Source organism: Streptomyces sp. NPDC056347, from assembly GCF_042262625.1.
Taxonomy (GTDB): Bacteria; Actinomycetota; Actinomycetes; order Streptomycetales; family Streptomycetaceae; genus Streptomyces.
This window is the reverse complement of the sequence record NZ_JBHJQP010000034.1, coordinates 1-50,907: the sequence shown is the minus strand read 5'-3', so window position 1 is coordinate 50,907 and position 50,907 is coordinate 1. Positions and strand designations below refer to the sequence as shown.

The 50,907-nt window shown below is 71.7% G+C and carries 40 protein-coding genes, 2 pseudogenes and 1 riboswitch; of the genes and pseudogenes, 21 read left to right on the top strand and 21 right to left on the bottom strand.

The window, feature by feature from the left end:
- Positions 1 to 146 precede the first annotated feature (146 nt).
- Complete coding sequence (locus ACFCV8_RS11160) at positions 147 to 1,514, top strand: alkaline phosphatase (RefSeq protein ID WP_376685029.1); 1,368 nt, start codon at positions 147 to 149, stop codon at positions 1,512 to 1,514.
- Positions 1,515 to 1,752: 238 nt separating this feature from the next.
- Here ACFCV8_RS11160 and ACFCV8_RS11155 read toward each other — a convergent pair whose 3' ends face one another.
- Together ACFCV8_RS11155 and ACFCV8_RS11150 are read right to left on the bottom strand one after the other, a co-directional pair.
- On the bottom strand, positions 1,753 to 4,938 hold the full coding sequence (locus ACFCV8_RS11155; protein WP_376685028.1) for a DEAD/DEAH box helicase: 3,186 nt from the start codon (positions 4,936 to 4,938) through the stop codon (positions 1,753 to 1,755).
- Between the two features lie 358 nt (positions 4,939 to 5,296).
- Positions 5,297 to 5,452, bottom strand: a pseudogene (locus ACFCV8_RS11150) (peptidase C39 family protein); the annotation flags it as partial.
- A gap of 153 nt (positions 5,453 to 5,605) precedes the next feature.
- Here ACFCV8_RS11150 and ACFCV8_RS11145 point away from each other — a divergent pair.
- The 10 genes and pseudogenes from ACFCV8_RS11145 to ACFCV8_RS11100 form a co-directional block, all read left to right on the top strand.
- Positions 5,606 to 6,762: pseudogene (locus ACFCV8_RS11145) on the top strand (MFS transporter); the annotation flags it as partial.
- A gap of 91 nt (positions 6,763 to 6,853) precedes the next feature.
- Positions 6,854 to 7,513: a Crp/Fnr family transcriptional regulator gene (locus ACFCV8_RS11140; protein ID WP_376685027.1), complete on the top strand. Its 660-nt coding sequence runs from the start codon at positions 6,854 to 6,856 to the stop codon at positions 7,511 to 7,513.
- Between the two features lie 157 nt (positions 7,514 to 7,670).
- Positions 7,671 to 8,636 carry a hypothetical protein gene (locus ACFCV8_RS11135; RefSeq protein WP_376685026.1) on the top strand — a complete coding sequence of 322 codons (966 nt, stop codon included), beginning with the start codon at positions 7,671 to 7,673 and terminating at the stop codon, positions 8,634 to 8,636.
- Entirely contained in the window at positions 8,633 to 10,765 is a 2,133-nt protein-coding gene (locus tag ACFCV8_RS11130; protein ID WP_376685025.1) for a hypothetical protein, read from the top strand. The genes ACFCV8_RS11135 and ACFCV8_RS11130 overlap by 4 nt, the downstream gene beginning before the upstream one ends.
- Complete coding sequence (locus ACFCV8_RS11125) at positions 10,762 to 11,649, top strand: hypothetical protein (protein WP_376685024.1); 888 nt, start codon at positions 10,762 to 10,764, stop codon at positions 11,647 to 11,649. The genes ACFCV8_RS11130 and ACFCV8_RS11125 overlap by 4 nt, the downstream gene beginning before the upstream one ends.
- 230 nt (positions 11,650 to 11,879) lie before the next feature.
- A complete protein-coding gene (locus tag ACFCV8_RS11120) occupies positions 11,880 to 12,125 on the top strand; it encodes an S-type pyocin domain-containing protein (RefSeq protein WP_376685023.1) in 246 nt (81 codons plus the stop codon).
- Complete coding sequence (locus ACFCV8_RS11115; protein WP_376685022.1) at positions 12,112 to 14,142, top strand: hypothetical protein; 2,031 nt, start codon at positions 12,112 to 12,114, stop codon at positions 14,140 to 14,142. Before ACFCV8_RS11120 ends, ACFCV8_RS11115 begins: the two co-directional genes overlap by 14 nt.
- Before the next feature lie 14 nt (positions 14,143 to 14,156).
- A complete protein-coding gene (locus ACFCV8_RS11110; RefSeq protein WP_376685021.1) occupies positions 14,157 to 14,879 on the top strand; it encodes a hypothetical protein in 723 nt (240 codons plus the stop codon).
- Positions 14,876 to 15,148 (top strand): DNA-binding protein, encoded by a 273-nt coding sequence (locus tag ACFCV8_RS11105; protein WP_376685020.1) that lies wholly within the window; start codon positions 14,876 to 14,878, stop codon positions 15,146 to 15,148. The genes ACFCV8_RS11110 and ACFCV8_RS11105 overlap by 4 nt, the downstream gene beginning before the upstream one ends.
- A gap of 43 nt (positions 15,149 to 15,191) precedes the next feature.
- On the top strand, positions 15,192 to 16,232 hold the full coding sequence (locus tag ACFCV8_RS11100; RefSeq protein WP_376685019.1) for a hypothetical protein: 1,041 nt from the start codon (positions 15,192 to 15,194) through the stop codon (positions 16,230 to 16,232).
- A gap of 138 nt (positions 16,233 to 16,370) precedes the next feature.
- Here the strand turns inward: ACFCV8_RS11100 and ACFCV8_RS11095 are convergent, their stop codons facing one another.
- Complete coding sequence (locus ACFCV8_RS11095) at positions 16,371 to 16,493, bottom strand: hypothetical protein (RefSeq protein WP_376685018.1); 123 nt, start codon at positions 16,491 to 16,493, stop codon at positions 16,371 to 16,373.
- Positions 16,494 to 16,578: 85 nt separating this feature from the next.
- Here ACFCV8_RS11095 and ACFCV8_RS11090 point away from each other — a divergent pair, with 85 nt between their 5' ends.
- Entirely contained in the window at positions 16,579 to 16,968 is a 390-nt protein-coding gene (locus ACFCV8_RS11090) for a tyrosine-type recombinase/integrase (RefSeq protein ID WP_376685017.1), read from the top strand.
- Here ACFCV8_RS11090 and ACFCV8_RS11085 read toward each other — a convergent pair.
- Positions 16,916 to 18,283, bottom strand: a complete 1,368-nt coding sequence (locus ACFCV8_RS11085; RefSeq protein WP_376685016.1) for a peptidase C39 family protein — start codon at positions 18,281 to 18,283, stop codon at positions 16,916 to 16,918. The genes ACFCV8_RS11090 and ACFCV8_RS11085 overlap by 53 nt on opposite strands.
- 209 nt (positions 18,284 to 18,492) lie before the next feature.
- Between ACFCV8_RS11085 and ACFCV8_RS11080 the strand changes: the two genes are divergently transcribed.
- Complete coding sequence (locus ACFCV8_RS11080; protein ID WP_376685015.1) at positions 18,493 to 19,119, top strand: uridine kinase; 627 nt, start codon at positions 18,493 to 18,495, stop codon at positions 19,117 to 19,119.
- A gap of 363 nt (positions 19,120 to 19,482) precedes the next feature.
- Positions 19,483 to 21,399, top strand: coding sequence for an AAA family ATPase (locus tag ACFCV8_RS11075; RefSeq protein WP_376685014.1), 1,917 nt, complete (start codon positions 19,483 to 19,485; stop codon positions 21,397 to 21,399).
- Positions 21,400 to 21,520: 121 nt separating this feature from the next.
- Here ACFCV8_RS11075 and ACFCV8_RS11070 read toward each other — a convergent pair whose 3' ends face one another.
- The 10 genes from ACFCV8_RS11070 to ribD all read right to left on the bottom strand — a co-directional run bounded on the left by ACFCV8_RS11070 (position 21,521) and on the right by ribD (position 30,100).
- Positions 21,521 to 22,627 carry a hemolysin family protein gene (locus tag ACFCV8_RS11070; protein WP_376685013.1) on the bottom strand — a complete coding sequence of 369 codons (1,107 nt, stop codon included), beginning with the start codon at positions 22,625 to 22,627 and terminating at the stop codon, positions 21,521 to 21,523.
- Positions 22,624 to 23,985, bottom strand: coding sequence for a hemolysin family protein (locus ACFCV8_RS11065; protein ID WP_376685012.1), 1,362 nt, complete (start codon positions 23,983 to 23,985; stop codon positions 22,624 to 22,626). Before ACFCV8_RS11065 ends, ACFCV8_RS11070 begins: the two co-directional genes overlap by 4 nt.
- A gap of 194 nt (positions 23,986 to 24,179) precedes the next feature.
- Positions 24,180 to 24,644, bottom strand: coding sequence for a PH domain-containing protein (locus tag ACFCV8_RS11060; protein ID WP_376685011.1), 465 nt, complete (start codon positions 24,642 to 24,644; stop codon positions 24,180 to 24,182).
- Between the two features lie 33 nt (positions 24,645 to 24,677).
- Entirely contained in the window at positions 24,678 to 25,526 is an 849-nt protein-coding gene (hisG, locus tag ACFCV8_RS11055) for an ATP phosphoribosyltransferase (protein WP_376685010.1), read from the bottom strand.
- Between the two features lie 79 nt (positions 25,527 to 25,605).
- A complete protein-coding gene (locus ACFCV8_RS11050) occupies positions 25,606 to 25,878 on the bottom strand; it encodes a phosphoribosyl-ATP diphosphatase (protein ID WP_352280087.1) in 273 nt (90 codons plus the stop codon).
- Positions 25,879 to 25,913: 35 nt separating this feature from the next.
- Positions 25,914 to 26,399 (bottom strand): 6,7-dimethyl-8-ribityllumazine synthase, encoded by a 486-nt coding sequence (gene ribH, locus ACFCV8_RS11045; protein WP_376685009.1) that lies wholly within the window; start codon positions 26,397 to 26,399, stop codon positions 25,914 to 25,916.
- A 46-nt stretch (positions 26,400 to 26,445) separates the two neighbouring features.
- Positions 26,446 to 27,744, bottom strand: coding sequence for a bifunctional 3,4-dihydroxy-2-butanone-4-phosphate synthase/GTP cyclohydrolase II (locus tag ACFCV8_RS11040; RefSeq protein WP_376685008.1), 1,299 nt, complete (start codon positions 27,742 to 27,744; stop codon positions 26,446 to 26,448).
- A complete protein-coding gene (locus ACFCV8_RS11035) occupies positions 27,741 to 28,385 on the bottom strand; it encodes a nicotinamide riboside transporter PnuC (protein ID WP_376685007.1) in 645 nt (214 codons plus the stop codon). The genes ACFCV8_RS11040 and ACFCV8_RS11035 overlap by 4 nt, the downstream gene beginning before the upstream one ends.
- Complete coding sequence (locus ACFCV8_RS11030; RefSeq protein WP_376685006.1) at positions 28,382 to 28,999, bottom strand: riboflavin synthase; 618 nt, start codon at positions 28,997 to 28,999, stop codon at positions 28,382 to 28,384. Before ACFCV8_RS11030 ends, ACFCV8_RS11035 begins: the two co-directional genes overlap by 4 nt.
- A complete protein-coding gene (ribD, locus tag ACFCV8_RS11025) occupies positions 29,000 to 30,100 on the bottom strand; it encodes a bifunctional diaminohydroxyphosphoribosylaminopyrimidine deaminase/5-amino-6-(5-phosphoribosylamino)uracil reductase RibD (RefSeq protein ID WP_376685005.1) in 1,101 nt (366 codons plus the stop codon).
- A gap of 161 nt (positions 30,101 to 30,261) precedes the next feature.
- A riboswitch (FMN riboswitch) is annotated at positions 30,262 to 30,392 on the bottom strand.
- A gap of 256 nt (positions 30,393 to 30,648) precedes the next feature.
- Here ribD and ACFCV8_RS11020 point away from each other — a divergent pair.
- A complete protein-coding gene (locus ACFCV8_RS11020; RefSeq protein WP_376685004.1) occupies positions 30,649 to 32,988 on the top strand; it encodes a chitinase C-terminal domain-containing protein in 2,340 nt (779 codons plus the stop codon).
- Between the two features lie 66 nt (positions 32,989 to 33,054).
- Here the strand turns inward: ACFCV8_RS11020 and ACFCV8_RS11015 are convergent, their stop codons facing one another.
- Positions 33,055 to 34,251: an ROK family protein gene (locus tag ACFCV8_RS11015; RefSeq protein WP_376685003.1), complete on the bottom strand. Its 1,197-nt coding sequence runs from the start codon at positions 34,249 to 34,251 to the stop codon at positions 33,055 to 33,057.
- Positions 34,252 to 34,397: 146 nt separating this feature from the next.
- On the opposite strand from ACFCV8_RS11015, the gene ACFCV8_RS11010 reads away from it, so the two are divergent.
- Both ACFCV8_RS11010 and ACFCV8_RS11005 read left to right on the top strand, forming a co-directional pair.
- A complete protein-coding gene (locus tag ACFCV8_RS11010; protein ID WP_376685002.1) occupies positions 34,398 to 35,627 on the top strand; it encodes an MFS transporter in 1,230 nt (409 codons plus the stop codon).
- 176 nt (positions 35,628 to 35,803) lie between these two features.
- On the top strand, positions 35,804 to 37,195 hold the full coding sequence (locus ACFCV8_RS11005; RefSeq protein ID WP_376685001.1) for a uracil-xanthine permease family protein: 1,392 nt from the start codon (positions 35,804 to 35,806) through the stop codon (positions 37,193 to 37,195).
- A 51-nt stretch (positions 37,196 to 37,246) separates the two neighbouring features.
- Here ACFCV8_RS11005 and ACFCV8_RS11000 read toward each other — a convergent pair whose 3' ends face one another.
- The 6 genes from ACFCV8_RS11000 to ACFCV8_RS10975 form a co-directional block, all read right to left on the bottom strand.
- Entirely contained in the window at positions 37,247 to 38,179 is a 933-nt protein-coding gene (locus ACFCV8_RS11000) for a GNAT family N-acetyltransferase (protein WP_376685000.1), read from the bottom strand.
- The gene (locus ACFCV8_RS10995; protein WP_376684999.1) at positions 38,176 to 40,332 is read right to left on the bottom strand and encodes a peptidase C14; all 2,157 of its coding nucleotides are present in this window, start codon (positions 40,330 to 40,332) and stop codon (positions 38,176 to 38,178) included. Before ACFCV8_RS10995 ends, ACFCV8_RS11000 begins: the two co-directional genes overlap by 4 nt.
- 62 nt (positions 40,333 to 40,394) lie before the next feature.
- Complete coding sequence (locus ACFCV8_RS10990; protein ID WP_376684998.1) at positions 40,395 to 41,234, bottom strand: SDR family NAD(P)-dependent oxidoreductase; 840 nt, start codon at positions 41,232 to 41,234, stop codon at positions 40,395 to 40,397.
- Positions 41,235 to 41,391: 157 nt separating this feature from the next.
- The gene (locus ACFCV8_RS10985; protein ID WP_376684997.1) at positions 41,392 to 42,237 is read right to left on the bottom strand and encodes an amidohydrolase family protein; all 846 of its coding nucleotides are present in this window, start codon (positions 42,235 to 42,237) and stop codon (positions 41,392 to 41,394) included.
- Positions 42,234 to 43,421: a mandelate racemase/muconate lactonizing enzyme family protein gene (locus ACFCV8_RS10980; RefSeq protein ID WP_376684996.1), complete on the bottom strand. Its 1,188-nt coding sequence runs from the start codon at positions 43,419 to 43,421 to the stop codon at positions 42,234 to 42,236. The genes ACFCV8_RS10985 and ACFCV8_RS10980 overlap by 4 nt, the downstream gene beginning before the upstream one ends.
- On the bottom strand, positions 43,421 to 44,791 hold the full coding sequence (locus ACFCV8_RS10975) for an aspartate aminotransferase family protein (protein ID WP_376684995.1): 1,371 nt from the start codon (positions 44,789 to 44,791) through the stop codon (positions 43,421 to 43,423). Before ACFCV8_RS10975 ends, ACFCV8_RS10980 begins: the two co-directional genes overlap by 1 nt.
- 295 nt (positions 44,792 to 45,086) lie before the next feature.
- On the opposite strand from ACFCV8_RS10975, the gene ACFCV8_RS10970 reads away from it, so the two are divergent.
- The 4 genes from ACFCV8_RS10970 (at position 45,087) to ACFCV8_RS10955 (ending at position 50,896) form a co-directional block, all read left to right on the top strand.
- Complete coding sequence (locus ACFCV8_RS10970) at positions 45,087 to 45,944, top strand: IclR family transcriptional regulator (RefSeq protein ID WP_376684994.1); 858 nt, start codon at positions 45,087 to 45,089, stop codon at positions 45,942 to 45,944.
- A 208-nt stretch (positions 45,945 to 46,152) separates the two neighbouring features.
- The gene (locus ACFCV8_RS10965; RefSeq protein WP_376684993.1) at positions 46,153 to 48,309 is read left to right on the top strand and encodes a peptidase C14; all 2,157 of its coding nucleotides are present in this window, start codon (positions 46,153 to 46,155) and stop codon (positions 48,307 to 48,309) included.
- A 29-nt stretch (positions 48,310 to 48,338) separates the two neighbouring features.
- On the top strand, positions 48,339 to 49,595 hold the full coding sequence (locus ACFCV8_RS10960) for a Gfo/Idh/MocA family protein (protein WP_376684992.1): 1,257 nt from the start codon (positions 48,339 to 48,341) through the stop codon (positions 49,593 to 49,595).
- A gap of 47 nt (positions 49,596 to 49,642) precedes the next feature.
- On the top strand, positions 49,643 to 50,896 hold the full coding sequence (locus tag ACFCV8_RS10955) for an extracellular solute-binding protein (protein ID WP_376684991.1): 1,254 nt from the start codon (positions 49,643 to 49,645) through the stop codon (positions 50,894 to 50,896).
- Positions 50,897 to 50,907: the final 11 nt, after the last annotated feature.

Here is a 50,907-nt window from a genome sequence, read left to right as displayed (position 1 = left end):
GCCGTACCGGACGGCGCTCGGGCCGCGTCCGCCATGTTCCGGAAGGACACGAGCGGCCCGGACGTCACCGGCGGTTCACCCGCCGCTGATGAGCTGTGCGCCGTCGGTGCTGCCCGCCGACCGGATCAAGGAGATTCTGCATGCCCATGAAGCGCCTGTCCCGCAAGCACCTGATGGCCACCGGCGCCGTCCTCGCCGCCACCGCCACCGCCGCCGTCGCGCTCACGGCCACGGCCGGTGCCCACGACACGAAGGATTACGCGAAGGGCGCCATCAAGAGCGGCAAGGCGAAGAACGTCATCCTGCTCATAGGTGACGGGATGGGCGACTCCGAGATCACCCTGGCCCGCGACTACACCGTGGGTGCGGCAGGCCGCCTGAACATGGACAAGTTCCCGCTGACCGGCGCGTACACCACCTACGCCGTGCACGAGGACGGTACGCCGGACTACGTCACCGACTCCGCGGCCAGCGGTTCCGGCTGGGCGACCGGTGTGAAGACCGTCAACGGCCGGATCTCCAAGACGCCGGGCACCAACAAGGCCGTGCCGACCATCCTGGAGCTGGCGCAGAAGGGCGGCTACGCCACCGGCTCGGTGACCACCGCCGAGCTGACCGACGCCACGCCGGCCGTCCTCGCCTCGCACGTCACCGACCGCTCCTGCCAGGGCCCCGCCGACATGGCCAAGTGCTCCGTCGACACCGTCGCCAAGGGCGGCCCCGGTTCCATCGCCGAGCAGAGCGTGAACCACAAGGTCGACGTCCTTCTCGGCGGCGGCAAGCAGCGCTTCGACCAGAAGATCGCCGAGGGCCGGTACAAGGGCCTGACCGTCACCGAGCAGGCGCGCAAGCTCGGCTACCAGGTCGTCACCGACGACGCCTCCCTGAAGGCGGTCAAGGGCGGCAAGCCGGTGCTCGGCCTCTTCGCCCCGGGCAACGTCCCCACCGAGTGGACCGGCAAGGCCGCCGCGCTCGGCGGGACCGACCCGCAGCGCTGCGTCACCTCCAACCCGAACCGGCCCGCCGGTACGCCGAACCTCGCCGACCAGACCGCCAAGGCCATCCAGCTCCTGGAGGCGAAGCAGAAGCGGAACCACGGCAAGCAGGGTTTCTTCCTCCAGGTCGAGGGCGCGTCGATCGACAAGCAGGACCACGCGGCCGACCCCTGCGGCCAGATCGGTGAGACCGCGGCCTTCGACCGCGCGGTGAAGACGGCTCGCGCGTACGCGGCCAAGCACCCCGACACCCTGGTCGTCACCACGGCCGACCACGGCCACAGCAGCCAGATCGTGCCGCTGGAGGCCCAGCCGCCCGGCCTGAGCTCCACGCTGATCACCGACGAGGGCCAGCCGATCAAGGTCAACTACTCGACCAACACGCCCGGCCAGTCCCAGGAGCACACCGGCACCGAGGTCCGCATCGCGGCGCAGGGCCCGCAGGCCTACCGCGTCCTGGGCGTCACCGACCAGACCGACCTGTTCGGCACGATCCGCGAGGCGCTCCGGGTCCGCTGACCCGTCGAGAGCACCGGTCCCGGGCCCCGTCGTCGCGTGGAGACATGCCGACGGGGCCCGGGGCCCTGTCGCGTCGGGCCGCCGTCCGGGATCTGTCCATGGCTTCGGCGGCGGGCCCCCGCCCGCTCCCGGCGCGGTTACGAACGCCCCTGACCGGGTCAGGTCGGGCATCGAGCACTGCGGCGCCTGCCGCGCCGACGCGCCGGGCCACGCTCCCGGAACGGCGACGGTGCCCGGATCAGGCACGGATCGCCGTGTACGCCCCGAGCCACCCCGCCGCCAGCCGGTCGGCACGGGTGAAGGCGGCCGCGCCGCGCGATCCCGCCGAGGGATCGGCCGGGTCGGCGGGCGGCAGAAGCAGCGTGGTCTCCTCGCCGTCGGCGAGGTGCAGCGCGGTGGCCGCACCGTTCCACAGGCGGATCACCGCCCCGGGCGGGGCCCACACCCGGACCTTGTCGTCCTCGACGGTGAGGCGCGTGCCGGTGACGCGCTCCGCGAGGAGGGCGCGGTAGCGGTCCGGGGGCAGGGCACAGCCACCCGGCGGTGTCGCGCCCTTCCAGTCGGGCGCGTCGACGCCCCGGGCCCGGGCCGCGTTCCACATGCGCGGGACGAGCCCCGGCGCGAGCGGAGCCGTGGCCATGCGCTCGCACATCCAGAGCAGTCGTCCGGATCCTCGGCCGGCCCCCAGGGCGCGCCAGCGGATGCGCAGCGCGAGGTCGGCGGCGACGACGGCCACCCAGGGGTGGACGGTGCCGAGCGGGCCCTGCGCGCCGAGCCAGGCCAGATACCGCTGGGCCTGCTCCAGGATGCTGATCATGGAGTCCATGGGGATGCCGAGGACGTAGGCGGGACGGCCCCGGAAGAGGTGCGGACGGGTCGCCGCGAGCAGCAGGACCGCACGGGCCAGGTCTCCGGCCTGCGGCCGCTGCTCCTCCTCGTCCTGCCCGGGTTCCCCTGCCGGGCCGAGGCTCCAGGAGTCGTCCTGCGCGTCGTCCGCGTGCTCGGCCTCACGCAGGACCCGGCGCAGGGCCGTCTTCGCCCGGTCGGTGAACGGCGCCTGTTCGAGCACGGGCAGGCAGGTACTGAGCAGGGCCGCGAGCAACTGCTCGGCGACGAGCGGTTCTTCGGGCACCGGGGCCTGCCGCAACGCCTTCGCCAGTTCGTCGGCGAGCGTGGCGTCGACCATGAAACGACTGGTCAACCGGCCCAGAGCGGTGGGCTCCAGGCGTTCCTCGTCGGCAGCGGACCGCAGGCAGCCCACGTCGGCGAGGAACTGCGCCGCCTCGTGCAGGGGTTCCACGCTGTCGTGGCCCTGGTGAGCCGCGAACGTCCCGGCCCACCAGCGCTCCGCCTCGTCGAGCGTCGACAGCCGCTCCTGCACGGCCTCGGCGAGGAGGTGGTCGGCCAAGTGCTCGTCCAGCCGTGACCGTACGGTGTACCCGGCGGCCAGCCGGGCCTGCCAGTGGGCCCGTTCGGCCGGGTCGGCGAGCAGGAAGGCCCAGCCCTCGCGCTCTCCGGCACCGATGCGCCCGGCACGGCCGAACATCTGCTGGACCATGGACACCTCGACGCGCTCCAGGCCGAGCGTGGTGTCGCTGACGATCACCGCGCGGGCGGGGAGGTTGACGCCGGCGGCCACGGTGGAGGTGGCGACCAGGATCTCCGCCTCGCGGGAGCGGAACGCCTGCTCGGCCTCCCGCTTGTACGGCCAGTCCCGGTAGTGCAGCCGTACCCCGGCCCTGGTGCACAGACGCTCCACGGCTTCGGCGTCGTCGGCGTCCACTCCGGCGGTGGGCACGCCCCGGTCGGCGGCCAGCGCGAGCGCCGTGGACCGTACCCGGCGCTTGCTGCCGCAGAAGACGAGGACGCTGCCGCCGTCCCCGGTGACCTGACGGGTGATGCGTACGGTGGCCTCGGTGCGGACGGCGGCCCGCTTCACCCAGTCCGTCTCGTCGACCGCGGGCAGGAGGGGCAGCTGCCAGGTGAGCCGGGTGGGCCGCCAGGTGGTACGGACCAGGCGGGCGCCCAGCCAGTCCGCGACCTCGTCCGCGTTGGCGACCGTCGCGGACAGGCCGACGATCCGGGTTGCCGCGCTGTCCTCCCGTACCCGGGCGAGGAGCGCTTCCAGTACGGCTCCGCGCGCCGGGTCGCCGAGCAGATGGATCTCGTCGACCACCAGGCAGCCGACCTCGTCGAGCGCGTCCCGCAGCGAGCCCGCGCGGCAGATCGCCTCGAACTTCTCGGTGGTGGCCACCCACACGTCGGCCGACCGGATCAGCTCCGTGTCCACCGCGGCCTCACCCGTCAGGCGCACCACCCGCAGCCCACGGCTGCGCCACAGCTGGAGCTCGCGGTCGAGTTCGTCGGTGAGCGAGCGCTGCGGCACCAGCCAGGCCGCCTTCCGGCCCCGGGCGTGCGCCTCCAGCGCCGCGACCATCCCGATCGGGGTCTTTCCCGCGCCCGTCGGCGCCACCACGACCAGGTGCCCCGCGCCCTCGAGCACCACCGGGACGGCGGCGGCCTGCACCGGGTTGAACGACGGGTGGGGCAGCAACTCGGCCCAGTCGGCCGGCACCAGCTCACCGGTCGGCACATAGGCGTCCCCGACGCCGTCCGGCAGTTCCTCCAGCGCGTCCCACTGGGCGGCGAAGGCGTCCCGGGCCGCCACCGCCCAGGGGCCGGCGGCGGGGGCCGATCCGTCCGGACCGACCGCGACCAGCCCGGTACGGCCGCCGGTGTCGCTGACCGTGCCGACCTCTCCGGCCTCCTCCCAGTAGCGGCTGACCCGATACGGGACATCCCGCTCCTCCAGCCGGGCCCGCAGCGCCTCGTACCGCGGGCCGTCGGGCAGGATCACCCGTACGTCCTCGGCCGCGGCGAGCGCCGCGTCGGCCGGGCGCCACTCGGGATCGGCGACCTTGCACCACGACAGGGCACGCTGCTCGGCCGCGTCGGGCACGACCAGGTCCTCCGGCCACGCCGGGCCACGGCCCGCCCGCGCCCCCGGACCCGACTGGGCCGGAACCCCGACGATCGCCGTCACGGTGGGCCCGGGCCCGTCCGGGCAGGCCCCGGGCGGAACAGGCGCGGGACGGGTCCGGGCCGGCTGCCCGGACCGGCGTGGCACGGCGTCCGTCAGCTGGTCGTACCGCTTCACGCCGAGATCCGCCAGGGTGAAGGCGGCGGGGCAGGCGGGACAGACGAGCGCCGTGTACTGGTAGGTGCGGCCCTGGGACTCGTACGGTCTGCGCAGGGCGTGCAGTTCACCGCCGCACTCCGGACAGCGGCGGTGGACGGTCTCCTCCGCATGGCCCCACCCCGGCTCCGCGAACCGCGCCGGGAATCGTCCGCCCGGCGTGACTCCCCACCGCTCCCGTGCCAGGTCGGTGACGGATCCCTGCACGTCGGCCTCGTCACTACGCATGACCAGACTGTGGCATCCCATGATCACGGCGCGCAGGCGGTTCACGAGGTTTCCCCCGGTCAAACGGCTCCTGCGGCTCGGCGTCGGTCGCCTTCGCCCGGAACGTCCGCCACGGGCCGGCCGGTCCGCACATCGCGGGAGTGCGCCGTCCGGCGGCTCGGTCCGCCCGCACACGGCCCGTCGGAGCCGCGCCGCGGAAGGGCCGCCGTGGCCTCGACGAGCGCCGTGTCCGTGCGCGGGGTTCCCGGCGGTTCGGACATCGCCCGGCCGAGGTCACGGTGGCCCGCGCTACGGCCGCCTCGCCCGGGACGGCCGGGAACACCGCCGCCGGCCGGGGCGGCCGTGCCGCCGTACGCGCTCAGAGCAGGCCGAACGAGCGGAGCACCCGGCGCTGGGCCGCCGTGGGCCGGGCCGGCCAGTAGACGTAGCAGACCCCGCCCGTACCGCCCACGACCTTGCCGCTCGCGTTGTATCGCTTGGTCCGCAGCCAGATGTTCTCCAAATGGGGGCGTCGCTTACCGCACGGCGCCCCCACGCAAATATGCTGGTCAAAGGTGCGGGACGCGTGAGGCAGATCGAGCGCAGACGCGTTGGTGCTGGCCTTCACGGGCGTCCGTTCCGGTCCGTTCGCGTGCGCCATGCTGGATCGGTGCTGACTCCGGGGCCCTCGCCGACCACACTCTCCCTGAACCCCACCACCTTCGAGGAGGGGCCCGAAACACACCCGCGCCTTCCGCGTGTTCGCGGGAGTGTCGGCGGACGGCGGAGCGATCGGCCTGCTGGCGGGCGGAGTGCTCGTCGAATGGCTCGACTGGCGCTGGGTCTTCTTCGTGGACGTGCCGATCGCCCTGATGATCGCGCCGCTGACTCCCCGTCGCGTCAAGGATTCGGAACGTCACCCCGGCCACTTCGACCTGGCGGGCGCGCTCACGTCGACCCTCGGCATGGTGGCGCTGGTGCACGGCTTCATCCGCGCGGCGCAGGAGGGATGGAGCGATCCGTAAACGATCGCCTCGTTCTGCGCCGCGTCGTCCTGCTGGCCACGTACATCCTGGTGGAACGCCGCTCCCGGCAGCCGATCCCCCGCCACATGTTCGCCGACTGGAACAGGGCGGGCACGTACGGCATCAGGCTCTGCCTGGCGGCGGCGATCTTCGGCATGTCCTTCTTACTGCGCTCTTCGTGCAGCAGGTGCTGGGCTTCAGCCCACTGGAGGCGGACCTCGCCTTCCTGCCGGTCAGTACGGTGCTCGAGGTGGTGGTCGGCCTCGCCTCCCAACTCCTGCCGAAGTACGGCTCGAAGCCCTTCATGGTCCTGGGGTCGCTCTGCCTGGCCCTGGGCCTCCTGGCTGACCCTGACGGACGTCCGCTCCACCCACAAGGGCTCGATCCTCGGCCCGATGCTGGTGTTCAGCGCGGGTATGGGCATGATGTCCGCCTCGCTGACCCTGATGGCCCTCTCCGACGTCCGGCCCGCCGAGTCCGGCGCGGCCTCCGGCCTCCTCAACGCAACCCAGCAGGTCGGCAACTCGCTGGGCCCCTCCATCCTGGTGACCGTCTCCGGCACCGCCGGCCGCAACGAGGTAGACCAGCAGATCCCGACCTTCCTCGCCCGGGCGGACCCGGCCGAGAAGGCCCTCTTCGCCCGCACCAGCCGGCTCCCGCCCGCCTGAGGCAACCCGATCCTCACCTCCGGCCTCTCGGCCGGCTTCATCGTCGCCGCCGCCTTCGCCTGGTCGCCTTCCTGGTCGCCCTCTTCGCCATCCAGGTCCGCCCCTCCGAAATAGAACGGCTCAAGGGCAGCGGGATGATGCCAGGCGGCTAAAAAGAAATAACTCGGCCGTTCTATTTGTGATGCGCGCACCGACTTGTGAATTCCATGCCCACCCGAAGCTTTTCTCCTCTAGCTTGACCGCATGAGCGAAGATGATTCCCTTCCGCCGGCTCCTCTGTGTGCTCTGGTGCCGGACGAGGAATGGGCGCGACTGACGCGGTATCCGGAGCAGACCTACCTGGCGGGCCGCGCCTTGCTGCGGCAAGGCGACCGGGGGACGCATGTGCTTGCCCTGGTGGAGGGGCTGGTGAAGGTCGTCAGGACCGAGCCCGACGGGCGGCAGCGAGTGCTCGGTTTCCGGGGGCGGGGCGAGATCCTGGGGGAGATGGCTCTTCAGCCCAAAAGCGTCCGAATGGCCGATGTGTGGGCACTGAGGAAAAGCAGGGCATGCATTGTGCCCGCACAGGATTTCCATCGCTTCGTCCAGGAAAACAAGCTCGCACCCCCCATTTTTGAATTGGCCTGGAATCGTATGCGCGAACAGGTCGAGCTGTGTGAGGGGGCTGTTCACGAACGTCTCGCCCTGGCCCTGCTCCGCCTGGTCGCGGCCGCCGGTGGAGAGAAGCCCTGCTTCTCCCTCACCAGGGAGGAGCTGGCCCAGCACATCGATGTCGGCCGCAAAGCCGTCAGCAAGGCGCTCGAACGGCTCGGCCCTAACTGCGTGAGAGCGGGAAACCGCCGGATCGAGGTGGTCAGCGTGGAGGGCCTGCGCAAGGCGGCCGGCGGCCACGCGGGCGGCTGACACCTCCGTCGGGGATGTGGTCCGCCTCACTCCCTATCGGGTCCTGCGGAACGGAACGGCTCCCCGCCCGCTGTGAAGCTCGACGTGCTCGACATCGCACGCGACAGCGTTCCCGCCCGGCCCGAGAGCGGCCGGGCGGGCTTCACGGAGGAGTGACATGCCCGAGTTCAGCAGCGCCCTACCCCAGCGGATCGCCGCCCCGTACACCCACAGCCGGCCGTTGCCTCCCTACCGGGGCATTCTGGCTGTCGATGCGAAGGACTTCACGGGCCGCCCGGCGATCGAGCACGAGGCCGTCAGCCGGGTCGTCCCCGAACTCCTCAAGACCGCGCTGCTCAGGGCCGAGCTCGGAGACCTGTGGGAGGACCGTACGTTCCCGGCCACCACCGGGGACGGCTATGTCTTCGGGTTCGACCCGGCACGCATGCCCTTCGTCATCCACCCCCTGCTGCTCGCCCTCCAGGAAGTTCTGACCGACTTCAACGTCCTCTCCCACGGGGCGGTGCCGATCAGGCTCCGCGTCAGTCTGCACGTCGGCCCGCTTCCGGAGACCGGGGACGAGTTCAGCGGCAACGGCACAGCGCGCAACGACACCCACCGGCTGCTCGACTCGCGCCCCGTCAAGGCCGTGCTCACCTCCCACAACGAGAACATCACCCACGTCGCGGCCATCCTCTCCGAGCGGTGCTACGAGGACGCGGTCGCCGGCGGGTACACGGGGCGCCACCCCGACCACTTCGTGGAGGTGGCCGCGACGGTCGAGGGTAAGTCGTTCTCCCGACGGGCGTGGCTCTACGTCCCCAAGCCCTCCGGCCCCCTCTATGAGGGCACCCCCATCGACGGCGCCGCTCCGGAACCTGTACGGGAACCCTCCCCTCGGTCCGCCGAATCGTCCGGCGACGACACGACGGCCCGTCGCACGGATGCCATCGCCGCCCCCCACGGCAACATCAACACCGGTACCCTCCACGGCGGTCAGAGCGTGCGCAATCACCACGTGGCCGGTGACCACGTGGCGGGCGACCGGATCGCCGGTGATTACGTGGAGGGCCACAAGATCGGCAAGATCCGCCGCTTGCAGGGCGATCAGGTCCGCGGCGACAAGCGCCAGGGGCGCAAGTGACGGGGAACGGGAGAACGGGGGCGGCCGGGCTGCCCGGCCCCGGACCCCTGTCCGAGGACGGGGCTCCGCGATCCGAAGCGGATTACGACATCACCGAGTTGATCGGCGGGGCGAAGGAGTGGGCGTCCGTCATCTACGCCCCCGGAGGGAACATCAACAACGGTTCCGTGTACGGCGGGCAGGGCGTACGCAACGACTCCGGGCCGGAAGGGCGGCTACGGGAAAGCAGAGTGCGCGAGGGGCCGATCCCGGACGTGGAAAGGGAGGCCGCCGCGCACGGTTTCGCACGCCCCGACTGGTTCGAAGCAGCCCTCGCGAAGCTGAAGCAGGGGCCCCTGTTCCTGGCCGGCCGACCAGGAACAGGCCGTCGTACCGCGGCGCTCAACCTGCTACGGGAGAGCTGCGGGGCTGATGCGCCGCTGCGGGCACTGGACGGCGTCACCGAACTGGACCGCTGGAAGCCCACCGACGCCTCGGCGCGGGGCTACCTGATAGACGGGCTGTTCCCCTCCCGGCCTCTTTCCCCGGTCATGCTGAGAAACGTGCGGGAGCTGCTCAAGAAGGCCCACGCGTGCATGGTGATCGTCCTGCCCGACGACACGGCCCTGCTGCACCGCCTCGAACGGGACCTCCACATCAGCGCCACCGTGTGCTCCCCGCCGTCACCCTCCCTGGTGTTCGGCAGCCGCTTCGAGGCGGTGGTGCCGGACCAGTGGGAGCGGGACCGGCTGCTGTCCGCGCTCGCCGACCGTCATGACCTGGGCGAACTTCTGGTGCCGGAGCTGGTACCCGCAGAAGTGGTGGAGCTGGTGACGGCCCTCGTCGAGGCCGACGGCGATCCGGAAGCTCTCGGCGACCTGGGGCTCCGGCTGAGCTACCGGGCCGAGCGGGAGGTCCCGGAGCTCATCAAGAGCTTGTGCGACCAGCCGGAATCACTGGCCTTCCTGCTGGCCACTTCGGTCTACGAGGGGCTGGACCAGCAGATCGTCAGGAATGAGGCCGACCGGTTGACGAAGCTGGCGGGCGACCGGCTGACGGCGGTGCTGCCCGGCACAGACGCCGACGGGGCCGCGAAGCCGGACCGGCCCAATCCGAAGTTCGTCTTCCGGCACTCCCTGACAGAACTGCTGCACGCCGTGCGCGCGGTCCGCCAGGACCGCGAGATCCGGGCGGAGGGAGCCTACTCGCACAGTGTGGAGGCTGTGGCGTTCATCAGGCATCGACAGGCCGAGGCCGTTCTCAGACATGTGTGGCGCGAGTACGGGCAGTTGTCAGAACTGCTCGTCGAGTGGTTGCGGGACGTACCCCGCTCCAGCGGGCTCGCCGGACCGGCGGGCCGGGCCATGGGACGGGTGGCGAGCTGGGGCGGCGGGCACAACGCCCTGGTGCACCTCCGGGAACTCGCCCGGTCGGACCGTGCGACCAGTCGGCTCGTCGTGGCGAACGCGCTGGGCGTCGCGGCCGAGGACCCCGTGCTCGTCGCCGAGATTCGCTACCGACTGCATCGCTGGAGCACGGCGACCGACTTCCGTCTCAGGACGACGGTGGCGCACGCATGCGGCGAGGAATTCGGCCTGGCCCGCCCCGACCTGGCCCTGCGGCTCCTTCAAAATCTCTTCCGCGCGGCACAGGTCCCGAAGGAAGAGGAGTACCAGGTGAAGGTGGCGGTGGAAGCGGCAGTCCTGCGGCTGTTCCAGGCCGGCAACGAGACGAAGGTATTCGACTTGCTCCGGAAGTGGCTAGACAACGGGGGGTACGACCAGGAGCAGGTGCTCTCCCTCTTCAGCCGAATGCTCTGGTCTCCCCAGTGGTTCATGAGGAACCTCGCCCTGTGGACGCCGGAGGCGCAGGTGCTGGCCGACCTCACGGGCCGCGCCCTGAACACGGAGAGTTCCTTCGAAACGACGTGCGGGACGTTGCTGCGCTGGGCGGAGTCGGGCCAGTGGAACGACGAACAGTTCCGGGCCGTCGAGAACCTGTTCGCGGCCATGGCCCAGTCCATGCACTCCGGTGAATTCCGATTGTTCGTGGAAATGGACCAGGCGGGTGCGAACGGCTGGCCCGGTCTCGCCACCGCCCGCGACGCGCTCCATCGGTGGCGGACCGGCGCCCACAGGGAGGCAGCATGAACGACGACGACACCACCGACCGCCTCTTTCACCGGCTGGACAGGCGGCCCTGGCGGGAGATCCTCGGCCACCGCTGGTCCGCGTCGAAGGACTGGGCGCTGGTGCTCAGGGACGAGGCGGGGGCGTACTCCTTCCTCGGCCGGCAAGGGGACCCGGAGGGTTCCGGCGCCTATGCGCCCCTGGTGGACGAGGCCCCCGCTCCCCACCTGAACGGAAAGTACAGCGACGTCTTCCGGGTGGACACGACGGAGCACGTGGACACGCGGGCGGTCGGCCTCCCCACGGTCTACGGTACGGAGTCGGTCGACCTGTGGGTCTCCTGGTGGGTCCACGACCCCGTACGCGTCGTCCGTGCGAGGAGTCTGCACGGCTGGCACCTGGTACGGACCCATCTCGCCTCTGTCCTGCGTTACTTGGCGGATGCCCAGGCCGCCTCCGGCAACGGGCTGGGGGCGCCGGAGATCATGCAGCATCTCGGTCTGCCGCAGCGCCTGGAGGAACACGGCCTGAGCTACCGGGTGTTCGACGTGCGGCTCCGGGAGAACGGTGAGGAGCTGCTTCTCGGCCAGCGGGAAAGCGACGGGGTCCGTTACTCCTGGACGACCAGCCGTCGGGGCGAGTACGAGTTCTGTCTCCAGGCCCTCCACGCCGGCCCGGTATCGCTGGCGGCACTGTGGTTGCTTCGTCACCCCGAAGAGGTGCGGCAGGTGCTGGACTGGGCGGTCGACCACCAGGATCTGCTGAGTCCGCCGCGTTCCGACTGGCAGGAGGAGCTGGCCTCCCTGCTGGGCACGTTGACCGAACAGGAGCGCAAGGAGCTCTCCAGCCTGCTGCGTGACCGGATCGGGGCGCTCGGGAGGCCGGTTCCCGGCGAGTACATCTGACCCTGGGGAATATATTCGAATATCGAACTTCTAAGCGAGTGTGTCGCCTTTCGGAGACACACTCGCTCTTCTTCTCCACGCCGTTCCGTAAACCCTTTCCGTGTGTGACTGGGGTTACTTGATTCCTGGTCCTCCGGAGCGGCTTCGGGGATGAATCCGCGGGAATCTCGACGTGTCCGAAAGGAAGGCGCCCGCACGATTCCCGGGCGCCCACGGAAGGAAAGGGCGACATGCGAGCAGAAGAACCCCAGGCCCCGGACAATGTCCTCGCGTTCCGCCGGCGACGAGAGACCACAGGCCCGGCACACGAGGCCGAGGAAGCCCCGGACGCCGCTCCCCGGGCGGCGGCCTCCCCCGCGACGGTGCTGAACGCCGAGCGCGGCATCATCAACACTGGCACCGTCCACGGCGGTCAGCACGTCACCACCGTCGGATTCTCCGGCCACACCGGCGGAGGAACCGATGGCGACAGCTGATCTCCCCAGCGAGACCGAGCCCGAGACCGAATTCGCCGAGTTCGCGATGGCTCTGGCGGGTCGGGGACCGGCGATCTGGGCCCCCAACGGCGTCATCAACACCGGATGGCTGACAGGCGGCCAGCACCAGCGGCTCGCACCTTCGGCGGAGGGCGGCGCGGTCCCGAGGCCGATACGGCAAGGCCCCGTGCGGGCGAAGCATGTGCAGGCGGCGCGGCGGCGCTTCGTGCCGCCGCCCGGCTTCGAGGAAGCCCTCGCGGTGCGCGAATCCGGCATCGTGGTGCTCGTCGGCGACGCCGGGACGGGGCGGGAAACACACGCGCTCAACCTGCTCGCGCACGGCCACGAGGCCCCCGTCCTCGTCCAGGTCGACGGAACGGCCAACCTCTCCCGGTGGTCGCCGCGCGCCCAGGGCGTGGACGGATACCTGGTGACGGAGCCCGCGGATCCCTTCGCGCTCCGGGCGTGGGACCTGGCCCGCCTCGAAGGGCTCCTGACGGAGGCGGGCGCCCGCCTCGTCATCGTCCTGGTGGAGGCCCCCGGCCTGGTGGGCGCACTGGAGGACCACCTCGGCGTGCCGGTCGTGCGCCACCGGCGGCCGGACCCCCGGAAGGTCTTCACCACCCACCTCGCGGACGGCTGCCCCGACGAGGCGGTACGCGCCCGGTTGCTGCGGGCCCTGGAACCCGGCGATCTCGACGAACTATTGCCCGACGGCCTGCCGCCACGCCACGCCGCACAGGCCGCGGACACCCTGCGGCGCCTGGGGGCGGCGGGCGGCCCGGCCTCGGGGGAGCTCATGCGCACCCTGGCCGGGGCCGAGGGCCCCGAGATCCTGGCCCGGGCCCAGCGCGATCCCGCCCTCCTGGCCTGTCTGCTCTCCCTCGGCGTCTACGGAGGGCTGCACCGTACCGTCGTGATGGAACGGGCGCGGGAACTGCTGCGGCTGGCAGGCACGGACAGGATGCGGGGCCCCGGCTCCTACCGTCATCCGGACGAGGCCCCCCCGACGAGACCACCGGCCGAGGCCCTGCGGGTCCTCGGAGCCCATCGCGTGAGCCGCGCCGATGACGAGGCCACCGACACGGTGTCCTTCTTCTGGCCCGCCGTGAGCGGGGCCGTGTGGGAGAGCCTGTGCCGGGACCGTGCGGACCTCGTGCCGGTGGTGCACGCCTGGCTCGCCGACCCCGGCCCGGAGGAGGACCAGATCGAGCGGGCCGGCCGGGCCGTCGCCGCTCTGGCGGAAGCCACGAGCGGCCAGTCCCTGGAGTTGCTGCCCGCGCTGGCCTCCGCTCCGGTCCTTCCCGCCCCGCGGGTGGCTGCGCGATGTCTGGCGACACGCTTCCGGGACCGGGCGGTGGCACAGACGGCGGCCGACCTGCTCGACCTGTGGAGCGTCACGCCCGAAGCCTCCTTGAAGCACGCTGTGGCGTACGCCTGTGAGCAGCCCGAGGGGCTCGGGGACGAGCAGGCGTTGCAACTGCTGGAAAAGCTCACGGAGACCCTGGGCGCCGGGCCGGACGATCTCTCCGTCTTCGAGGCTGCCAAGGAGGCACTCGTACGACGCTTCAACAGAGGCGACCACACCACCAGGGTGACCGTCCTGCACCGGATGCGGGACTGGGCGCGGACCGACGCCACGGCCGGCCTGCTGACCGCCTGCGCCTTTCCCGTCTTGGCCCGCACCGACCTCCTGTGGTGGAGCGGACGGGCTCTGGCCCGCGCCGGGTCGGCGGCGGTCGCCGTCCACCTCGTCGGACACTCCCTGAACGAGTCGGTCGCCTTCTCCAGCATGGGAGACGCCCTGCTCACCTGGTGCGCCGGGGCGGCCGGCACCAAGGGCCGGTCCCGGGCGGTCGCCCGGCTCCTCGACGGGCTGGTGACCGCCCGGGAGCCGGGCTTCCTCCGCTGGCTCCTGGCCGTGGAAAGAGGTCCGGACACGATGCCCGGCAAGGTACCCGCCGCCCGCGCGCTGAAGACCTGGCGGGACAACACCCCGGCCGCACAGGCCGGTTGAACAGGAGGCAACCCATGACTTTCTTCTCTCGCCCCGGCATCTTCACCACCGTAGAACGCCGGTGGGCCGACAACGGCCCCACGCCCCCGCTGCGTTTGTTCGACGGCACGGAACCGGCGGGCGTACCCCTTTCCCTGAACCGGGCCCGTGCGTTGCTCTATGACCGCACGGCATGCCCCCTGGCACGGGCTTCCCTGTGGCACCAGGTCGCGGAGCGCTTCCGGACCGGAGGGACCGACTGGCGGGAGGCCGTGGTGTGGCTGGGGCTCCAGGGGTTGCGCCGCAACGCGTCCCGAATCACCTGGTGCCGCCGTGCCGACCGCGAGGACGTCGAGGCGGAGCTCGTCACCTGCTACCTCGAAGAGCTGGCGAAGCTGGAGCCGCGGGACCCTGAACCCGGGAGGACGGTGCTGCGGGCGGCCTGTTCCCGCGCCTGGGAGGTCTGGCGCGACACGCACCGCGAGAACACGGTGGAGAACGTGGAACGCGCGGGCGGCACTTCTCCCGGCGCGGGCAGCGACGACGTCTGGCGGGCGGACTACGACCCGGCCCCGCACTGGTCGGGGCTCTCCGCGAGCCTGCGGATCTCCGTACCCGCGCACCGTGTCGAAGGCGTACGGATCGGCGCCCTCGCCAGTGCCTGGGGCGTGGCCGGTACAGCCACGAGCGTCGGGCACTCCGGCCGGGGCCGCCGGGTCGCCACCCTCTCCCTGCGCCGGGTCGGGAGGAGGGGATGAGCGGCCGCCACAACACCCCCCTCACCTTCCGCGAGATCTTCGACCTGCCGGTGAGCGTCGACCTGCGCACGGCGGCCCGGGCGTTCGGGATGTGCATGGACACCGCCTACCGGTTGGTCGCCCGTGACGAGTTCCCCTGTCCCACTGTGCCCGTCGGCCGCCGCCACCGGGTGCGGACCGTGGAACTGCTGGCCGCGCTGGGCATCGAGGAGCGTCCCGTCTTCGCCGACGAGATCGCCGACGGCGTGGCACTCACGCTCTTCGACTGACCCCTTTCCCGCCCTGCCGGACCACCACCGAAAGGAATCCACCATGCCCACCTGCCTCGTCATCGACGGGACCGCGACCATCACCTACTCCGCCGCCCCCTGCCTCCCGGAGGCGCGCCACCGGTCCGTCGTCCTCCACGAGGAGATCGTGCGCCCGGTATGCGAACAACTCGGCCTCACCCTGCTGAGGGCGGGCAGCCTCGCCGAGGCCGGCCTGCCCCTGGACCAACTGCTGCACCTGCTCACTGAGGCGGACGTCGTCGTCGCGGACCTCGGCGGTTCCGACCCGGAGCTGGCCTTCGCCTTCGGCGCGCGCCACGCGCTCGGCCGGCGCACCGTCCACGTCACCCAGGACGCCGAGTGCCGTCCCGCCCCCGGGACGGTGCTCCACCTGGCCTTCCCTTCCCACCCGGGCGGCACCGCCACTGCCCGGAAGCAGCTGCTGGACACGCTGGCGGCGGACCCGCTGCGGACGGACGGCCCGATCGAGACGGGCTCCGCGACCGGAATGGAAAGCGGCCCCGACGAGAACCTCCCGGGCATGTTCGATCTGATCGTGGAGGCCGAGACCCAGCTGGAGGTACTCGCCGACGACATGGCCGACGTGGACGCGGCCATGTCGGACCTCACGGAGCTCATGATGCTCCTTGGGGAGGAAATGACCCAGGCCAACCACTCCGGGGCCCCAGCGAGCAAGAGGATGGCCGTGGTGAACCGTCTGGCCAAGGCCATCGAGGGACCGACCGGAGAACTGGAGGCTGCGGCGGACCGCCTCGTCGAACGTATGCGCACCTCCTGCACCGCCTTCCAGGCATTCCTGGACTGGCTGGCCGCCACTCCTCCCGCCGAATGGCCGGAGGACGCGGAGGAAGCGCTGGAACAGATCGCCTCGATGGACTGGGGCGCCGAGATCGAATCGGCTTCCGTCCAGGAAGGCATGGCCATGATCAATATGCTCGGTGCCGCCAGCCGCCTTATGCGCCGCCCCGCACGCAGGATCACGTCGGCCTTCCGAAAAATGGTCCACAGCATCACCATGATGCAGGAACTGCACTCCATGGCAGTGGAGTTGCGTCGCTCCTGAACAGTGCCCCCGGCGCGGCGCGGCCCCTGGGATTGTCGAACTCGCCGACCATCACGGCGCTGTCCGACGCCGAACTGAAGGGGTCGGGTGCGCTTTCCCCTGCTCAACACCATGCGGCAGGTGGTGGGGTCGTTCGCCCTATCGACCCTGGGTGACGGTCTTCGGCACCATGAGCCGCAACGGGGAGGCGGAGACCTTGGTCTCCGCCTCCCCCGCCCGGGCGGCCCCGCGCAGCAGGCCGGATTCGCCCAGGTCGGCCAAGTTCCCTCCCCACTGGGGCGGCCAGACCCTCATCGCCGCCGTCGCGGCCGAACTGTCCACGCTCCCTTGAAGCACTGGAAGGAGGGTGAACGGCGCGACATCCCGGTGCCGACCTCTCCTTGAACAGTTCATCGGTCGGCTTCCTGGCCGAGACGCGAACGGTGGATTGCCGCGCCTCGATCTCCTGCGCAGGTCGTGGTGCCGCGCTGTCAAGCGGCTCGATCTTCCCGAATACAACCCGCACAACTTGCGGCACAAGTGGACCACCGTGACCCTGACGAATGGCGTGTCCATCTACGAGGTGCCTCGCCGGCTCGGGCATCGCTCGATCAAGGTCACGGTGGACAAGTACGGCCACCTCACTCAGGACGGCCGGGAACGCTGCCGTCAGGTGGTCGAGGCGGCCGTGGCGCCGCACATGCTCACAGCAGGCCGAGCGCCTTCAGAACCCGGCGCTGACTCGGTGCTGGCTTAGCGGGCCAGTAGACGTAGCAGACCCCACCCGTACCGCTTCTGACCTTGCCGTTCGCGTCGTAGCGCTTGGTGCGCAGCCAGATGTTCTCCCACTCCCGGCGCCGGTAGATCCGGCGCACCGCTTCGTCGCTCGGTGAGGCCGGGTCGTTGGCGATGACGTCGCCGTCCCCGGTGAAGCCGATCACGGTCATCAGGTGGCCGGAGGTTCCGTAACCCGCGCCGGTCAGCTCCTCCTTGAGGAAGGACTGCGACGTTATGACGGGGATACCGGCCCGGATCAGGGCCTCCAGGTCCGTGAGGGAGCCGAGCCGGGTCACCGCGGCGCTCATGTCGTCGTACGTCGCGGCGTACGCGGCGTTGAACGGCCAGTTGCCGCAACCCTCGTACTGGTAGTCGTAGGTGAACCGGGCGGCGTGGCAGACCTGGGGGTCGGGCAGGCCGGGCTTGACCCAGGCGAGGTCCTCGGCGGTCGGGCGGCGGCCCCAGTACTCGATGATCATCTGCGAGGAGGTGGGGCTGCACCAGGCCTCGCCGCCGTTGTCGTACTCGGGGTACTGGCCGGCGTGGATGTTCTGCGAGTAGCGCGGCACCAGCAGCTCGCGGGCGAGGCCGGGGGTGCTGGCCGGGACGGTGAAGCGGTCGGGGATGTCGGAGGCCATCGCGCCGACCCGCCGGACGGTGGGCGTCAGGCGGCTGCCGGGGGTGCGGTACAGGGTGAGCCGCAGCCGGTACGAGGCCAGTCGCAGCCCGCTCGCCGCGTCGTCCACCGAGAGCGTGTCGGTCCACACCGAGCTGCGGCCGTCGGTCTGGTCGTCCACGGAGGTGCGGCGGATGTCGCCGTCACCGGCGGCCCAGCGGCCCATCACGTACCAGGGGGTCCAGGAGCCGTCCGAGTAGCGGCCCTGGAGTTCGGTCTGGATCCAGGTGCCGGCCGGGGTCTCCGCGTTCCACGAGGCGATGGCCTCGGTCGCCGGGACGGTGGAGTGGTGGAGCGGCGAGGTCCAGCTCGCGTACTCCCAGGCGGCGGTCGTTCCCGTGTGCGGGTCGGTGTAGTCGGTGCTGCCTTCGGCGCGTCCGATCACCAGTCCGGGGCGGCGGCCCGCGACGGGCCGGGTCCCGGCACAGGCGCCGGAGCGCCAGTCGGCGAGGCTGTGCCAGGAGTGGTTGTCCACGGTGGTGTCCGTCGTCGAGGGTGCCCCGGACGGGGCCGTGGGAACGGCGGCGGAGGCGGACGCGGCGGAGGACACCGCGCCGGCGGAGGCGGCCACCGCGAGCGCGGCGGTCAGCACGGTTCTGCGTGAGGTCGGTCGGTTCATGGGCGAGACCCCCGGTCGTCAGCGGAGTGCGGGATACGGGACAACGGATACCGGATGCGCGATGGGCTGCCGGTGCGCGACAGTGCGCCAACTATCGCGGGTCTCGACCGGATCCGGCCAGTGATTCGACTCGCGCCGACCAACCAATATTGGTCTGGTCCACTGACGTGACCTGCGACTGCTCCGGGGCGGCTCGTAGGCTGGTGGGCATGACCGACCTCTCGCCGCTCGCCACGCGGCTGCGCGCCCTGGCCCCGTCCTGCGGACCGGTGCGGCTGATCGCCGTGGACGGCCACGCGGGCTCCGGGAAGAGCACCTTCACCGCCCGTCTGGCCACGGCCCTCGGCGACGCCCCGGTCCTGCACCTGGACGACGTGGCCAGCCACGACTCCTGCTTCACCTGGACGGACCGGCTGCGCGAGCAGGTGCTGGAGCCGCTGGAGCGCGGCGGGTGCGCGCGGTACACGCCGTACGACTGGACCGCCCGCCGGTTCGGCGCGCCGCGCCTCCTTCCGCCCGCCCCGGTGGTGCTGGTCGAGGGGGTCGGGGCCGGCCGCCGGGCGGTGCGGCCCCGGCTGGCCCGGCTGCTGTGGATGGACCTGGGCGCGGCGGAGTCCTGGGAGCGCGGACGGCGCCGGGACGGGCCCGCGCTCACGGAGTTCTGGGACGGGTGGACGGCGGCCGAGGCGGAGCACTTCTCGGCCGATCCTTCGCGCCCGTACGCGGACACCCTGGTGCGGCAGTTGCCCGCGGGGTACGCGTTGCTGGACGGGCCCGCCTCCGCGGCGGGAACGAACCATTCCGTCACCGAGCGTGAGCACGACACGGCGTCGTAGCGAATGGTGAGAAATCGCCCCGGGAGTACCTCAACTCCGCTTGACCCGGGGGCGGTACAGGTCTTACGTTCTCAATGTGCGGCTTTTCGGAGCCCCGACAGACGCGAAGCCCCCGATTGTTCCCCCGTGATCGGGGGCTTCGTTCTGCCCTCGTGCCCCCTTCCCGGCCGCTTCGCGCGCGGTCCGCTCACCGTGGGTCACGGTCCTCCTTCCGCCCGCGGAGCCCTTAGTCGCATACTCCCTGCGCAGGTACGATGCCTCTCGGTGCGGTCAATTCCCGTCCGCGGCAAAGTGATTCGACGCTCCCCGGTGGGCAGAATCGTGCGGCGGGACATCCTGGGGGCACGGTTTGTGGGGGACCAGATGGACATCGGCACGCAGGGCGCACAGGCCCCGGCCGACCTGGCCTGGCTGCGCGGCGTGGACGCCTACACCGTGGGCGCCTATCCGCAGGCCGAGGAGGAGTTCAGGGCCGCGGTACGTCTCGATCCCGGCATGGCGGACGGCTGGCTCGGCCTCCATGCGCTGAGGGTCGACACGACGACCGCGCTGCTGCGCATGTACCGCCACCGCGAGCGCTTCGGCGAGCAGCGCACCCGCCACCGGCGCACGCTCAACTCCTGGTACTGGCTGGGATGGTGGGTGCAGCCGGTGCTGGAGAGCGGGCGCGATCTGCTGCTCGCGCACGCCTCGCACTGGCTGGACGGCCGCCACGTCCCCGAACTGGACCGGGCGCTCGCGGGTCTGCCGCCGGTGGACACCGACCCGCAGGTGCGCTTCCTGCACGCCTGCCGCTCGTACCTGGTCAAGGACTGGGAGCAGCTGGTACGCAACACCGAGCAGCTGACGGACGATCCGCTGCTCGGCATCGAGGCGGGGCTGTTCGGCGGCATGGCGCGGGTGCGTCTGGAGATGTACGGACAGGCCGAGCCGATGCTCGCCACGGCCCTGATGCGCTGCCGCAGCGAGCAGCCGCAGCGCAAGGAGCTGCGTTACTGGCTGGCCCGCGCCCATGAGGGCACCGGCCGCAGTGCCGCCGCCCTGCCGCTGTACCGGGCGGTGCACCGCATCGATCCGACGTTCATGGACACCGCCGCGCGGCTCGCCGCGATCGCGGACTACGACGGGCTGGAGGGCACCGACGACGCCGCGAGTCTGGCCGCCGTGTCGCTGGCCGGATTCGGTACGGACGGCGTCGGGTCGGAGACGCAGCCGGATCCGGATGCGCCGCTGCCCGGCGCCGAGCCCCCGGACGGCCGGGAGCTGCGGCCCGGCACCGATCCTCCGGTTCTGCCGGGCGTGGGGATGGCTCCGCCGTCCGGCGGGGCACGGCACCGGTCGGCGGTGCCCGGTCAGCCGCCCTCGCCGTTCCCGGCGGGGCCCAGCGATCCGGTGCTGCTGGCCGAGGCCCTGGCGGAGCTGGAGCGGATGGTGGGCCTGGAGCCGGTCAAGCGCCAGGTGAAGGCGTTGTCGGCGCAGCTGAACATGGCGCGGCTGCGGTCCGGCCAAGGGCTGCCGGTGCAGCCGCCGAAGCGCCACTTCGTCTTCTCCGGCCCGTCCGGCACGGGCAAGACGACGGTGGCCCGCATCCTGGGCCGGGTCTTCTACGCGCTGGGGCTGCTCGGCGGTGACCATCTGGTGGAGGCCCAGCGGGCGGACCTGGTGGGCGAGTTCCTCGGTCAGACGGCGGTCAAGGCCAATGAGCTGATCGACTCGGCGCTCGGCGGGGTGCTCTTCGTCGACGAGGCGTACAGCCTCGCCAACAGCGGCTACAGCAAGGGCGACGCGTACGGCGACGAGGCCCTTCAGGTCCTGCTGAAGCGGGCGGAGGACAACCGCGACCATCTGGTCGTGATCCTCGCCGGCTATCCGGAGGGCATGGACCGGCTGCTGGCCACCAACCCCGGGCTCTCCTCGCGCTTCACCACCCGGGTCGACTTCCCGAGCTACCGTCCGGCGGAGCTCACCTCGATCGGTGAGGTGCTGGCGGCGGAGAACGGCGACATGTGGGACCCGGAGTCCCTGGAGGAGCTGCGGTCCATCAGCGGTCATGTCGTCGAGCAGGGCTGGATCGACGAGCTGGGCAACGGCAGGTTCCTGCGCACCCTGTACGAGAAGAGCTGCGCCTACCGCGATCTGCGGCTCTCCGGCTACGCGTCGGTGCCGGGCCGGGACGATCTGGCGACCCTGCGGCTGCCGGATCTCATGCAGGCGTACGGCGAGGTGCTGTCGGGGCGCGGTCCGGTGGGCCGGGGGCCGCAGGAGCCGCCCGCGCTGTGAGGCTCCGGGCCGCCGGAGGGACCGTGGGAAGGACCGGTCCGCTCCGGCGGCGGGGCGTGGGCCGGGCCGGGTCCGGCGGGCCGGGGCCGGCCGGCCCCGGTCATGATCCGCCGGCCCCGGCCTAACGGACCGCCGCGGTGAGTCCGCCGTGGCCGGTCGGCGTGGACGCGGGCTCCGCGGAGCGGCGCGGGACCGCGATCCGGTGGGCCGGGTCGCGCACCTCGCCGACGAGCGTCTCCAGGACGTCCTCCATGGCGACCAGGCCGAGGATCCGGCCCGAGGCGTCGGCGACCTGCGCCAGGTGGGTGGCCGCCCGGCGCATCACGGTCAGCGCGTCGTCCAGCGGCAGCTCGGCCCGGACGGTGACCATCGGCCGCCAGAGGTGCTGGGGGACGGCCCGTTCACCGTCCTCCAGGTCCAGGACGTCCTTGACGTGCAGAAAGCCCATGAACGGACCGCCGCCCTCCGCGCACACCGGGAAGCGTGAGTAGCCGGTGCGTACGGTCAGCTCCTCGATCCGGCGCGGGGTGACGGACGGGTCGACGGTGACGAGGGAGGCCCGGCGCAGCAGTACGTCGGTGACCGGCCGGCTGCCCAGCTCCAGCGCGTCCTCCAGCCGCTCCTGCGCCTCCGGCTCCAGGAGCCCGGCCTGGCCGGAGTCCTCGACGAGCCGGTTGAGCTGCTCGCTGGTGATGACCGCCTCCACCTCGTCCTTCGGCTCGACACCGAAGAGCCGGAGCACCAGCCGGGCGCAGGCGCCCAGCGCGGCGGTCACCGGTCGGCAGAGCCGGGCGAAGCCGACCAGGCCAGGGCTGAGCCAGAGCGCGGTCCGCTCGGGCGCCGCCATCGCGAGGTTCTTCGGGACCATCTCGCCGATGACGAGGTGGAGGAAGACCACGAAGGCGAGGGCCAGGACGTAGCCGAGCGGGTGGACGAGTCCCTCGGGCAGGTGAACCGCTTCGAAGACCGGCTCCAGGAGGTGGGCGACGGTCGGTTCGGCCACGGCGCCGAGGGTCAGGGAGCAGACGGTGATGCCGAACTGGGCGGCGGCCATCATCTGCGGGAGGTTCTCCAGGCCGTACAGCACCTGGCGGGCCCGTGCCGACCCGGCCGCGGCGAGGGGCTCGACCTGGCTGCGGCGTACCGAGACCAGGGCGAACTCGGCGCCGACGAAGAAGCCGTTCGCCAGCACGAGGAGCGCGGCGAAGAGCAGTTGGGCCAGGCTCATCGGACGCCCTCCAGGACGTGGTGCTGCTGGGGGGCGTCGGTGACGGATTCCGCCGTGCGTACGAAGCGGACCCGCTCGGCGCGGTAGTGGCCGACCTGGCGGACGGAGATCCGCCAGCCGGGCAGTTCGGCCCGGTCACCGGGGGCGGGGATGCGCCCCAGCAGGTCGGCGACGAGCCCGGCCACGGTCTCGTACGGCCCGTCGGGGACGTCGAGTCCTATCCGGCGCAGGGTGAGCACACGGCAGCTGCCGTCGGCCTCCCAGGCCGGGCGGCCGTCCTCGGGGGCGGCGGGGGCCAGTTCCGGACGGTCGGCGCCTTCGGCGTCGTGCTCGTCCCTGACCTCTCCGACCAGCTCCTCGATGATGTCCTCCAGGGTGACGACCCCGGCGGTGCCGCCGTACTCGTCGACGACGACGGCGATCGGCTGCTCGTTGCGCAGCCGCTGGAGCAGCTGTTCGACGGGCAGGGTCTCCGGCACCAGCAGCGGCGGTACGGCGATCCGTCCCGCGGAGGTGCGGAGCCGGTCCTGGGCGGGCACGGCGAGCGCGTCCTTGAGGTGGATCATGCCGATGACCTCGTCGATCCGCTCCCGGTAGACGGGAAAGCGGGAGAGGCCGGTGGCGCGGGTGAGATTGAGGACGTCCTGTGCGGTCGCCGAGGACTGCAGGGCGCTGACCTTCACGCGCGGGGTCATGACGTGCTGGGCGGTGAGCCCGGCGAGCGAGAGGGTCCGCACGAAGAGGTCCGCGGTGTCCTGCTCGAGGGTGCCCGCCTCGGCCGAGTGCTTGGCCAGGGAGACCAGCTCGCCGGGGGTGCGGGCGGAGGCCAGTTCGTCGGTGGGCTCGACGCCCAGCATCCGCACCAGCCGGTTGGCCACGGTGTTCAGCAGGCTGATCACCGGTCGGAAGGCCGCGGAGAAGCGGCGCTGGGGACCGGCGACGAACCGGGCGACCTGGAGCGGCCGGGAGACCGCCCAGTTCTTGGGCACGAGTTCGCCGATCACCATCTGGACGGCGGACGCCGCCATCATCCCGATCAGCACGCTGACGCCGGAGACCGCGCCGTCGGGCAGTCCGATCGCGGTGAGCGGGCCCTCCAGCAGCTGGGCGAGCGCCGGTTCGGCGAGCATGCCGACGACCAGTGAGGTGATGGTGATGCCGAGCTGGGTGCCGGAGAGCTGGAAGGAGAGTTCGCGCAGGGCTCCGACGACGGTACGGGCCCGCCGGTCGCCCTCGGCCGCGGCGCGCTCGGCGTCCGGCCGTTCCACCGTGACGAGTCCGAATTCGGCCGCCACGAAGAATCCGTTGGCGAGGATGAGAAGGAATGCCGCTCCGAGGAGCAGCAGGGGGGTGGTCATGCCGCCGCCTCCGGGGAAGGGGCGGCGCAGGTACTACCGGACGATCCGTCCATTGCTGGAAGGAGTCACTCCTTGGGTCGCAGGAAAGCCCCGCCGGTCCCGTTGCTCATGGACCTTCCGGTGCGGGGCGGGGGTACGCAGGGGTACCGCCGTCCTCCAGAATAGTCAAGAACAGGCCGTGCGGGGCAGGGGGCTCAGCCGATATCCGTTCCGGTGCCGTGGTTCTCGGCGAGCTCACGGAGTGTCCGGGCATCCCGGATGGCCTGCTGCTTGGCGATGCCCGGCTGGATGCCGAGGGCGGGCATGCTGGTGCCGTCGCTCAGGTCGAGGAAGACCCAGGGGTCGCCGACGCGCAGGTTGACCCGGAGGATCTCCGCCCAGGACAGCCGGCGCGTCCGGGTGAGATTGACCACGGTCACCCCGTCCGCGTCCGCGACGACCTTCGGGCGGCTGAGCAGCGCGAGCACTCCGAAGAACAGCAGTGCCGTGAAGACGAAGCTGGCCCGCTCCCCCGGCCCCAGCTTGTCCAGGGTCAGGGCGACGGCGGTGATGACGAGGAACATCACCGCACCCACCGTCAGCAGGACGACCCGGGTGCGGGTCGGCCGGAACGTGACGGGAAGGGTGGGGAGTTCGGGCCGGGGTGCGGGGGCGGACATGTCGCTCTTCTGTCTTCCGGGGCCGCCGTGCCGTCAGAGGCGGCAGGCGTGGATGGCGGTGGTGAGGATGGCGCGGGCGCCGAGGGCGTAGAGATCGTCCATGATCCGCTGGGCCTCGCGAGCGGCGACCATGGAGCGGACGGCGACCCAGCCCTCGTGGTGCAGCGGCGAGATGGTCGGCGACTCCAGGCCCGGGGTGAGGGCGACGGCGCGCTCCAGGTGCTCGACGCGGCAGTCGTAGTCCATCATCACGTAGGAGCGGGCGACCAGGACGCCCTGGAGGCGGCGGAGGAACTGCTGCACCTTGGGGTCGTCGCCGGGGGCGCCGGTGCGGCGGATGACGACCGCCTCCGACGTCATGATCGGCTCGCCGATGACTTCGAGTCCGGCGTTGCGCAGGCTGGTGCCGGTCTCCACGACGTCGGCGATGACCTGGGCGACGCCCAGCTCGATGGCGGTCTCGACCGCGCCGTCGAGGTGGACGACGGAGGCGTTGACCCCGGCGTCGGCGAGGTGCTTGGCCACGATGCCCTCGTAGGAGGTGGCGATCGTCTTGCCGTCGAAGTCCTCCGGTCCCTTCGCGGTGCCGGGCTTGGTGGCGTAGCGGAAGGTGGAGCGGGCGAAGCCGAGCTGGAGGATCTCCTCGGAATCGGCGCCGGAGTCCAGCAGCAGGTCGCGGCCGGTGATGCCGATGTCGAGGCGGCCGGAGCTGACGTAGATCGCGATGTCGCGCGGGCGGAGGTAGAAGAACTCGACCTCGTTCTCCGGGTCGACCAGGACGAGTTCCTTGGACTCCTTGCGCTGCTGGTAGCCGGCCTCATGGAGCATCGCCATCGCAGGCCCGGAGAGTGAACCCTTGTTGGGGACGGCGATGCGCAGCATGAGGTCGGGTTCCTTTGCGGGGAGGAGTTGCGTGCGGATGTGCGGGTGTGCGCGGTGCTGGGGTGATGCGGGGTGGTGCTCAGAGATGGGCGTAGACGTCGTCGAGCGAGATGCCGCGGGCGACCATCATCACCTGGACGTGGTACAGCAGCTGGGAGATCTCCTCGGCGGCTGCGTCCTTGCCCTCGTGCTCGGCGGCCATCCAGACCTCGGCGGCCTCTTCGACGACCTTCTTGCCGATGGCATGGACGCCCTTGTGCACGAGCTCGGCGGTACGGGAAGTGGAGGGGTCGCCGTTGGCGGCCTTGTGCTGGAGCTCGGTGAAGAGCTCTTCGAAGGTTTTGTTCGCCATGATGGGTCTTAGAGTACGGGGTGCTCCACCCCGGTTCAGCGCCAGGGCTCGCTGACGGTGCGCAGCGTGGCGGCGGTGGCGACGGCCGCGGTGACCGCTTCGTGGCCCTTGTCCTCGTTGGACCCCTCCAGCCCCGCGCGGTCGAGTGCCTGTTCCTCGGTGTCGCAGGTCAGGACGCCGAAGCCGACCGGGACGCCGGTGTCCACGGCGACCTGGGTCAACCCGTTCGTGACACCGGTGGACACGTATTCGAAGTGCGGGGTGCCACCGCGGATGATCACGCCGAGGGCGACGATCGCGTCGTAGCCGCGGCCGGCGAGGACCTTGGCCACGACGGGGAGTTCGAAGCTGCCGGGTACCCGGAGCAGGGTCGGTTCGTCGATCCCGAGCTCGTGCAGGGCGCGCAGCGCGCCGTCGACGAGTCCGTCCATCACCTTCTCGTGCCACTGCGCGGCGACGACCGCCACGCGCAGGTCGCCGCAGTTGCGTACGGACAGTTCGGGTGCACCCTTGCCGCTCATGTCTCTCCTGTGGTTCGTTTCCGTGAGATCGCCGGATCGGCCGGGATCACTGGTTGCCGCAGGTCGACGCCGTGGCGGTGTCGAGCCAGGGCAGGTCGTGCCCCATGCGGTCGCGCTTGGTGCGCAGGTAGCGCAGATTGTGCTCGCCCGCCTGGACGGGCATCGGTTCCCGGCCGGTGACGGCGAGTCCGTGCCGCAGGATCGCGGCCGTCTTGTCGGGGTTGTTGGTCATCAGCCTCAGGCTCTGGACGCCGAGGTCCTTGAGGATCTGGGCGCCTGCCGCGTAGTCCCGGGCGTCGGCGGGCAGTCCCAGCTCCAGGTTGGCGTCGAGGGTGTCGATGCCGCGTTCCTGGAGTTCGTAGGCGCGGAGCTTGGACAGCAGGCCGATGCCCCGGCCCTCGTGGCCGCGCAGGTAGACCACGACGCCGCGGCCCTCCTCGGTGATCCGGCGCATGGAGGCGTGCAGCTGGGGGCCGCAGTCGCAGCGCTGCGACTGGAAGATGTCGCCGGTCAGGCACTCGGAGTGGACCCGGACCAGCACGTCGTCCCCGTCGCCGAGGTCGCCGTGGACCAGCGCGACGTGCTCGACGCCGTCGGTGGTGGAGCGGTAGCCGTACGCGGTGAACGCGCCGAAGGCGGTCGGCAGCCGTACCTCGGCCTCCCGGCGCACGGTCGGCTCCGAGCTGCGGCGGTAGGCGATCAGGTCCTCGATGGAGATGATCGTGAGGCCGTGCTTGCGGGCGAAGGGGACCAGCTGGGGCAGCCGCAGCATCACCCCGTCCTCGCCCGCGATCTCCACGATGGCCCCGGCGGGCCGCAGTCCGGCGAGCCGGGCGAGGTCGACGGCCGCCTCGGTGTGGCCGTTGCGGACCAGGACGCCGCCGGAGCGGGCGCGGAGCGGGAAGACGTGGCCGGGCCGGACGAAGTCGCCGGGGCCCGCCTCGCCGCCCGCCAGCAGCCGGAGCGTGGCGGCCCGGTCGGCGGCGGAGATACCGGTGGTGACGCCGTGGGCAGGAGCGGCGTCGACGGAGACGGTGAACGCGGTGCGCATCGACTCGGTGTTGCGTTCGACCATCTGCGGGAGGTCGAGCCGGTCCAGCTCGTCGCCCTCCATCGGCGCGCAGATCAGGCCGCGGCACTCGCTCATCATGAACGCGACGATCTCGGGGGTGGCCTTCTCGGCGGCGACGACGAGGTCTCCCTCGTTCTCCCGGTCCTCGTCGTCGACGACGACCACGGGCCGTCCGGCGGCGATGTCACGGATCGCCTGCTCGACGGGGTCCAGGCGCAGGTCCTCGCCGGCCTCGCCGGATTCCCGGTGCAGCCAGGTGGGCTGGGCAGTCATGCCGTGGCTCCCTTCAGAGCGGGTGTCCGCGAACGCAGCCACCAGTCGCGCATGCCCCACAGGACCAGGGCGCCGTACACGACGTAGATGAGACCGGAGAAGGCGAGCCCGCTGTGGAAGTTCAGCGGTACGCCGACGAGGTCGACCAGCAGCCAGGCGAACCAGAACTCGACCATGCCGCGGGCCTGGGCGAGCATCGCGACGAGCGTCCCGGCGAAGATGTACGCGTCCGCCCACGGGCTCCAGGACAGCGAGGGGAACGCGGTGAGCAGGCCGCCGACCGCGAGGGTGCCGGCCGCGGCGCCGCCCAGCAGCCAGCCGCGCTCGCGCCAGGTGGCGAACCGTACGGCTATGGAGCCGTCCTGGGCCCGCTGCCTGCCCCGGGTCCACTGCTGCCAGCCCCAGACGGCCACCGCGATGACGATGACCTGCTTGCCGACGCTGCCCGCCTGGTGCACGGAGACATTGGCCGCGACCAGGACGACGCCGGACAGCAGCTGGGCGGGCCAGGTCCAGACGGAGCGGAGCCAGCCGAGCGTCAGCGCGATCAGACCGACCGTGTTGCCGATCATGTCGGACCAGATGATGTGCTGGCCGAAGAGGGTGAACGCCTCCGAGTTCAGCCAGTGCAGGGAGGTCATTCCACCGGCTCCTCGCGGTCCTGGGCGCCGTGGCCGAGCAGCCGCTCGACGTACTTCGCGATGACGTCCACCTCCAGGTTGACCGGGTCGCCGGGCTTCTTGATGCCGAGCGTGGTCAGGGCGAGGGTGGTGGGGATGAGGCTGATGGTGAAGTAGTCGGGTCCGGCGTCCACCACGGTGAGGCTGACGCCGTCGACGGTGATGGAGCCCTTCTCCACCACGTAGCGGCTCAGCCCCGCGGGGAGGGAGATCTTCACGATCTCCCAGTTCTCGGAGGGCTCGCGCGCGACGATGCGGCCCGTGCCGTCGACGTGTCCCTGGACGATGTGGCCGCCGAGCCTGCCGCCGACCGCCATCGGGCGCTCCAGGTTGACCCGGGAGCCGGTGGCCAGGGCGCCGAGGCTGGACCGGTCGAGGGTCTCGGCCATCACGTCCGCGGTGAACTCTCCGTCGCCCAGTTCGACGACGGTGAGGCAGACACCGTTGACGGCGATGGAGTCGCCGTGCTTGGCGCCCTCGGTGACCACGGGGCCGCGCAGGCGGAAGCGGGAGGCGTCGGCGAGCTGCTCGACGGCGGTGACCTCGCCCAGTTCTTCGACAATTCCGGTGAACACTCAGTTTCCCTTCCGGTCGGTGCCGGGGACGGCGGTGATGCGCAGATCGGGGCCGATACGAACGGTCTCGGTCACATCGAGGCGCAACGCCTCGGCGATGGTGGTGATTCCGGCGTCGGCGAGGGCCGCGGGGCCGGCGCCGAGGAGTACGGGGGCGAGGTAGCCGACGACCTTGTCGACCACGCCCGCGGCGACGAAGGACCCGGCCAGGGTCGGCCCGCCTTCGAGGAGTACGGAGCGGACGCCGCGCCCGTACAGGGCGCGGAGCAGGGCGGGCAGGTCCAGGCCGGGGCCCTCCGCGGCGCGGGGCAGCCGCAGGACGGCCTGCCGGGGCAGGTGCCGGGCGTCGGCGTCCTCGGCGACGGCGATCAGGGTGGGGGCGGTGTCGTCGAGGACGCGGGCGCCGGGGCGCACGGCCGCGGCACCGGTGTCGACGACCACCCGCAGCGGCTGGGTGGCACCCTCGATGCCACGCACCCCGAGCTGCGGGTCGTCGGTGCGGGCGGTGCCGGAACCGACCACCACCGCGTCGGCCTCCGCGCGCAGCCGGTGGACGTCGGCGCGGGACTCCGGGGAGCTGATCCAGCGGCTGGTCGCGTCGGCGGCCGCGATCCGGCCGTCGAGGCTCGCCGCGTACTTCCACAGGACGTGGGGGCGGCCGAGCCGCACCGAGGTCAGCCAGGCCGTATTGCCCGCCTCGGCCTCGGCGGCGAGGAGCCCCTGTCCGACCGTGACCCCGGCGCCGCGCAAGGTGTCGCCGCCGCCGGTGGCCTGCGGGTTCGGGTCGCCGACCGCGTAGACGACCCGGGCGATCCCGGCCTCGATGAGGGCCTGGGCGCAGGGGCCGGTGCGGCCGGTGTGGTTGCAGGGTTCGAGAGTGACGTAGGCCGTGCCGCCGCGGGCACGGTCGCCCGCCTCGCGCAGGGCGTGGATCTCGGCATGCGGTCCGCCCGCCCGCCGGTGGAAGCCCTCTCCCGCGGGGCGGCCCCCGGCATCGAGCACGACGCAGCCGACGACGGGGTTGGGGCTGGTGGAGCCGAGACCGCGGGCGGCGAGCGCGATCGCGCGGCGCATGGCGGTGATGTCGGCTGCGGTGTCCACCGGTGTCCTCCTGCCTCTTCGGGCACGGACTCCGGGGCCTGTCGATGACGACAGAGAAAGCGGGAACGCCACGGGGGAACGCCGGAAATGCCGGAAGAACCGGAAGGCATCGGTCGCCCGAAAACCCTCCGCCGACGGCGGCGTACCCGCGAAACGGCCCGCCGCGCACTGCCTCCCATCCGGACTTTAACCGTCGGTCCAGGAATCCCACCTGGTCAACCGGCCGCTGGATGCGGACGGGTCGCGGACTATAACCGCCGGTTCGGAATTACACCGACCCCGGAGTGCGCTGCTGCTGGTACAGGGCCAGTGTGCCACGGACGACGGTGGACCATACGGGTGAGTGCCTGTGGACTGCCTCACAAGTCGCCCGTTCCGGGACGGGCCACCCCCTGATGGTCCAGACCTATTGACGCACTGGTCTAGTCCTTTTAATGTCTGCGTCACCTCCGAGGAGCCGTTCCGCGGCGTGCGCACGCCCGGGACATCAACACGACCCTTCCCCCTGCAAGTTGTGTGCCGCCGAACCTCCCCGGGAGGAACCGAACGTGCTGTCCCCCATCCGCGCGAGAGCCACCCTGCTCGCCGCCGGCGCCGCCGTCGCCGGACTACTGCTGAGCTCGCTCGCCGCCACCCCGTCGGCCGCCGCCGACCAGGAGTCCTGTCGCCCCGACGGCCTCTACGAGACGCCCGGCGTCGCCGTCCCCTACTGCTCCGTGTACGACGCCGAGGGCCGCGAGAAGATGGGCGCCGACCACCAGCGGCGGGTCATCGGCTACTTCACCGGCTGGCGGACCGGCAAGGACGGCAAGCCCGCCTACCTCGCCTCCGACATCCCCTGGGACAAAGTCACCCATCTGAATTACGCGTTCGCCCATGTCGACGGTGCCAACAAGCTCTCCGTGGGCTCCGACGGGCCGGCCAACCCCGCGACCGGCATGACCTGGCCGGGCGTCGCGGGCGCCGAGATGGACCCGGCCCTCCCCTACAAGGGCCACTTCAACCAGCTCACCAAGTTCAAGAAGAAGTACCCGGGCGTGAAGACGATGGTGTCGGTGGGCGGCTGGGCCGAGACCGGCGGCTACTTCGACGACAGCGGCAGGCGGGTGGACTCCGGCGGGTTCTACTCGATGGCGACCAACGCCGACGGCTCGGTCAACCGGGCGGGCATCGACACCTTCGCCGACTCGGCCGTCGCGTTCGTCAGGAAGTACGGCTTCAACGGCGTCGACATCGACTACGAGTACCCGACGACCATGAAGGACTCGGGCAACCCGCTGGACCGGACGCTCTCCAACGCGCGCCGGGCCGGGCTGGTCAAGGGCTACGCCGCGCTGATGAAGACCCTGCGCGAGAGGCTCGACCGGGCCTCAGCCGCCGACGGCACCCACTACCTGCTGAGCGTGGCGGCACCCTCCTCCGGCTATCTGCTGCGCGGGATGGAGACCTTCCAGGTCCAGAAGTACCTGGACTACGTCAACATCATGTCGTACGACCTGCACGGCGCCTGGAACGAGTACGTCGGCCCCAACGCGGCGCTGTTCGACGACGGCAAGGACGCCGAACTCGCCCAGGCGGGCGTCTACTCCACCTCGCAGTACGGCGGCGTCGGCTATCTGAACACCGACTGGGCGTACCACTACTTCCGCGGCTCCATGCCCGCCGGCCGGATCAACATCGGGCTGCCGTACTACACCCGCGGCTTCAAGAACGTGCAGGGCGGTACGGACGGGCTGTGGGGCCGGGCCGCCACCACCGACTGCCCGGCCGGTTCGGGGCTGACCAAGTGCGGTGACGGCGCGGTCGGCATCGACAACCTCTGGCACGACCAGGACGCCGACGGCAAGGAGTCCCCGGCGGGCTCCAACCCGATGTGGCACGCCAAGAACCTGGAGAAGGGTGTCGTCGCGGACTACGTCACCGACTACGGCTTCCCCGCCGACACCAAGCTGACCGGCACCTACGCCCGTGAGTACGACTCGACGCTGGTCGCGCCCTGGCTGTGGAACGCCGAGAAGAAGGTCTTCCTGTCCACCGAGGACGAGCAGTCGGTCGCCGCGAAGGCGAAGTACGTCGTCGACAAGGGCATCGGCGGCACCATGATCTGGGAGCTGGCGGGCGACTACGGCTGGAACGCCGCCAAGGGCCAGTACGAGCCGGGCTCGACGCTGACCTCGACGATGTACGACGCGTTCAGGTCGGCCGCCCCGTACGGCGCGAAGCGCTCCACCGTCGGCCTGCCCGCCGAGGCGCTGGACATCGACGTGTCGTTCGGCCAGTTCCCGCTCGGCGACTCCAACTACCCGATCAGCCCCAAGCTGACGATCACCAACAACACCGGGGCGACGCTGCCCGGCGGCACGGAGTTCCAGTTCGACTACGCGACCTCGGCGCCCGCCAACGCCAAGGACCAGTCCGGCTTCGGCACCACGATCGTGCGCAGCGACCACACGGGCACGGGCAACGCCGGCGGGCTCAAGGGCGACTACAACCGGGTCTCGCTGAAGCTGCCGGGCTGGCAGAGCCTGGCCCCGGGCGCCTCCGTGCAGCTGGACTTCGTCTACTACCTGCCCACCTCCACCCCGTCGAACTGGACGGTGACCTTCGGCGGGAAGTCCTACGCGCTCGCCGCCGACCTGGCGCGCGGCACCACGGTGGTCGAGCCGGGCACCGGCACCTCGCCCACGCCAAACCCGTCGACCAGCCCGTCCCCGGGCCCCGGCGGCGGCAGCTGCACCGCCACCGTCTGGTCCGCGACCGCCGAGTACGGGGCGGGCGCGACGGTCGCCCACGACGGACACCAGTGGAAGGCCAAGTGGTGGACGAAGGGCGAGACGCCCGGCTCCACCGGCGACTGGGGCGTCTGGCAGGACCTCGGCGCCTGCTGACCCGCTCCCCGAAACCGCCCGGCGGTGACCGGTTCACCCCTGGTCACCGCCGGGTCCATGCGTGTCTCAGGCGGTGCCGAAGAGGTCGTCCTGGGCCGCGTCGCGGGCTGCCAGCAGCGCGCCCCGGAGCACCGCCGCGCCGCCCAGCCGCCCGGCCCTGACCTCGGTGCGCAGCGGTGACATGACGGCCAGCCGCTCCTCGACCCGGGCCGCGAGCGCGTCGCCGCCCGCGTGACCGATCTCGCCCGCCAGCACCACACAGCCCGGGTCGAGCACCGAGACGACGGCGGCGGCACCGACCGCCAGACGCCCGGCGAGCGCGTCCAGGAACACCTCGCCCCCGCCCTCCCCGTCCCCGGCCAGCGCGGCCCGGACGGCAGAGGCCGCGCCCGGCTCCTTCTCCCCGTCCCCCTCGGTGTCGGGGGGCACCGCGATGCCGTGGGCGGCGGCCAGTTCGCAGACCGGGGCGGAGCCCACCAGCGAGTGGAAACCGCCGTCGCAATTGAGGGCCGACGGAGTGGCGGTGACGCCGGGCACCGGCATGAAGCCGATCTCGCCCGCGCCGCCGGAGGCCCCCCGGCGCAGCCTGCCGTCCAGCATGACGGCGGCGCCGACCCCGCGGCCGAGCCACAGGAGCACGAAGGTGTCCTGGCCGGCGGCCGCGCCGTCGCGGTACTCGGCGACGGCGGCGAGGTTGGTCTCGTTCTCGACGAGCACGGTCGCGGGCAGCCGTTGCTGGAGCACCCGGACCAGCCGCCGGTGCCAGGCGGGCAGCCCGGTGGTGTCGCGCAGTTCGCCGGTGGCCGGGTCGATCAGGCCGGGAGCGCCGATGCCGACGCTGTGCAGCGGGCCCGCCCCGGCCTCCCGCGCGGTGCGCTCCAGGAGCGCGGCGGCCTGCTCGGCGGCGGCCTCGGTGGCGGTGTCGCCGCCGATCGGCAGGGTCGCCTCGGCGAGCGTGGTGCCGAGCAGATCGGCCACGGCCACGGCGACGCTGTCGGTGCGTACGTCGAGGGCGGCGAGGTGGGCGCGGTCGGCGACGATCCCGTACAGCCGGGCGTTGGGGCCCCGGCGCCGGGCACCGGCCTCGCCGACGACCCGGATCAGTCCGGCTCCCTGCAGGCGTTCGACCAGGTCGGCGACGGTGGGCCGGGACAGGCCGGTCAGCGTTTTCAACTGCGCGGCCGTCAGCGGGCCGTCCTGCTGGAGCAGTCTCAGGGCGAGCCGGTCGTTGATGGCCCGTGCGGTGCTCGGGGATGCGGGCATGCCGGGATCCTTCCAGATCACTGCCGCACCGGTACGTCCGGCGCACTATTTATCAGGCAGGGTTCCTGATAGTTTACGGCCCGCACCGTGGACACGGGCACCGTGACCACCGACGACAGGGCATTCCCAAGGGAGGGCATGGCGGCATGACATCGGATTCCACCGACGCGGAGTTCGGGACGGAGCAGGTGAGACGGGCCAGGTACGCCGTCGCCGCGGTGTTCACCGTGCACGGAGCGGTGACCGGCAGCTTCGCCACCCGGGTGCCCTGGATCCAGGACCACACCGGGATCAGTGCGGGTCAGCTCGGCCTCGCGCTCGCCTTCCCGGCGATCGGCGCCTCGGTCGCCATGCCGCTGGCGGGTGCGATCAGCCACCGCCTGGGCGCCCGGACCGCGCTGCGCGCGCTGCTCGCCCTGTGGACGCTGGCCCTGGTGCTGCCGGCGCTGGCGCCGAACCTGCTGACCCTGTGCGCCGCGCTCTTCGTGTACGGGGCGACGGCCGGCATGTCGGACGTGGCGATGAACGCCCTGGGCGTCGAGGTGGAGAACCGGCTCGACAAGTCGATCATGTCGGGGCTGCACGGGATGTGGAGTGCGGGCGCGCTGCTCGGTTCGGCGGCGGGCACGGTGGCCGCGCATCTGGGCGCCGACGCCCGGCTGCACCACGCGCTGGCCGCCCTGGTGCTCACCCTGCTGGGCCTGATCGCCTGCCGCGGCGTACTGGACCTGCGCAGCGAACCGGACGAGGAGCCGCCGCCGCGCTTCACGCTGCCGCCGAGGTCCGCGCTGGTCATCGGCGCGGTGGGCTTCTGCGCGGTGTTCGCCGAGGGCGCCAGCCTGGACTGGTCCGCGGTCTATCTCCGAGACGTCATGGACACCTCCGCCGGACTCGCCGCGGCCTCCACGACGGCGTTCGCGCTGACCATGGCGGTCGCCCGGATCGCGGGCGACCGGGTGGTGGACCGCTTCGGCGCGGTGCGGACGGTACGGGCCGGTGGCGCCCTCGCGACGGCCGGCGGGCTGCTCGTCGTCGCCGCGCCGAACGCGGTGCTCGCGATGTGCGGCTTCGGGCTGCTGGGGCTCGGGGTGGCCGTGGTCGTCCCGCTGGCCTTCGCCGCCGCCGGGCGCAGCGGGCCGAACCCGAGCCAGGCGATCGCGGGGGTCGCCACGATCACGTACACCTCGGGGCTGATCGCACCGTCCGCGATCGGTTCGCTGGCCCAGGCGACCTCGCTGGTGGTGTCGTTCGGTCTGGTGACGGTGCTGGCCTTCGGGCTGGTGCTGGGGGCCGGGGTACTGCGGACGGGCGGGCGCCGGGCGGCGCCCCCGCGGGCCGGTGCCCCGGGAGCGGCGGCCGCCGAGCCGCGCGGCTGAGACGCACACCCGTCCGGCCGGTCCGCTCCCCGGCCGGACGCGTCGGCCGTGCTCAGGGCGGTGCCCGGCCGCGAGTACACCGCGGACCGGCATTACCATGGCGCTGATCATTTCTGCGGCAGCGACGTGCCCGTCGAGGCAACCGGCTCCGCACCTACACCATTCAGGGAGCGACCATGGGCCTCGGCGTGCGCTGGACCTTGCACGGCGACGGGAAGACCCCCGCGCCGGGGGCCGTGGTACGGCCCGACGAACGGCTCTCGTGGCCGCGTACGTTCGGGCTCGGTGCCCAGCACGTGGTCGCGATGTTCGGCGCGTCGTTCGTCGCCCCGGTCCTGATGGGTCTGGACCCGAACCTGGCGATCATGATGTCGGGTGTCGCGACGGCCATCTTCCTGCTGGCCACGCGCGGCCAGGTGCCCAGCTACCTGGGCTGTTCGCTCTCCTTCGTCGGGGTCGCGGCGACCATCCGGGCGAGCGGCGGCAGCAGCGCCACGGTCACCGGCGCGGTCTTCGCCGTCGGTGTGGTGCTCTTCCTGGCGGGTCTGGCCGTGCAGCGCTTCGGCGCCCGGATCATCCACGCGGCCATGCCGCCGGTCGTGACCGGCGCGGTCGTGATGCTGATCGGCTTCAACCTGGCGCCGGTGACCGCGTCGACCTACTGGCCGCAGGACCAGTGGACGGCCCTGCTGGTGATGCTGTTCACCGGATTGGCCGTAGTGTGCCTGCGCGGTTTCTTCTCACGCATCGCGATCTTCCTCGGCCTGGTCTTCGGGTACGCGCTGTCCTGGGTCCTCGACCGGGTCTTCGGCAAGATCCACTCCCCGGCCGGCGGTGCCGAGGCGGTGGACCACTGGCGGCTGGACCTGTCCGGGGTCGCCAAGGCGGACTGGATCGGACTGCCCTCCTTCCACGCGCCGAGCTTCGAGTGGTCGGCGATCCTGGTCGCGCTGCCGGTGGTCATCGCGCTGATCGCGGAGAACGCCGGGCACGTGAAGGCGGTCGGTGAGATGACCGGCGCCTCGCTGGACGACAAGCTCGGCACCGCGATCGCCGCCGACGGCGCCGCGTCGATGCTGTCGACCGCGGTGGGCGGCCCGCCGAACACCACGTACTCGGAGAACATCGGCGTCATGGCCGCGACCCGGGTCTACTCCACCGCCGCGTACTGGGCCGCCGCCTGCTTCGCCCTGCTCTTCGGCCTCTGCCCGAAGTTCGGCGCGGTCGTCGCCGCCATCCCGGGCGGGGTGCTCGGCGGCATCACCGTCATCCTCTACGGCATGATCGGCCTGCTCGGTGCCCAGATCTGGCTGAACGCCAAGGTCGACCTGCGCAACCCGCTCAACCTGGTGCCGGCCGCCGCGGGCATCATCATCGGCGTCGGCGGCGTCAGCCTGAAGATCACCGACAATTTCGAGCTGAGCGGGATCGCGCTGGGCACCATCGTCGTGATCACCGGCTACCACGTGCTGCGCGCCTTCGCCCCGGCGCACCTCAAGACCCAGGAGCCCCTGCTGGACTCCGGCACCTCGGCGTACGACTCGGAGTCGGCCAAGGACGCGGACTGACGCGGGGGCCGTGTCCGTCGGACACGGCCCCCGGGTCGCGGGCGGGGCGTCTCAGAAGCAGTCGCCGTACCAGTGCACCGCGCCGGGCGCGGTGACCGTGGCGCGGACGGCCGCGGGCGCGGCGAGGAGCGGGCGGGCCATGCCCACGTGCTCCGTGGTGCGCCGGGCGTCCGCCAGCAGGCGGGGCAGCGCCCCGGTGACGGCGGGTTCGTCGGGCAGCCGCACCCGGGCCCGGCCGGTCCCCGCCGCGCGGCCCCGCTCCCCGGCGGCGGCCAGCAGCTCGCCCAGGCACTCCGGGGCGCCCGCGAACTCCCGCACCTCCAGCCACTCCCCCTCGGGCCGGGCCACCAGCCACCCGGCGAGCTCCCCGGTCCGGGGGTCCTCGGCCACCAGCGTCCCGTCGAGCGGGCCGTACCAGGCGGGCACCCGCACCGCCCAGTCCCCGGGCGCCCGCACCGTGCTGAGCGGCCGGTCCGCGTTGTACGCCCGGTGCAGCTCGGCCACCCGCGGGGCGTCGGGCCCGGCGGCCGCGCGGACCCGGAACTCCCCGGCGGCGGGGACCGGTGCGAGCCGGCCCTCGAAGCACACGCTGGGGAACTCCTCCCATCCCGAACCCCGGTAGACCCCGGGGGTCCCGGTGAACAGCAGGGACCAGGCGCAGCCCTCGGCCCGCATGGCGCGCTCCGCCGCCGCGAGCAGCAGCCGCACCAACCCCCGCCCCCGCGCCTCGGGGCGGGTGGCCACGCTGCCGATGCCGCCGACCCGGCGCGGGACGCCGTCGGCGTCGCGGATCGTCCTCGGTACGTGGACGACGACGGCGTCGATCACGCCCTCCTCACGGCCCGGCACGACGAAGGTGTGCCGGTGGCGGTCCGGGTCCAGGGCGTGCAGGGCGGTGATCTGCGGGGCGTCGAAGCACCGCCGCCACAGGTCGGCCAGCGCCGGTTCGTCGGCCGGGACGGCGGTGCGGACGGCGGCGGTCACAGGATCAGGTTCCCTTCCGTCCGGGCCGCCCCGCCGTTCTCCGGCATCGCCACGCGCTTCGTGCCGTCCTCCACGCAGGCGGTGTGCAGGGCCGAGGCGAGGGCGCCGGGGGCGAGGTGGAGGGTGCCGCCGGTGAAGCGGTTGCCGGTCGCCAGGTAGTGGTTCATGCCGTCGGCGATGCGGATGTGGGCGGTGCCGGACCCGGCGGTGCTGCTGATCCCGGTGAGGTCCCAGGTCACCTCTCCCGGACCGGCCGCGCGGCCGAGGAGCGCCCCCGCCTTGTTGCGGCCGGTCAGCCGGGCTCCGCCGGTGACGGTGATCCGCTGATCGCGTACGGCGCTGAGCTCGATGCCGGTGTTCTCGTAACGCCCGCCGTCGATTCTGAGGTCCGCCGAGCCGACCGAGAGCGGGGCGGCGTCCTCGGTCCCGGTGACGGTGCAGTCGGTGAGGCGGACCGGCCCCGCCCCGCGCAGCACCACGCCGTCGACGCCGGTGAAGGTGCAGCGCACGAAGTGGACGGGGGCGGTGACCGGGGTCTGCACGAGCACGGCGCCCGCGGGGAGTCCGAAGGAGCAGTCGCTGACGGTGGTCGGCCGGGTGGAGCGGGCGGAGCGCTGGGCGACGGCGAAGGTCTTCGCGGTGCAGCCGCGCAGCTGGGCCCCGTCGGCGTTGACGGTGAGGGTTCCGGCCTGGTCGAAGGTGGGGCGGGCGATCACCGTGACGTCCTCCAGGGTCAGGTCGGTGATCTTGGTGTTGGCGGTGAACCAGGAGCAGACGTGTCGGCGTACGGTGATCCGTTTGGCCGAGATACCCCACTGGGCGCCGGAGTTGGCGATGTCCATCAGTCCGGAGTTGCCGTCGAAGAGCAGGTCGTGCTCGTACTGCCCGTGCGTGGTGAAGGGGTTGCCGCCCGCGTCGTCGCCGTCGCCGTGACAGTTCACGACGGTGCAGTAGGCGGAGGCGGTGAGGTCGTTGAGGTGGCGCACATTGCTGGTGGTGCAGTCGGCGACGCGCCCGTACAGGCAGTAGATCTGCTGGGTGAGGTACCCGGCGCCGCCGTACTCGACGGTGGGCGGGTTCTTCAGGGAGCAGTCCTCGGTACGGAAGCGGGTGCACCAGCGGCGCATGACGACCGGCCAGAAGGTGCCGGTGGCGTGGATGCCGGAGACGTCGCAGCCCACCGCGTACTCGAAGCTGACCGGGTGCGAGCCGGTGTACTCGTCGGGGCCCGCGCCCTCGAAGGCCATGTTGCGGACGTGGGTGTCGCGGACGGGTTCGACGCGGGTCCAGGTCAGGGTGCGGCCCGCGGCGAGTTCCCAGCCGTTGAGGTAGCCGATCCGGATGTGCGTCGCGTCGATGATCTCGGTGATCTCGACGAGCTTCTGCAGTTCGCGTTCGTCGCGCCCGCCGCCCTCGACCGGGGCGACCTGGACGGTCCACCACTGGCCGACCCGGAAGGCGGTGGCGTCGGGCACCGGGAAGGTGTCGGTCAGCTCGATGACCTTGGCGGCGAGCGGGTGGCTGACGGTGGTGTCGGTGACGGTGCCGCGGAAGGAGAGGACGGCGCCGAAGGGGTTGTCGTGGGTGTTCTTCTCGATGTTCTCGGTGCGTATGCGGTGGCCGCCGAAGTCGAGTTCGATGTTCGAGCGGTCGAAGAGGTGGCGTCTGGTGAAGAGGAGGTCGGTGTGGGCTTCGATGCGGTGGACGCTCTTGTCGTTGATCATGGCGTCGAGGGCGTCGTCGGCGGGGGTCTTGTCGTCGAGGTGGCCGAAGGTGCGGAAGTCGAGGGTGCCGTGGTGGAGCTGGTGCCAGCGGCCGGTTGCGGGCTTCGTGGCGGGGGTGATGACGGTGCCGCCGTTGTGGGCGGCCTTGGAGGCGGGGTGCCAGCGCAGGGCCATGGCGCCGCCGTCGTGCGGGGTACGGTACCCGGCGACCAGGACCTGGGTGCCGTCGGCGAAGGGTTTGGTGTTCAGGGCGCGCAGTTCGGCGACGGTGTCGACGTTCAGGACGTCACCGGTGCGTCCGGGTGCGGCCTGCGCGCCGGTGGTGGCCACGGCCGAACCGGCCAGGACCAGCCCGGCCAGCCCCGAGGCCCGCAGCAGATTCCGACGCGACGAAGGGGCGGGAGAGGGGGACGCGGCGTTGACGGACATGACGGAGGAGCTCCTCGCGTTGTCGGTGCGTGCTCGGTGGGACCGCGGCCGGCCGGTCGCGGTCAGAGGGTGTTGCGGTACGGCGGCATGAACCGCATGCGCGGCATCTGGTCGGCCAGCACTCCGCCGTCGACGACGATCCGCGCCCCGGTGAGGTAGGCCCCGGCGTCCGAGGCGAGCAGCAGCAGCGCGCCGACGCACTCCTCGGGCCGGGCGTACCGGCCGAGCGGGATGCGCTCGCGGTACGCGGCCTCGAACGCCTCCCGGTCGAAGGGGAACTCGCCGTCGATGGGCGTCTCGACCATGCCGGGGGCCAGGGTGTTGGCGGTGATGCCGTGCGGGGCGAGTTCGACCGCAAGGGTCTCGGTGAGGAGCTGGGCGGCGGCCTTGGAGGCGTTGTAGTGGGCCAGCCCGGCCTCCGCCACCAGGGCGTTCTTCGAGGTGATGGTGATGATGCGGCCCGCGACCGCGTCGGCCGTCATGTGCTCGGCGACGCGCTGGCTGAGGAAGAAGACCGCGTCGACGTTGACCCGCATGATGTGCGACCAGCTCGCGGGGGTGATCTCGTTGAAGCGTTCCAGCGCCGCCGTGCCCGCGTTGTTGACCAGGATGTGCAGCGGGCCCGCCTCGGCTCGCACGGTGTCGACGAGGCCGGGCAGCGCCTCGACGTCGGCGAGGTCCTGCCCGTACGTACGGCAGGTGCGGCCGAGCGCCTCGATCTCCGCCGCGGTCGCGTCGATGCCCTCGGCGCCGGGCAGGTCGACGAGGACCAGATCGGCGCCCGCCTCGGCGAGGCCGACGGCGAAGGAGCGGCCGAGCCCGCGGGCGGCGCCGGTGACGACCGCGGTACGGCCGGTCAGATCGAAGCGGTCGGTTCCGCGGGGCGGGACGGCTGCGGCCATGGCGGGGCTTCCTTAGAGGTGCGGAGGGGTGGTGCGGGTCCGGACCGCCGCGCGGGGGGACACAGGGGTGATGGCGCGGCGGCCCGGTGGCCGGCACGGTACGGGCACCAGGGGGATTGGGCCCGGCACCGTGCCGGCGGTTGGTGGAACGGCCGGTTCAGCCGTTCAGGCCCAGCAGGTCCAGCGAGGGCCGGTGGATGATCTCCTCCACCGCGTCCGCGTCGAGCGGCGGCAGCCCGGGGATGCCGGGGATGCGGGCGATCTCCCGCAGCCCCTTCACCGAGTCGTCGACCGTCGTGAACGGGTAGTCGCTGCCGAACATCAGCTTGTGGAAGACCCCGTAGTCCTGGACCAGCCGGAGGCTGTGCCAGAGCTGGAAGGGCCGGTAGTGCAGGGCGCTGATGTCGGCGTACACGTGCGGGTGCTTGCGGATGACCGCGATGCACTCGCCCTCGAAGGGGTGGCCGAGGTGGGCGAGGACCATCCGCAGCTCCGGGTGGCGGATGGCGACCGCGTCCAGGTGGCGGGGCATCGCCCATTCCAGGGGCGCGGTCGACACGAAGGTGGTGCCGGTGTGCACCAGGAGCGGCAGCCCGTTGCGTTCGGCGTACGTGTACAGCTCGTCGTACTCCTCGGCGGCCGGGTCGAAGCCCGCGTACATCGGCATCAGTTTGATGCCGCGCAGGCCCAGTTCCTGGTGGCCGTAGCGGAGTTCGTCCTGCCAGCCGGGCTGGGTGGGGTCGAGCGAGAGATAGCCGATGAGCCGGTCCGGGTGGGCTCCGACGTACGAGGCCACGGCGGCGTCGTCGACCCAGAGGCCGCTGCGCCGCGCCTTGCCGCCGACCACGACGGTGCGGGTGCCCTCGGGGGCGGTGGCCGCGTACTCCTCCCACTTCACCGTCAGGTCGACCTCGCCCGCGTGGGCGCGGGCGGAGTCGGACCGGAAGGGGTCGGTGAAGTCGTGGCTGTGCCGGAAGAGGTGGGAGTGGACGTCGACGATCATGTGCGGTTCCGCTTCTCCCAGCCGTCCGCGAACATGTTCCAGAAACGGTGGCTGGGCGGGTGCTCCTCGAAGACCTCGTCGACCAGCTCGACGCCGAGACCGGGTGCGGTCGGCAGGCCGATGTGGCCGTCGGTGATCGGCAGGGTGCCCTTGAGGGCGTCGAAGACGTAGTCCTCCAGGAGCCCGTCGAAGGTCTCCAGGATCTTGAAGTTGGGGATGCCGAGCGTCGCGTGCACCGAGACGGTGGTGCACAGCGGCGAGTTGGAGTTGTGCGGGGCCACGAGCATGCCGTGGGTGTCGGCGATCGCGGCGAGCTTGCGCACCTCGGTGAAGCCGCCCGCCATGGAGAGGTCGGGCTGGATGATGTCGACGGCGTTGGTCGCGAAGAGCTGCTTGTACTCGTAGCGGTTGTGGAAGTGCTCGCCGCCGGAGATCGGGAACGCGGCACGCTGCCGCAGCTCCGCGTAGCGCTCGATGTGGGTCCAGGGCATCGGCTCCTCGAACCAGCCGATGTCGAAGGGCTCCAGCTCGCGCACCAGGCGGGCGGCGGTCGGCATCGCGAAGCGGGCGTGGCCCTCGATGAAGAGGTCGACGTCCGGTCCGATGGCCTCGCGGACGGCGGCGACGAGGTCGACGGAGCGGCGCAGTTCGGCGCGCTCCAGCTCGTGCAGGCCGGGTCCGAAGGGGTCGAACTTGAGGGCGGTGAAGCCCTTGGCGACGGTCTCCTTCGCCTTGGCGGCGAAGATCTCCGGCTCGCGTTCGCCGGTGTACCAGCCATTCGCGTAGACCCGGACCTCGTCGCGGCAGGCGCCGCCGGTCAGCCGGTAGGCGGGGACGCCGAGCGCCTTGCCCATCAGGTCGTACATGGCCTGGTCGAGGCCGGACAGGGCGATGCCGCCCATGTCGCCGCCGCGCAGGAAGTCGCCCTGGTAGACCCGGAGCCACAGCTCCTCGATGTCGAAGGGGTCGGCGCCGATCAGGTGGCGGCGGGCGATCGCCTCGGTGAGGTCGCAGACCTCGCGGACCCGGTAGGGGTGGGTGATCTCGCCGATGCCGGACAGGCCCTCGTCGGTGTGGACCCGGACGTAGCCGAAGTCGCGCCAGGAGGTGCCGAGCATCAGGGTCTCGACCCGGGTGATGCGGCCGGCGGGGCCGGCGGGGCGGGTGCGGTTGACGGTGAGCATCAGCGGGTCGCCCCGCCCATGGTGGAGGCGTTCTCCAGGTCGCAGGCGCCGCCGTCGGCGAGCACGGCCCTCACCGCGGCCTCGGTGCCCTCGATCAGGCGGTCCACGTCGGCGTCGGTGTGGGCATAGCTGATGTGGCTGCGCTTGAGGTTGAGCGGCAGTTCGAACAGGCCGTGCTCCAGGAGCTTGCGGCGGTAGCCGACGAAGAGCGAGGCGTCGTTGGCCAGCAGGTCCGCGTAGGTGCGGGGGGCCTCGCCGGACATGAAGTAGCTGACGAAGACGGAGCCGTAGCCGGTGACGACGGCGGGGACGCCGAGGCGCTCGTACAGGCCGGTCAGCTCGGTGCGGACCCGCTCGCCGAGCCGGAAGACGTGCTCGTGGACCGGCTCCTCGCGCAGTTTGCGCAGGGTGGCGAGGGCGGCGGCGACCACGGAGGGGTGGCCGTTGTACGTACCGGCGAAGAAGGCGGGGGCGCCGGGGCGGGTGGAGAAGAGCTCCATCAGGTCGGCGCGGCCGCCGATCGCGCCGACGGGGGCGCCGTTGGCGATGGCCTTGCCGAGGGTGGTGAGGTCGGGGGTGACGCCGGAGATCTTCTGCCAGCCGCCGATGTCGTGGCGGAAGCCGGTGATGACCTCGTCGAAGATCAGGATGCTGCCGGCCCTGGTGGTCTCCTCGCGGAGCGTGGTGAGGAACTCCTGGTACGGCAGGAGCGCGCCGACGTTGTGCGGGACGGGTTCGACGATGACGGCGGCGATGTCGGAGCCGTGCTCGGCGAAGGCCCGGCGGACGGCCTCGCTGTCGTTGAACGGGAGGACGAGCGTGGCGTCGAGGACCTCGGGCAGGATGCCGGTGGAGATCGGGTCGTGGGCGCCGACCTTGTCGGGTGCGGAGATGACGTTGAGGCTGACCGCGTCGTGCCAGCCGTGGTAGCAGCCCTGGAACTTGACGACCAGGCGGCGTCCGGTGGCGGCGCGGGAGACGCGCAGCGCGTGGAAGGTGGCCTCGCTGCCGGTGCTGGTGAGCAGCACCTTCTCGATCGAGGGGATCAGTTCGGCGAGCTGTTCGGCCAGGACGATCTCGCCCTCGGTGACGCCGACGCCCATGTGGCCGAGGGTGGCTCCGGCCTCGGCGGTGGCGCGGGCCACGTCGGGGTCGTTGTGACCGAGCAGCGGCGGTCCGAACGCCGAGTGGAAGTCGGTGTACTCGCGTCCGTCGGCGGTACGGAACCGTGCGCCGTCGGTGCCGGTGACGACCAGGTCGGTCAGTCCGGGAACACTGCGCTGACCGCTGTTCACGCCGCCGGGTACGACCTGGCGGGCGCGTTCGGCGAGTCGGGCTCCGGATTCGTTGCCTGCCGGGCCTGAACTCATAATCGCTTGCTCCTTGCGTCGAGAGTCGTCGGTCTTCATGGGCCCTGCCCGGCCCGTGAGTCCCTGGCGCCATCCGCCCGGCAGTCGCCGCAGGAAGAGGGGGTGATCCGTGGTGCTTCAGGTGGTGCGTTTCGCTTTTTCCGAACACTGTTCTGTAGAGCAGAACAGTGCCTGGATATTACGTGCGGCTCCTGGGGCGGTCAATACCCCTTCGCCCGCGGAAGTCGCCGTTCTCGCGGTTCCTTCACAGGGAAAGGGCGCCCAGGCCCCCCGTAAGGCACTAGGCTGTTCGGCTATGACGAACAGTGCTGCCCCAGAAGAACCGAAGTACTGGGTCAAGAGCGTGGCCAGGGCAGCGGACATCCTCGAAGCGCTCGCCGCCCCCGCACAGGGGAACGGCCTGAGCGTCACGGAGGTGGGGCAGGCCTGCTCCATCTCCAAGAGCGCCGCCTTCGGCATGCTCCAGACCCTGCGCGCCTACGGACTCGTCTCGGACGACGGCGAGGGCATGAACCGCCGTTACCGGCTCGGGATGAGCCTGGCCCGGCTCGGCGACCGGGCCCGCTCCCAGGTGTCGCTGCGCGGGGTCGCCCACCCGGTCCTGCGCGAGCTGACCCGGAGCACGGGAATGGCCTCCCGGCTCGCCGTGCCCGAGGACGGCCACGCGGTCGTGGTGGACCAGGTCGAGCTCGACCAGCGCGTCCGGCTCGACCTGCGGATGGGCCAGCGCGAGCTGCCGCACTGCACGGGCCTGGGCAAGGCGCTGCTGTCCGCGGTGCCGCAGAGCGAGGCGGCGGCGGTGATCGAGCGGTTCGGGCTGCCCCGGCGCACCTCCCGCACGATCACGGACCCGGCGACCTTCCTGTCCCATCTGCGCGACATCGCCCGGGTCGGCTACGCCCTGGACGACGAGGAGGACGCCGAGGGCATCATCTGCATCGGCGCGCCCGTCTTCGACGACCGCTCGGTCTGCGCCGGGGCGGTCTCCATCACCGGCCTCAAGCTCGGTCTGCCGGCCTGGCGCTACCAGGAGCTGGGCGGCCAGGTGCGGGACGCGGCCCGCCGGATCAGCCTCGCGCTCGGCTGGGTCGACGACACGGAGGGCACCGAGCCCCTCGACGACGTACCGCATTCCGACGAAATCAGGCCTTGACCAAACCGCTTGGCCCACCGTAGGTTCCCTGCCAACCGAGGTGACATCCCACGGTCACCCGCTCTTTACCCCTTTCCGGCTGGTTCCGGCGCCTGCCCATCGCGCCGTGAACCATTGATGTCCGGACCCTTTTCAGCCATCCGCCTCATGGCAGTCCCCCGCAGGAACGCTCCCTCCCTTGCCGCACTTCTCGGAAGGCGAAGTCCGCATGAGCGTTCCGCACGACCCCTCCCCTGCTTCTGCTTCGTCCCGTCGGAATCTGCTGCGGGCCTCGGGGCTGGCCGGGCTGGTCCTGGCCGGTTCGGCCGTGGCCACCACCGCCGCGCAGGCCGCCCCCGCCCGTACCGGTGACGTCCTGAACGTCGACACCGTCGCCGAACTGCGCGCCCTGAACACCAAACCCTTCGCCGACGGCACCCAGGTCCTGGTCGCCGGATACCGCACCCCGCACGACGGCGGCGCCATGGCCCTGCGCTGGCACCCCGCCTCCAAGGCCGCCCACAACGGCGGCACCGTCATCACCCCCGCCACGAAGCCCGCAACCGGCCGCTGGCACCAGCTCCACCACGGCACCCTCGACTTCCGCACCTTCGGCCACCTCGACGACAAGACCCCCGCCGACGACGCCCTCGACGCCCTGATCAACGACAAGAGCGTCCACCGCATCGAGGCCCACACCGACCTCCTGTTCACCAGACGCCACCTCTTCGACCGCTCGAACATCGAACTCGACTTCGGCGGCCACCGCATACGCACCGAGAACATCGAGAAGAACACCCACGACAACCCCTTCGGCGCCGTCCTCTCCTTCCGCGGCACCGTCACCGACACCACCGTCGAGCACACCCTGGGTACGGCGATGCCGGACCTGTCGGACCTCTTCGAGGTCGGTGACTCCTCGAAGTTCGCGGTCGGCCAGTGGTGGGCGGTGGAGATCAACGCCCTGGCGGGGAAGTACGAGAAGGAGATCCAGCGGCTCGTCCAGGTCACCGATGTCGTCGACGGACAGCACATCCGGGTCAACTACCAGATCGGCTGGGACCTGGCCGCGGGCCGCACCCTGACCTGGACCCGCGTCGAGCCCGTCGACCGCGCCCACGTCCGCAACATGGTCTTCGAGGGCTGGGGCGACGACGAGATGACCGGCTCGCACCCGGTCGCCTACGAGTACGCCGTGCGCTGCGACGTCTCCGGAATCGAGGCGATCGGCACCTTCTGGCCGGTCGTGATGCGCCGCTGGTGCACGTACTACCGCACCGAGCAGTGCTCGCTGACCAACCCGAAGTCGGTCACCTACGGCGGCGCGGGCTACCTCACCCAGCAGATCTACTGCCTGTACGGGCACGTCGAGGACTGTCACACCTCCAACGCCCGCCACCTCAACGACTTCACGGCGTCCGCCTACTGCTACGTCACCAACTGCCACGGCGACGGCGACGACGAGGGCCCGTTCGTGACGCACGGCCAGTTCGAGCACGACCTGGTCTACACCGGGAACTCCGGGCTGATGACCTTCGCCAACTCCGGTGCCGCCTGGGGCGGCCGGGCGAAGCGGATCACCGTACGACGGCACGCCTGCTCCTGGTTCGTGGCCCGGGTCAAGATCACCGATCTGACCCTGGAGGACGTGCTGGTCATCGGCAAGAAGTCGCTGTCCGGCTCCGGGATGCTCTGGGTCAACGCCGACGGCGTCCAGATGCGCGGCTGCACGGCCACCGGCCCGCTGATCGTCTCGCGGGCCTCGGATCTGTCCGCCCGGCCCAATGTGATCGCGGACTCCTCGTTCGCCTTCGCGTCCGGCGCGGAGGTCACCCAGGCGAATGCGACCGCCCCGCTGACCATCCAGCGCTCCACACTGAAGGGCGTCGACGGCGCGGTGTTCAACGGCACCGGGCCGCTCGTCCTGGACCAGTGCGTGCTCACCGGCTCCAAGGACACCGCCCCCGTCTCCCTCAAGCACACCGACGTCACCGTGCTGGGCGGCGAACTCAACGACACCGGGCTCAAGCTGACGTCCGACAAGGACCAGCGGCTGCGCGTCGACGGCACCCGGCTGAAGGGCACCAACAAGGACGGCGCCCTGCTGTCCCGCACCGGCGCCGGACGCACCGTCGACTGGCAGCTGTCCGGCCTCGACTCGGCCGCCCCCAAGGGCACCGCCCATGTGCTGGTCACCGAGGGCACCAACCGCTACCGGGCCACCGGATCCACCTTCACCGGCGGACGGCTCGAACTGCGGCCCGCGGCCTTCACCGGAGGCGGCCACCTGCTGCACACCGGCTGTGTCGAGGACGGCACCGAGCGGACCGCGATGCCGGACGAGGGCGAGCGCGTCGCCCACAGCGCGGCCACGCTGCGCATCTGACTCACCCCTTCGAGCACCAGGGATTCCCCGTGTCCACGCATACCCCGATCACCGGCCGGCCCGTACGGGTCGCGCTCGTCGGCGCCGGCAACCGCGGTCTGACGTACGCCGAGTGGATCAAGGCGCACCCCGAGCGCGCCGAGCTCGTCGCCGTCGCGGACCCGCGCCCCGCCGCGCGGGCCGCCGCCGGTGCCCCCGTCGAGTTCGACGACTGGCGCCCGCTCGTCGAGAACCGGATCGCCGACGCCGTCGTCGTCGCCACCCAGGACCGCTTCCACGTGGAGCCGGTGCTGGCCCTGGCCGGGGCCGGGTACGCGATCCTCGCCGAGAAGCCCCTCGCCCCGACCGAGAAGGAGACCCGGCGGATCGTCGAGGGGGTGGAGCGGTCCGGGGTCCTGTTCGCGGTGTGCCACGTCATGCGGTACACCCCGTACACCGATCTGGTGAAGGAGGTCGTGGACTCCGGTGTGCTCGGGCAGCTGGTCTCCCTCGACCATCTGGAGCCGGTCGGCTGGTGGCACTACGCGCACAGCTACGTGCGCGGACCGTGGCGCAGCGAGAAGGACTCCTCCCCGATGCTGCTCGCCAAGTCCTGCCACGACCTGGACTGGATCACGTACGTGATGGGCGGCCGGATCGAGCAGGTGTCCAGTTTCGGCGGGCTGAAGCACTTCCGGCCGGAGAACGCCCCGGCCGGGTCCGCCGAACGCTGCCTCGACTGTGCGGTCGAGGACGGCTGCCCGTACAGCGCGCTGAAGCTGTACATGCCGACGCTGCGCGAGAAGGGCGCGGTCTGGCCGGTCACCCATGTCACCGAGGCGAAGGACGAGGCCGGTCTCGTCGAGGCGCTGCGCGAGGGCCCGTACGGGGTCTGCGCGTACCGGAGCGACAACGACGTGGTCGACCACCAGGTCCTGGCGATGCTGCTGTCCGGCGGGGTGACCGCGACCTTCCAGATGGTGGCGTTCACCGAGCAGACCCACCGCCAGACCCGGATCTTCGGCTCGCACGGCTGGCTGACCGGCGACGGCGAACGGGTCACGGTGCAGGACTTCCGGACCGGCGCCACCACCGTCCACGAACTCGGCGCGTCCGGTTCGAACGCGGCGGACGGGCACGGCGGCGGGGACGCCGCGCTCGTCGAGGCGTTCGTCACGGCCGTCGCCACCGGTGACGCCGGGGCGGTCCGGTCCGGCCCCGCCACCTCGCTCGGCAGCCATCTCGCGGCCTTCGCCGCCGAACGCGCCCGCCACACCGGCACCGTCCAGACGGTTCCGGCGCAGTGACTCCCCCTCTTCCCCGCCCCACCCTCACGTCCTCGGAGGACCCCCTCATGTCCCGTCTCCTCACCCGCCGTTCCAGAGTCCGCGCCGTCGCCGCCCCCGTGGTGGCCACCGCGCTCGCCGCCGGGGTGCTGGCCGGCTGTTCCAGCGACGGCGACGGCAACACCGTCACCATGTGGACCTACCCGGTCATCTTCGACGAGGCCAAGAACAAGGCCTACTGGGACGGTCTGGTCAAGGCCTTCGAGAAGGACCACGCGGGCGTGAAGGTGAAGGTGGAGACCTTCCCCTGGGCCAACCGCGACACCGCCCTGGCCACCGCGATCGCCTCCGGCAAGGGCCCGGACGCGGTCTACCTGATCCCCGACCAGCTGCCGAAGTACGCGAAGAACATCGTCCCGGCCGACGAGTACATGCCGGCCGACGCCAAGTCGGACTACACCGACTTCGCGCTGACCTCCGTCACCGCCGACGGCAAGGCGCTCGGCGTCCCGGTCCTGACCAGCGCCAACCCGCTGATCTGCGACAAGCGCGTGTTCGCCGCGATTGGCGAGAAGAACTACCCGACGAGCTGGGCGGACCTGGAGGCGCTGGCCCCGAAGCTGAAGGCGAAGGGCTACTACGCCACCAGCTACAGCGGCGACACCCAGCAGACCCTGAACTCGACGTTCTACCCGCTGCTGTGGCAGGCGGGCGGCGACGTCTTCTCCGAGGACGGCAAGACCGTCACCTTCAACGACGCGGCCGGCGTCAAGGCCCTGACGTACCTGAAGAAGCTCGTCGACGGCGGCTACACCGACAAGGACCTGGTCACCACCACGCCCAAGCTGGAGCAGACCCCGACCGCCAAGGGCAAGGTGGCCTGCACCTGGCAGAACACCCCGACCGACGTCGAGCCGTTCTGGGGCAAGGAGAACATCGTCGTCCAGCCGCCGCTGAAGGACGTCGAGTCGGTCGGCTACGGCACCGTCGGCGCGCTCTCGATGCTGAAGGGCGCCGACAAGAAGAACACCGGCGACTGGCTGAACTTCGTCGCCGAGGCGAAGAACGCCGCCGGTCTGGAGAAGGAGGCGGGCTACTTCCCGGCCCGCAAGTCCGCCGGCGACCTCTACCCCGGCAACGCACTCCAGGCGGCCGTCGGCGCCACCCTGCCGAGCATGACCGTGGGCCCGCTGCACGACAAGGCGCGCGAGGTCCAGGGCGTCCTCGCCCCGGAGATCCAGGCGGCGCTGCTGGGCAAGAAGAGCCCGCAGGAGGCGCTGAACGCCGCGCAGAAGGCCGCCCAGGCGATGCTCGGCCGCTAGAAGGCCGGTGC

Coding starts and splice junctions, on each gene's coding strand:
- ACFCV8_RS10965 (WP_376684993.1), top strand. CDS start 46,153: ATGAGCGTTCCGCACGACCCCTCCCCTGCTTCTGCTTCGTCCCGTCGG.
- ribH (WP_376685009.1), bottom strand. CDS start 26,399: ATGAGCGGCAAGGGTGCACCCGAACTGTCCGTACGCAACTGCGGCGAC.
- ACFCV8_RS11160 (WP_376685029.1), top strand. CDS start 147: ATGAAGCGCCTGTCCCGCAAGCACCTGATGGCCACCGGCGCCGTCCTC.
- ACFCV8_RS11105 (WP_376685020.1), top strand. CDS start 14,876: ATGAGCGGCCGCCACAACACCCCCCTCACCTTCCGCGAGATCTTCGAC.
- ACFCV8_RS10995 (WP_376684999.1), bottom strand. CDS start 40,332: ATGTCCGTCAACGCCGCGTCCCCCTCTCCCGCCCCTTCGTCGCGTCGG.
- hisG (WP_376685010.1), bottom strand. CDS start 25,526: ATGCTGCGCATCGCCGTCCCCAACAAGGGTTCACTCTCCGGGCCTGCG.
- ACFCV8_RS11115 (WP_376685022.1), top strand. CDS start 12,112: ATGGCGACAGCTGATCTCCCCAGCGAGACCGAGCCCGAGACCGAATTC.
- ACFCV8_RS10990 (WP_376684998.1), bottom strand. CDS start 41,234: ATGGCCGCAGCCGTCCCGCCCCGCGGAACCGACCGCTTCGATCTGACC.
- ACFCV8_RS11070 (WP_376685013.1), bottom strand. CDS start 22,627: ATGAGCCTGGCCCAACTGCTCTTCGCCGCGCTCCTCGTGCTGGCGAAC.
- ACFCV8_RS11135 (WP_376685026.1), top strand. CDS start 7,671: ATGCCCGAGTTCAGCAGCGCCCTACCCCAGCGGATCGCCGCCCCGTAC.
- ACFCV8_RS10980 (WP_376684996.1), bottom strand. CDS start 43,421: ATGCTCACCGTCAACCGCACCCGCCCCGCCGGCCCCGCCGGCCGCATC.
- ACFCV8_RS11075 (WP_376685014.1), top strand. CDS start 19,483: ATGGACATCGGCACGCAGGGCGCACAGGCCCCGGCCGACCTGGCCTGG.
- ACFCV8_RS10985 (WP_376684997.1), bottom strand. CDS start 42,237: ATGATCGTCGACGTCCACTCCCACCTCTTCCGGCACAGCCACGACTTC.
- ACFCV8_RS11065 (WP_376685012.1), bottom strand. CDS start 23,985: ATGACCACCCCCCTGCTGCTCCTCGGAGCGGCATTCCTTCTCATCCTC.
- ACFCV8_RS11015 (WP_376685003.1), bottom strand. CDS start 34,251: ATGCCCGCATCCCCGAGCACCGCACGGGCCATCAACGACCGGCTCGCC.
- ACFCV8_RS11040 (WP_376685008.1), bottom strand. CDS start 27,744: ATGACTGCCCAGCCCACCTGGCTGCACCGGGAATCCGGCGAGGCCGGC.
- ACFCV8_RS11010 (WP_376685002.1), top strand. CDS start 34,398: ATGACATCGGATTCCACCGACGCGGAGTTCGGGACGGAGCAGGTGAGA.
- ACFCV8_RS11080 (WP_376685015.1), top strand. CDS start 18,493: ATGACCGACCTCTCGCCGCTCGCCACGCGGCTGCGCGCCCTGGCCCCG.
- ACFCV8_RS10970 (WP_376684994.1), top strand. CDS start 45,087: ATGACGAACAGTGCTGCCCCAGAAGAACCGAAGTACTGGGTCAAGAGC.
- ACFCV8_RS11085 (WP_376685016.1), bottom strand. CDS start 18,283: ATGAACCGACCGACCTCACGCAGAACCGTGCTGACCGCCGCGCTCGCG.
- ACFCV8_RS10955 (WP_376684991.1), top strand. CDS start 49,643: ATGTCCCGTCTCCTCACCCGCCGTTCCAGAGTCCGCGCCGTCGCCGCC.
- ACFCV8_RS10975 (WP_376684995.1), bottom strand. CDS start 44,791: ATGAGTTCAGGCCCGGCAGGCAACGAATCCGGAGCCCGACTCGCCGAA.
- ACFCV8_RS11140 (WP_376685027.1), top strand. CDS start 6,854: ATGAGCGAAGATGATTCCCTTCCGCCGGCTCCTCTGTGTGCTCTGGTG.
- ACFCV8_RS11120 (WP_376685023.1), top strand. CDS start 11,880: ATGCGAGCAGAAGAACCCCAGGCCCCGGACAATGTCCTCGCGTTCCGC.
- ACFCV8_RS11005 (WP_376685001.1), top strand. CDS start 35,804: ATGGGCCTCGGCGTGCGCTGGACCTTGCACGGCGACGGGAAGACCCCC.
- ACFCV8_RS11035 (WP_376685007.1), bottom strand. CDS start 28,385: ATGACCTCCCTGCACTGGCTGAACTCGGAGGCGTTCACCCTCTTCGGC.
- ACFCV8_RS11125 (WP_376685024.1), top strand. CDS start 10,762: ATGAACGACGACGACACCACCGACCGCCTCTTTCACCGGCTGGACAGG.
- ACFCV8_RS11060 (WP_376685011.1), bottom strand. CDS start 24,644: ATGTCCGCCCCCGCACCCCGGCCCGAACTCCCCACCCTTCCCGTCACG.
- ACFCV8_RS11155 (WP_376685028.1), bottom strand. CDS start 4,938: ATGCGTAGTGACGAGGCCGACGTGCAGGGATCCGTCACCGACCTGGCA.
- ACFCV8_RS11110 (WP_376685021.1), top strand. CDS start 14,157: ATGACTTTCTTCTCTCGCCCCGGCATCTTCACCACCGTAGAACGCCGG.
- ACFCV8_RS11050 (WP_352280087.1), bottom strand. CDS start 25,878: ATGGCGAACAAAACCTTCGAAGAGCTCTTCACCGAGCTCCAGCACAAG.
- ACFCV8_RS11100 (WP_376685019.1), top strand. CDS start 15,192: ATGCCCACCTGCCTCGTCATCGACGGGACCGCGACCATCACCTACTCC.